Genomic DNA, 57,671 nt, shown 5'->3' with positions numbered 1-57,671 from the left:
CTGCCTGGCGCTCGCTTGGGTAACCGCACCGATTTCCTTTAAAAACCTTGCGAGTTATCCCCATGTCCCATCGTATTGTTATTGTCGGCGGCGGCGCCGGCGGTCTGGAGTTGGCTACCCGTCTGGGTAAGACTCTGGGCAAGCGCGGCACGGCCAGTGTGATGCTGGTCGACGCCAACCTGACGCACATCTGGAAACCGCTGTTGCACGAAGTGGCTGCCGGATCGCTGAACTCCTCCGAAGACGAACTCAACTATGTTGCCCAGGCAAAATGGAACCACTTCGAGTTCCAGCTGGGGCGCATGAGCGGGCTTGATCGTGCGCAGAAGAAAATTCAACTGGCGGCGACCTACGACGAAAACGGCGTAGAGCTCGTCCCGGCGCGTGAAGTGCAGTACGACTCGCTGGTGATCAGTGTCGGCAGCACTACCAACGATTTCGGTACTCAGGGCGCGGCGCAACACTGCCTGTTCCTCGACACGCGCAAACAGGCCGAGCGCTTCCACCAGCAACTGCTCAACCACTATCTGCGTGCGCACGCCGGGCAAACCGATGTGGTCGAGCAGATCAGCGTGGCGATCGTCGGTGCCGGTGCGACGGGCGTTGAGCTGGCGGCCGAACTGCACAACGCTGCCCATGAACTGGCGGCCTACGGTCTGGACCGGATCAAACCGGAAAACATGCACATCACCCTGATCGAAGCCGGCCCACGGGTGTTGCCAGCCCTGCCGGAGCGCATCAGCGGGCCGGTGCACAAGACCCTGGAAAAGCTCGGGGTCAATGTGATGACCAATGCGTCAGTCAGCGAAGTGACCGCCGACAGCCTGATCACCGCCGATGGCAACGAGATCAAGGCCAGCCTGAAAGTCTGGGCTGCCGGTATTCGCGCGCCGGGTTTCCTCAAGGACATCGACGGCCTGGAAACCAACCGCATCAATCAGCTGCAAGTGTTGCCGACCCTGCAAACCACGCGCGATGAAAACATCTTCGCCTTCGGCGATTGCGCCGCGTGCCCGCAACCGGGCACCGATCGCAACGTGCCGCCACGGGCGCAAGCCGCGCACCAACAGGCCTCGCTGCTGGCCAAATCGCTGAAACTGCGCATCGAGGGCAAGACGCTGCCGGAGTACAAGTACACCGACTACGGCTCGCTGATCTCGCTTTCGCGTTTTTCGGCTGTGGGTAACTTGATGGGCAACCTGACGGGCAGCGTGATGCTCGAAGGCTGGCTGGCGCGGATGTTTTACGTGTCGCTGTACCGCATGCACCAGATGGCGCTGTACGGGCCGTTCCGCACGGCGATGTTGATGCTGGGCAGCAAGATTGGTCGAGGCACCGAGCCGCGTCTGAAATTGCATTAAAAAACCTGTGGGAGCGAGCCTGCTCGCGAATGCGTTCTGTCAATCAATGTTAATGCGACTGACCCGACGCTTTCGCGAGCTGGCTCGCTCCCACAATGTTTTGTGTTGATCGAAAGATCTGTTTCTTACTGTATCCCCGCCCCGCTTTTCCCTCCTTCGCTTACAAACTCCCCTGCTGCGCGACACAGTCGCGATACACCGCCACCGCTTAATGGCCACACCCGAGCAACACCTGCTCAGGCAATCGTCCTTAACGTGTGGTTGCACAGCGCAGCCAGGAGAATGTAAATGTCCCGTACTTCGACCCTCGGTAACAAATCCATTGGCCTGATCGGCGCCGCACTGGCTGGCGGCTTGATGTTGTCCGGTTCGGTGTTTGCCGCTCAACCATTGACGCAGGGCTACATGGTCGCTTCGGCAGAAACTTCGGTGAAAGCGCCGGAGGGCAAATGCGGTGAAGGTAAATGTGGCGATGCTTCGATGGCCAAGACTGACAGCGACGGTGACGGCAAGGTCTCGCGTGCCGAATTTCTGAAAGTCGCGCCGAAATCAGACTTCGACAAGATCGACACCAACCATGACGGCTTCATCGACGAGCAAGAGGCCTACAACAACGTGAAGGCCAACTTTGAAGCCAATGGCAAGAAGATGCCGAAAGGCCTGTTCGAGCACCTGAAAGATCAAGACGGCGCCTGACCGCCAGAAGAAAGCCGCGCTTCTCCTGTGAGACGCGCGGCTTTTTCATGTGTGGTTGTTTACAGCTGGAAACGCCGCACCATGCCCTGCAAGGCATTGGCCAGTTGCGACAACTCATGGCTGGAAGCACTGGTCTGGTCGGCACCGGCGGCGGAACGTACCGACAAATCACGAATGTTCACCAGATTGCGATCGACTTCGCGGGCGACTTGCGCCTGTTCTTCCGCAGCGCTGGCGATCACCAGATTGCGCTCATGGATCTCATGCACCGACGCGGTAATGGTTTGCAGTGCCTCACCGGCACGCTCAGCCAACGCCAGCGTGGTGGTCGCCCGCGCGGTGCTGGCCTGCATCGAATCCAGCGCGAGGCTCGAACCGCTGCGCATGCCCTGGACCATCTGCTCGATCTCCTGCGTCGATTGCTGCGTACGATAAGCCAAAGCCCTCACTTCATCGGCCACTACGGCAAACCCTCGCCCACTCTCGCCGGCTCGCGCGGCTTCAATCGCAGCGTTGAGCGCCAGCAGGTTGGTCTGCTCGGCAATCGCCCGAATCACGTCCAGCACTTTGCCAATGTCCTGCGACTGGTTGGCCAGTGATTGCACCAACTCACCGGTCTGTTGCACATCGCTGGCCAGGGCATTGATGGCGGTGGCGGTCTCACTGACGCGCACTTGCCCCAAGTGTGCCGACTCGCTGGACTGACGGGTCGCGTCAGACGTCGACACCGCATTGCGTGCGACCTCTTCCACTGCTGCCGTCATCTGGTTGACCGCAGTCGCAGCTTGTTCAATTTCGTTGTTCTGCTGCTGCAGCCCCTGTGTGCTGTCGAGTGTCACCGCATTGAGTTCATCGGCAGCGGTCGCCAGTTGTGTGGCCGAGCCGCTGATGCCTTGCAGCGTCTCGCGCAGGTTCTGCTGCATGGTCGCCAGAGCCTTGAGCAAGCGACTGACTTCATCGTTGCCGTGGGTTTCGATTGGCCGGGTCAGATCACCCTGCGCGACACTTTCTGCTGCACTCACGGCGCTGCTCAGCGGCCGAACAATACTGCGCGTGAGCATCATCGCCAGTGCCACGGTGGCCAGCGCGGCCAAGGCAATGAACAAGCTGACAATCGTCCGCGAGTTTTCGTAGTGCGCAGCGGACTTCTGGCTTTCGGCGGCGACCTGTTTGGCGAACAGGTCTGCCAGATCGTTGAGTTGTTTGCCGGAGCCATCGACGACGGTTTTCATGTCGACCAGCAACAATTTGGTCAGCTCATCACGCTTGCCTTGCTCAGCAAGGGCGAAGGATTGAGCGATGCCACTGCGATAGGCAGCGAAGGTTTTCTTGAACTGGTCGTATAGCTGCTGGCCCTCCGGGGTGTTGACCAGTTTGTCGTAAGCGGCGATTTTCTCGCTCAGCTCTTTGTCGCGAGTGTCCATCTGGCTGCGGTAGGTGGCGATATTGTTCGCGTCCTGATCCAGCGCCATGCGCAACGAGATGGTGCGGATACGCAGCATGATCTCGCGAATCTCGTCGCCGCCACGAATACTCGGCAGCCACTGGTTTTCTACCGCGACCTCGCTGTCGCGAATACTCGACATCTGCCCGAGCGCAAACACGCCGAGCAAAGCCACCAACACCGCGATCAGGGCGAACCCCAGGGCCGCCCGGGGAGCAATATTCAACTGACGAAGCAACATGAGGAACGCCCTTATTCTTGTATTGGCCAGATTCAAGGGGCGAAGCCATGGCAGTCCCCTCGTGTTAGCGGGCTATCGGCAGGTTGTATGATGACTTGAAGGGGAAATGAGTTTTTGTCGGACAAAAAAAATCCCCGTATCTTTCGATACGAGGATTTTTAGTATGGTCGGGGTAAGGGGATTCGAACTCCTGACATCCTGCTCCCAAAGCAGGCGCGCTACCGGACTGCGCTATACCCCGGTAAAAAAAAGGCGACCTTTCAAAGATCGCCTTCTTCGATCAGCGCTTTTGGCCTCTGATCTTAAGATTCGATCCCAGCGTTAACTGGTTTCAAAAATGGTGGGTCGTGTGGGATTCGAACCTACGACCAATTGGTTAAAAGCCAACTGCTCTACCAACTGAGCTAACGACCCAAAAATGGTCGGGGTAAGGGGATTCGAACTCCTGACATCCTGCTCCCAAAGCAGGCGCGCTACCGGACTGCGCTATACCCCGGCTTGAAATTGGCTCCGTGACCAGGACTCGAACCTGGGACCCAATGATTAACAGTCATTTGCTCTACCGACTGAGCTATCACGGAACTACATATTTCAATTTACAACGGTGAAACTTGTTGCATCCAGTCACTCGTTCGCATCGCTGCGTTCGTGTGTCTGAGGCGCGCTATTCTACAACCTAGAACACCTCTGTCAACCCCCTAAATTGCTTTCAAGTTAATGATTTGCAACTTATTTCAGATTTCAACTCAGTGAGCTGAGACCGTCTTGGCGACTGACTGCGGGGCGCACTTTACAAGCCTTTTCCTTTGAGTTCAACAGCCTAACGAAAAAAAAGGCCCTACGATGTAGGGCCTCCCAATTTTCATTGGCACTTGGACTCAGTTGAAAACGATTTCGTCGTTCTCGACCGCGCCGGTTGCCGTGTCGCCTGGCATGAAGTGACCCGAAAGGATCAACTGCGCCAACGGGTTTTCGATCCAGCGCTGAATCGCCCGTTTCAAAGGACGTGCGCCATACACCGGGTCGTAACCAACGGCGATCAACTTGTCCATCGCCTCCGGGCTGAGTTCCAGCTTCAGCTCGCGCTCGGCCAGACGAGTGCGCAGACGGCCCAACTGGATCTCGGTGATGCCCGCGATCTGATCCCGCGCCAAAGGCTCGAAGATCACCACTTCGTCCACCCGATTGATGAACTCCGGACGGAAGTGCGACGTCAGCGCATCCATCACCGCAGCACGCTGCGCTTCACGATCACCGACCAGCTCCTGAATCTGCACAGAGCCGAGGTTCGAGGTCATGACGATCACGGTATTGCGGAAGTCCACCGTGCGGCCATGGCTGTCGGTCAGGCGACCATCCTCGAGCACTTGCAGCAAGATGTTGAACACATCCGGGTGCGCCTTCTCGACTTCGTCCAGCAGGATCACCGAATAAGGCTTGCGACGCACAGCTTCGGTCAGGTAACCGCCCTCTTCGTAACCGACGTATCCCGGTGGCGCACCGATCAGACGCGCCACGGAATGTTTCTCCATGAACTCGGACATGTCGATCCGCACCATCGCCTCTTCAGTATCAAAGAGGAATTCGGCCAGCGCCTTGCACAGCTCGGTTTTACCGACACCGGTAGGGCCGAGGAACATGAACGAGCCGCTCGGACGATTCGGGTCGGACAACCCGGCACGCGAACGTCGTACCGCGTTGGCGACGGCGACCACGGCCTCTTCCTGACCAATCACCCGTTTGTGCAACAGGCTTTCCATCTTCATCAGCTTGTCGCGCTCGCCTTCGAGCATTTTCGACACCGGAATGCCGGTCCACTTCGACACGACTTCGGCGATCTCTTCTTCAGTCACCTTGCTACGCAGCAGCTGGTTTTCGCTCTTGCCGTGCTGATCGACCATTTGCAGGCTGCGTTCCAGATCCGGGATCACCCCGTACTGCAATTCAGCCATGCGATTGAGGTCGCCTTTACGGCGCGCGGCTTCGAGTTCCTGACGCGACTGCTCGATCTTCTGCTGAATCTGTGCAGAACCCTGCACCTCGGCTTTTTCCGAGTTCCAGATTTCCTCCAGATCCGAGTACTCACGTTCGAGACGGACGATTTCTTCCTGGAGTTTTTCCAGACGTTTCATCGCCGCTTCGTCGCTTTCTTTCTTCAGCGCCTGAGATTCCACCTTCAACTGAATCAGGCGACGTTCCAGACGATCAAGCACTTCCGGCTTGGAGTCGATCTCCATGCGGATGCGGCTGGCGGCCTCGTCGATCAGGTCGATGGCCTTGTCCGGCAACTGCCGGTCAGTGATGTAGCGATGGCTGAGCTTGGCCGCGGCGATGATCGCGCCGTCGGTAATCGCCACCTTGTGGTGAACCTCGTAACGCTCTTTAAGGCCGCGCAGGATGGCGATGGTGTCTTCTTCACTTGGCTCATCCACCAATACTTTCTGGAAGCGTCGCTCGAGCGCCGCGTCCTTCTCTATATATTGGCGGTACTCGTTGAGCGTGGTCGCGCCAACGCAGTGCAACTCACCGCGGGCCAACGCAGGCTTGAGCATGTTGCCGGCATCCATCGAGCCTTCGCCTTTACCGGCGCCGACCATGGTGTGCAGTTCGTCGATGAACAGAATGATCTGCCCTTCCTGTTTCGACAGCTCGTTGAGCAGCGACTTCAGGCGCTCTTCGAACTCACCGCGATACTTGGCACCGGCAATCAGCGCGCCCATGTCCAGCGAGAGCAGACGCTTGCCTTTGAGGCCGTCCGGCACTTCGCCGTTGATGATGCGCTGGGCCAGACCTTCGGCGATGGCGGTTTTACCCACGCCAGGTTCGCCGATCAGCACCGGGTTGTTCTTGGTGCGACGTTGCAGAACCTGAATGGTGCGACGAATTTCGTCATCACGACCGATCACCGGATCGAGCTTGCCGTCTTCGGCGCGCTTGGTCAGGTCGACGGTGTATTTGTCCAGAGCCTGACGCGACTCCTCGTGGTTGGCGTCGTTTACCGCTTCGCCGCCACGCAGATTGTTGATCGCGTTTTCCAGGGCTTTCTTGCTTACGCCTTGGCCGAGCAGCAATTTGCCGAGCTTGCTGTTCTCGTCCATTGCGGCGAGCAACACCAGTTCGCTGGAGATGAACTGGTCGCCCTTCTGCTGGGCCAGACGATCAGCCTGATTGAGCAGGCGCGCCAGATCCTGCGACATGTTGACGTCGCCGGTGGGGTTCTGGATTTTCGGTAATTGGTCGAGCTCTTTGGTCAGCTCTTTGCGCAAGCTGTTGACGTCGAAGCCCACCTGCATCAGCAGAGGTTTGATCGAACCACCCTGCTGTTCGAGCATGGCTTGCATCAAGTGCGCCGGCTCAATCGCCGGATGATCGTGGCCGACTGCCAACGACTGGGCGTCGGACAAGGCCAACTGTAATTTGCTGGTTAAACGGTCTATTCGCATAAGTCACCTTCCTTTTGAGCAGGCCGGACCTAAAAACCATCCTGAATAAAGAAACCTGCCAGATACCCCTATAGATGCGGTCGATTCTGGGAGATTCAAGCGTCAGAGGGTTGATTCAGGTCAGGCAAGTCTAGCGGGTGAGCCAGATAAGGGAGGCGAAGCGACCGGTGCGCGAAGCACGGCGATAAGAAAAGAAGCGCGGATCGGTCACGGTGCAGAAACCGCCACCATAAACAGCGGTGACACCACGTTCAGCCAGACGCAGGCGCGCCAGCTTATAGATGTCAGCCATGAACTTGCCTGCATTGGCGCTCGGCACGAAGGCGTTTGCCGCTTCAGGCAGTTGATTGATGAAGACTTCCCGCACTTCCGGGCCGACTTCAAAGGCTTGCGGACCGATGGCCGGGCCAAGCCAGACCAGCACTTCTGCGGCCGGAACATCAAGACTGTCGAGAGTTGCCTCAAGCACGCCCGCCGCCAGACCACGCCAACCGGCATGGGCGGCCGCGACACGCGTGCCGGCACGATCGCAGAACAATGCCGGCAAGCAATCCGCCGTCATCGCCGTGCAGGCAATTCCGGGGGTTGTCGTCCAACTGGCATCTGCAGTCGCGACAATGCCCGGATCAGCATGAGCCACGGCTATCCCGTGCACTTGCTGCAACCAGGCAGGCTGTATAGAGAAGTGTTCGGTCAGGCGCCGACGGTTCTCGGCAACAGCCTCAGGACGATCATCGACATGATCGCCCAGATTGAGGCTGTCGAACGGCGCCTCGCTGACACCGCCCTCGCGGGTGGTGACGCAGGCTTTGACGCTGGCCGGCGCGGGCCAGTCCGGCGTCAGCCAGTTCATCCGATGAAGGCCTCGCGATCCTGCTTGAGCAAGGTCAGCAGCCAGACGAAATCTTCCGGCAGCGGCGATTCCCAGCTCATGCGCTCACCGGTCGTCGGATGATCCAGCTCCAGGAAGCGCGCGTGCAGTGCCTGACGCGGGAAGTGCTTGAGGGACTCGACCATCGTCGGGTTCGCGGCTGGCGGAATGCGGAAACGGCCGCCATACGCCGGATCGCCGACCAACGGGAAGTTGATGTGCGACATGTGTACGCGGATCTGGTGAGTACGACCGGTTTCCAGCTTCACCCGTACGTGGGTGTGCGAGCGGAAGCGCTCCAGCACGCGGTAGTGGCTGACGGCAGGCTTGCCGCCTTCCATCACCGCCATGCGCTGGCGCTGCTGTCCGTGGCGACCGATCGGGGCGTTGATCTTGCCCCCGGCGGTCACGACACCGATCACGATGCACTCATAGATGCGGCTGACGCTACGACTCTGCAACTGAGTAACCAGTTTGGTCTGCGCCTGAATGGTCTTGGCCACCACCATCAGACCGGTGGTGTCCTTGTCCAGACGATGCACGATGCCGGCGCGCGGGACATTGATGATGTCCGGCACGTGGTGCAGCAAGGCGTTGAGCAAGGTGCCATCGGCGTGACCGGCAGCCGGGTGCACCACCAGGCCCGCAGGCTTGTTGATCACCAGAATGTCGTCGTCTTCATAGACGATGTCGAGCTCGATGTCCTGGGCGATCCACTCGCCTTGGGCTTCCTGCTCGGCAGTCAGCTCAAGGATGGCACCGCCGTGCACGATGTCGCGCGGGCGGATGACCGCCCCGTCCACAGTCAGGCGACCTTCTTTGATCCAGGCGGAAAGGCGCGAGCGAGAGTGCTCAGCGAAGAGTTGGGCAGCGACTTGATCGAGGCGTTGGCCGCCCAATTCGGACGGCACCTCTGCGCGAAGTTCAATTTTATCGGACATGCTCTGACTGTGCGTCGGCACAGCTTTTGGTTTCGGCTGCGCGCTTGTGGTTAAATACGGCGTCTTTTGCCCCGAGGCTTTTCAACGGGGCGCTCATCATAACAGGACGGCCCCGCCCAAGACAGCGGCCGTCATAGGGACGCAAGCCGCCATGCAAGTGAAACACCTGCTGCTGATCGCCATCCTCGCATTGACCGCTGCTTGCTCATCGAAGGAAGTCGTAGACGAAAACCTCAGCGAAGCCGAGCTGTATCAGCAGGCTCAGACTGACCTGGACAACAACAGCTACACCAGCGCCACAGCCAAGCTGAAGGCTCTGGAGTCGCGTTATCCGTTCGGTCGCTACGCCGATCAGGCACAGCTGGAGCTGATCTACGCCAACTATAAGAACGCCGAGCCGGAAGCTGCAAAGTCTGCCGCCGAGCGTTTCATTCGTTTGCATCCGCAGCACCCGAACGTGGATTACGCGTACTACCTCAAAGGTCTGACCTCGTTCGACCAGGACGTCGGCCTGCTGGCGCGCTTCCTGCCGCTGGACATGACCAAGCGTGACCCGGGCGCCGCGCGCGACTCGTACAACGAGTTCGCCCAGCTGACCAGCCGCTACCCGAACAGCCGCTACGCGCCGGACGCCAAGCAGCGCATGATCTACCTGCGCAACCTGCTGGCGGCCTACGAAATTCACGTGGCCGACTACTACCTGACCCGTCAGGCTTATGTAGCCGCAGCCAACCGTGGTCGTTACGTCGTAGAAAACTTCCAGGAAACCCCATCGGTCGGTGACGGCCTGGCGGTGATGACTGAAGCCTACCAGCGTCTGCACCTGGACGAATTGGCCAACACCAGCCTGGAAACCCTGAAGCTCAACTACCCGAACCACCCAAGCCTGCAGGACGGTCAGTTCGTGCCACGGGTTGCCGAAGCCGACAACCGCTCGTTCCTGAGCAAGGCGACTTTGGGCCTGATCGAGTCGCGTCCACCGCTGCCGCCGGGCGAAACCCGCGCCAACCAGGACGTGCAGAAGCAGTTCCAGGACGCGAAAGACGCGATCCCGAACGAGCTCAAGCCTAAAGACGAAAACGGTGACGTGATCGAAGAGCCAGAGCCTGAGTCGAGCAACACCGACCGCTCGTGGTTCAGCTACATGACTTTCGGCGTGTTCGACTGATCACACCGGATGTACAGAAAAGGGAGATCTGCGGATCTCCCTTTTTTATTGCCGCGCATTAATAGGCTGTGCGCTTGCCGGGAGCTTGGCTAAACTGCCGGATCATCAGTCGGAAAGCCGCTCATCATGCTTCGTTTATTGTTCTGGATCGTCGTGATTTTCGCCGCGATATGGTTGTGGCGTAAATTCAAGGCGCCTGCCGCGTCCAATCAATCCCATCGCGCCCCGCGCGAGCAGGACGCGCCACCGATGGTGCGCTGCGCCCATTGCGGCGTGCATCTGCCGCGCGACCGCGCGCTAAGCGTGCAACAACAGTGGTATTGCAGCCAGGCTCACCTTGAGCAAGGCCCGGGTACCAGTGATCGCTGAGGCCACCAGCGCCGACAGCAAACAGGCGCAGCGCCTGCTGCGCCTTTATCATCTCTACCGTTTAAGTGTCGGCATCACTCTGGTGCTGCTGATATCCAGCAACATGGACAACCGCCTGCTGACGTCGGCCAACGATGAATTGCTGCGCGGCGGCAGTTGGCTGTACCTGATTCTCAACATTCTGTTGGTGGTATTCCTCGAGAACACCCGACGGCCGGCGCAACTGTTCAGTCTGGCCCTCGTTGATGTCCTGCTTTTATGCGTTCTGTTCTTTGCGGCGGGCGGCGTCGGCAGTGCGCTGGGCAATCTGCTGATTGTCTCGGTGGCGATCAGCAACACTTTGCTACGGCGACGCATCGGCCTGTTGATTGCCGCCATCGGTGCGCTGGGCATCGTCGGCTCGAGTTTCCTGCTGGGTTTCAACCCCCCCCTCAGCGCCAATGAATACCTGCAAGCCGGCACTCTCGGCGCCCTGTGTTTTGCCGCATCGTTGCTGGTGCAGGGGTTGATTCGGCGCCTCGAAGTCAGCGAAACACTGGCCGAGCAACGCGCCAGCGAAGTGGTCAGCCTCGAAGCCCTCAATGCGCTGATCCTGCAACGCATGCGCACCGGCATTCTGGTCCTCGACGAGGAGCGTCGGGTGCAACTGGCCAACCACAGCGCGCAAACCCTGCTCGCGCAATCGCATCTTCAGGGGCATTTGATCGATGATTACTCCACCGCGCTGGTCGATCGCTTGCAACTGTGGATGAACAACCCGACCCTGCGCCCGCAGAGCCTGAAAATCCCCGGTAATGGCCTGGAACTGCAACCGAGCTTCATCGCCCTCGAACAGAGCCCCAACCAGCAAACCCTGGTATTTCTCGAAGACCTGGCGCAGATCGCCCAACAAGCTCAGCAATTGAAACTTGCCGCACTTGGGCGCTTGACCGCCGGGATCTCCCACGAGATCCGCAATCCGCTGGGTGCCATCAGTCACGCCGCGCAGCTATTGGCTGAATCCGAGGAACTCGACAGCGCCGATCGGCGTCTGACGCAGATTATTCAAGACCACTCCCAGCGCATGAACCGAGTCATCGAAAACGTCCTGCAACTGTCCCGCCGCCAGCAGAGCGCGCCACAACGGCTGGATCTCAAGCCGTGGCTGGAAAACTTCGTCGCCGAAAGCCGCGAACAAGCCAGCGAGCGCCAGCAGATTCATCTGCGAATCAATTCGGGGGATTTCACCACGCTGATGGACCCCAACCAGCTCACGCAAATTCTCGATAATCTGTTACGCAACGGCTGGCGCCACAGCGCCCTGCTGCATGATCAAGCCGAAGTCTGGCTGGCCCTGTTCAGCGATCCCGACAGCCAATTGGCGGTGCTCGAAGTGCAGGACAACGGCCCCGGCGTACCAGCCGATGAACAGACACATCTATTCGAACCGTTCTTCACCACCAGCAGCCAGGGCACCGGCCTTGGGCTTTATCTGTCCCGTGAGCTGTGCGAAAGCAACCAAGCGCGCCTAGACTTTCAATCACGCCAAGGCGGCGGCTGCTTTCGCATCACCTTTGCTCACGGACGGAAACAAAGTTGAACACGAGCCCACGGCAAAAAATCCTCATCGTCGACGACGAACCGGATATCCGCGAACTCCTGGAAATCACCCTGGGACGGATGAAACTCGACACCTACAGCGCGCGCAATCTGGCTGAAGCCCAGGCGCTGTTGAACCGCGAGAACTTCGACCTGTGCCTGACCGACATGCGCTTGCCCGACGGTACAGGGCTGGAGTTGGTGCAGCATATTCAGCAACGTTATCCACAACTGCCGGTGGCGATGATCACCGCCTACGGCAGTCTGGAAACTGCGATCAACGCCTTGAAAGCCGGGGCTTTCGACTTCCTGACCAAACCGGTCGACCTCACCCGCCTGCGCGAACTGGTCGGCGCCGCCCTGCGCATGCCGGCGGCAGGCGGCAGCTTTACATCGATTGATCGACGCTTGCTGGGCGACTCGCCACCGATGCGCAGTCTGCGCAAGCAAATCGACAAACTCGCCCGCAGCCAGGCACCGGTCTACATCAGCGGCGAATCGGGCAGCGGCAAGGAACTGGTCGCACGGCTGATTCATGAACAAGGGCCACGCGCCAGCCAACCCTTTGTGCCGGTCAACTGCGGAGCGATCCCGTCGGAGCTGATGGAAAGCGAGTTTTTCGGTCATCGCAAAGGCAGTTTCACTGGCGCGCTCGCAGACAAGCCCGGGCTGTTTCAGGCGGCCAATGGCGGCACGCTGTTTCTCGATGAAGTGGCGGACTTGCCGTTGTCGATGCAAGTCAAACTGCTGCGGGCGATTCAGGAAAAAGCCGTGCGCAGTGTCGGCGGCCAGCAGGAAAGCGTGGTCGATGTGCGGATTCTCTGCGCCACGCACAAGGATCTTGATGCAGAGGTCGCGACCGAACGCTTTCGTCAGGACCTTTATTACCGCTTGAACGTGATTGAACTGCGCGTGCCGTCACTGCGCGAAAGGCGTGATGACATTGAAGTGCTGGCGGCCAATATGCTCAAGCGTCTGGCCAAGGACACCGGCCAACCGCCAGCACGACTACATCCGCAGGCGCTGGAAGCATTGAAGAACTACCGGTTTCCGGGAAATGTTCGGGAGTTGGAGAACGTTCTCGAACGGGCGCACACCTTGTGTGAAAACCGTACGATTGAGGCCGAAGACTTGCGCCTGAGTGACGGCAATTGCGCGGCGGAGGGCGGGATTGCCGATCTGACGCAGATCGACAATCTTGAGGATTATCTGGAGAACGTCGAGAGAAAGCTGATCCTGCAGGCGCTGGAGGAAACGCGCTGGAATCGCACGGCGGCGGCGCAGCGGTTGAGCCTTTCGTTTCGGTCGATGCGTTATCGGCTGAAGAAGCTCGGGCTGGATTGAGGGCCCCTTCGCGAGCAGGCTCGCTCCCACAGTTGAGCGTTGTCGTTCACAAAATCCAATGTGGGAGATTCTATGGTTCATGCCTAGCCCCTAAACGGCTTTAGGTGAGTATTCGCTCTGGTTTTTCAACAGAGCAAATACCACCCGAGCAAGCTTGCGGGCTAGTGCGACCAGTGCTTGGGTAGTGCTCAATCCGCGCTCTCTCAAAGCCTCATAAAATCCTTTCCACGCCGAGGTCCGGCTCGCCGCCATTGCAGCGTTGTGCAGCAACCGACGCGCCTCTGAGTCGCCTCGTTTGGTCAGGCAGCGACGGCCTTTCTTTTTGCCTGAGTCAGATATGCGCAGATCCAGGCCTAGAAAGGCGATGAAAGCGTCGGCATTCCTGAAATCCCCACGCTGAAAGGATGCGAGCAAGCGGGCGCCGGTCAACGTACCGATGCCTTCTACCTTCATGCAACGCTTGAGCTGAGCGCCTAAACCAGCTTCGTCTATCTGCGTCAGGATCGTTTTCTCCAGCAGGATTTCCAGTCTTTGCATGGCGTTTATCTGATTTTTGAAAGCGGTTTTGAGCAACGGCTCATTCTCCCAACTCTGCTTGAGGCTGACACGAGCCTGGACCAGAGCCGCACGGCGCCGGAAAAGACTGATGAGCCGGCAATACAAGGGCGACGGCGGTGTCCAAGGGCGTAAGTGGTCCCCTTCGTTTGTCAGATAACGGGCCAGTAATCGGGCATCCAGCGCATCAGTTTTAGCGCGAACGTTCACGCCTTTGCGGTAATGGCTGAGCTCATAACCGCCAACCATATAGATCACGCAACCATTGGCATACGCCAGATCAGCAAATTCCTGGTGATAGATATTGGTGGCTTCGATGGCGATAGCCACTGGCTTGGCTACAGTTTTGAGCCATTTTTTGATTGCTGCTTTGGTGTTAGAGATTGTCTCGAGTTGATCTGATTCGGTGCAATAAATCACCAGTTCATCCTTGGCGACATCAACCCCGATGATCGACTGAGTAGTAACGACGGGCATTGCCATGAGAAATCCTCCGGGCTAAGGTTTGAACACTTGAAGGGTTCACCCAGAGGCGCAGGCTTGTTCCTATCGTCGGTCTAGGCCAGATGCATTCTTTATCGGCGCTTGGGTGAAAGGAGGAGGGTGAAATCTCCCACGGTCTGTACTGCGCTAACAGTCAGAATCGAGCCTTGTCCCTCCTCCTCCCTTCAAGTCCTACCATACAAGCGAGCCTGCTCGCGAAAGCGATCTGCCAGGCTACAGAGAAATATCAGACTAAATGCGGCCTTCAGGCGCATACGGCGCCGGATCAATAATCGGCGCCCTTCCCAGCATCACATCGGCAAACAACTGGCACGACGCCGGCGCCAGCACCAGCCCATTACGGTAATGCCCGCAGTTCAACCACAACCCGTCGAACCCCGGCACCCGGCCAATATACGGAATGCCCTCCGGCGACCCCGGACGCAACCCCGCCCAGTGTCCGACCACTTCGGCATCGGCCAACGCTGGCAATAACTCCACTGCCGAAGCCTTGAGGCTTTCCAGTGCAATGTCGGTTGGGGTCTTGTCGTAGCCTTCGTGCTCCAGCGTGCTGCCGATCAGAATATGGCCATCTCGGCGCGGGATCGCATAACGGCCCTTGGCCAATACCATGCTCGGCAGAAAATCCGCTGCGCACTTGTAGAGAATCATCTGGCCTTTGACTGGCTCGACCGGCAGTGTCAGATCCAGCGTCTTGAGCAGATCGCCGCTCCACGCCCCCGCAGTCAATACGACCTGATCGCCCTTGATCACACCCTTCGACGTCTCGACGCCAACAACCTGCTCACCCTCGCGGACAAACCCGCTGACTGCGCATTGTTCGTGAATGGTTACGTTCGGCAATGCCAGCAGTGCCGCTTTCAGTGATTTCACCAGACGCGGATTGCGTACGTTGGCGACATCCGCCATGTAGATCGCCCGCGAGAAGCCGCCACCGAGCACCGATACCGCATCATGCGCCGCCGAGATATCCACAGCCCGCAACGGGCGATTTTCCCGCTTGGCCCAGGCCAGCGCTTCGGCTTCATCGTCCAGGTCCAGCCAGTACAGGCCCGTGGTGTGCACTTCAGGATCAACGCCAGTGTCGGCAAACAGACGTGCGCCGAGCTGTGGATAAAAATCCTGCGACCAGTGCGCCAGTGCGGTGACTGCCGGGCTATAGCGCCACGGATACAGCGGCGAAACGATACCGCCGCCCGCCCAGGACGATTCCTGGCCGAGGTTCGAGCGATCGAGCAGCACCACGCTGCGTACTTCGGAGGCGAGATTGTAGGCGGTCAGCAGGCCAATCACCCCGCCACCGACAATCACCACTTGCTGTTGCCTGGTCATGTTTGTTCCAACCGTAAAAAAGACAGTGGGCGCAAAAGGCACCCGAAAGAAAGCGCCTCAGCGGCCCCAGCAATCCTTGGTGGTCAGCCCGGTGGTCGCGTTGTTCATGCTGCGGACACCGGTGTTGGTCAGGGTGAAATCCCCGCACTTGTCGGTGGCCATTGACGTACCCGTTTTGCGGGTAGCGGTCAGCAGGAAAGTCTGGTCAGCGATGGTCGGGGTGATGGTGTAGAAATCATTGCCCGTGCTGAGTCCGGTGACATTGGTGTAGGTATTGTTTCGGGTGTAGAAGCGCTCGAGGGTCTGCGCCTGTTCGGAGAGCAAAGACACCACTTCAGCGCGACGGCCCTTTTTCAGGTACTCGGTATAGCTCGGTGCGGCGATGGTGATGACGATCCCGATGATCGCAATCACGATCATGATTTCGATCAGGGTGAAGCCTCGGTTGAATCTGCGCATGCCTCAAACTCTCACTTACTGTATTTGTCGCCACATGATACGACGGCTGCCACCGCCGCCCTTTTCCACAATGATCGTGATGGTGCCACTGGTGTCGGTCGTACCCTTGCGCTTGCCATCGCTGGAGACGAAGTTCAGGGTCGGAATGCCACCGGTGAATATCACGCCGCTGGAGATCGAGTCATTGCTGTCGACCAAACCGTCAGAGCTGGTGTCCAGCACGGCGTAATTGAGCATCTTACCGCTGAACGCATCCAGTTCGACCAGTTTGCCGGTACCAAAACTCGCACAGGGATCGGTGGTATCAACACTCGCCGTGGTAAAGACAATACGGCCCAGCACGATACTCGCCTGATTGATCACCCGCTCGCCGGTCAGCACATTGTTGTACACCAGCGGCAGATACCAACCCTTCTCCGCCGGATACGTCGTGTCATTCTGCGTTGTGGTCAGAAACTGTCCAGAGCTGCCGGAGAATGATCCGGTGATCGCCTGCGGCTGCAAACTGCTGACAGTCAGTTGACCAGTACCTCCATCGGCGTCCCACACGGAATAGAACGCCTGCAAATCCTTGTTGGTCTTGTCGGCCGTTTCGTTGAACTTACCGGTACCGACGAAGACCTGTTTGCCGCCCAGCGCATTATCCGCCAGTAACGGCTGCGCGGTGATCGGTTGAGTCGCCCCGCCCGCCGTGGTGAACAGTGGCTTGCCGGAAAACGCCACGCCCCAACTGTCGGAGGACGTGGCACTCAGATCGAACTTCCATAACCGCCCCTTCAAGTCGCCACCGTAAGCGGCCTGCACCACATTCGAAGAGTTGACCTTGAGTTTCACCGACGACAAACCGTTGGTGGTTTCCGTGCTGTCGATAACGATTTTCCTGATCAGCGAACCGTCCAGCGCATCCAGTACATACAGGGCCGCCACGCCTGAATTGCTGCCGTAGCCGTTGGCAATGAATGTCGCCCAGCGACCATTGGCCAAGCGTGCCACTTCCGGACGGGCGTAGGCATAACCCAGATCATTGAATGCGTTCGCAGTACTGGCGGTGGACGGCGCACTGACCTCCCACAAGGCCTTGATCACATTACCCGCAGACGCATCAAACAGTTGCAACCCGTAGAAGGTTTTACCCCCGGCACCGGTGCCGCCAATGGCCAGGGTTTTCCAAGCGGTGCCGGACTGCGCGTCGAACACCCCAACCTGACCGTCCACCAAAAACTTGTGGCTCACACCGTTGACGTAGTTGGTGTCGGCGATAAGGCGCAATGACGGCAGCACACTGGACGGCATGTAGGCGTAACGGCGAGTACCGTTCGCCGAATTGATCACGTTGACGAAACCATCGTTGGCGTTAACCACCAGGCTGGTGTTCATATTCGCAGCCTTGGTGGCCAGGTAAGTGCTGTAGCTGGTGTCGCCGGAAAGATCGGAGGCGGTTTTGTCTGATGGTGACGCCAGCACCAGCGGCGAATTGATGATGTCGCCGAGCAGCACGCTGCGCACTTTCAGCCCGGCCTTGTTCGTGCCCTTGCTCCACTCCACCAGATCAATGCCACTGATGCCGGTGGGCAACCCCTGACTCAGCGTGGTCTGCTGGGCCGGGGAAAAGTTGCCGTAAGCCAGGGTTACCGCTGCATTGCTCAGGGTATTCCACGACTGAAAAGTCGCAGCGTTGGCGGATGGCACGATGGTGGTGTCGGTCGTCCACTGCGCCGCCGAAGTATTGACCGTCCCGGTCGAGGTGAAGCCGAACGACTTGATCGTGCCGCGCCAGTCCTTGGGGTCATACGTGGTTTGATAAAAGCTGCTGCTGGACGTCAGTGTGGTGCCGCTGGTGACTCCCGCGCCGCCGGAACCGGCCTTGGACGTGATGTCGCTCAGCGCCGAGGATAAGGCGGCGTTGAGCCCGGTACTGTCGGTCGCCTGGTAATACCTGCCCTGTCCGTAACTGGCGGCGTCCGACAGCATTTCATTATCGGCGGTGAACCCCACGGTGTAGGTGTTCATGTTCTGCTTGGGAAAATCCACCGCATTCCAGCTCTTGCCCGCCGCATCGGTGCCGGTCGAACGCATGTCGATGTCAAAGGCAAACTTGGCGATGTCATCCAGATACAACGTGTCGCCTTCGTTATCGCCATTGAGGTTGTTGCCGTCATTGTTGACGCCATCCCAGTTCGGCAAACGGCTGCCGCCCAACGGATCATTGGTGGGGAAAGTACGGTCGAAGGTCGGCAAGCCGTCGGTGATCACCACTCCATAGTTTTTCTGGCAGCGGTACTGAATCGGGCTGGTGTAAGTGGTCGGTGTGCTGTTGTAGTAAGGCGCCATGCCGCGCATGTAGCGGGTGATTTCGTAATAGGTTTCCGCCAACGGCGTGTTGGCCACGGCGCTCAAGCCGTTGATGGAAGAGATCAGTGCGTTGTAATTGGTGTCGGCCTGGGCTTGAGTCACGCTGCCGGACACCGGCGACAAATCGCTGATCGCACGGGCAATGAAACCGCCATTGCCGGAGTTGTTGCTGGTGGCCGGATTGAATGTCGACAGGCCAATACGCAACGTGCGGTTGCTGCTGACCAAAGCTGTGGAGACGTTGCGCGCAACGTTGATGCGGTAGTCGTTGGGAATCGCCCCGGTGGTGAAATCGCGGGTGCCGTTGTTGATGGCCAGGCCGACTATGTAGGAAATGTAATCCCCCGAGTAACGCGTATTGCCGCTGCCGACCGGATCCGGCAGCTTCAGGCACAACGGCGCCAGGCTGTTGTTGTAGAACGCATAGGCGCCGCCCGAGCAACCGGATGTCGGCAGGCTCGACAGAAAGATCGTGTCGCCCGTGATCGGCGTCGAACTCAGGCACAACCCAAGCAATGCATTACATTGCCGGGCCGGAGTGAAATTGTCGGCAGGGTTGAATCCGCCAGCATAGATGATGCTGTTCATACTCCCCGAATCGTCGATCAGCAGCATGACGTTGGGTGGCACCGCCGCCGCACTCAACAGCGGCGAATCAGACGGCGTAAATGCGTAGGCCGGCGACGCCAGATACAAGCTCAGCAACATGCCGAGCAACAGCGATCCACACCGCTCAATACTTCGCATAGACACTCTCCACCACACTGCGCGAAGTGCCGGCGATACCAACGGCGGTGACCCTATACAACGTCGCCGAAGTGTTACTCGGCACGTTCACTGCCGTGAGCGTGGTGCCGATATTCTGCACACCATAGAAACCATTACCGGAAGCGATCCACGTCACACCCGAAGTTGAATTCAGCCCCGCCGCACTGACCACCGATGATTCCGCCGGCGGTGCGCATTGCGTCGTGCCGCTGCACACCGCCAAGGTGTAGGTATCAAGCTGAACCGCACTCTCCCCCACCCGCAACGCCGCCTCGGCCGTTTGAAACGACTGATTACGCAAACTCACGCTGCCGGCCATTTTTTCCTGCAGGTTGGCGCTTTGCATCGACGACAGACCAATCAACGTCAGCAACAACAGAAACACCAGACTGACCAGCAACGCCATGCCGCGTTGCGTTTGCCGGTCATGAAGAGAAATCCGCATCGCCACGGTCCTCACTGCAAGCGGTTGCGCAAAGCGGCAACCACGTTGAAGGTTTGCGTGGCGACCCGGCTGTTGGGGTCGGTGAGGGTCAGGCTCAGGCGCACACTGCGAATGCGCGCCGGGTCGCTGGGGTTGGCGCTGTAGGTCGAGGCCGCCACATCTGTCGCCGAACTGGCCAGACCAAACGTCACGTTAAAGGCACTGACGTTGTTCACCAACACCTGCTGGGTCGGCGTGCCGCTGCCGGTGCCCATGAGAATCTGGTTGTTGCTGAAGCTGTAGATCAGACGCCGGATCGGGAAGGCGATCTGCCCGCTCGCCGCCGCTCGCAACCCGGTATACGCCGTGGCGCTGTTGCGGCAATCGGAAACCACTGTCCAGGTCGGCGTGCCGCCACCGCTGCCGATATCGGCGGTGACCAGTGTCAGTTTCAGGTTGGCGTTGTCCCAGTTGATCGGCGCTATCTGCGACGCATTGAAATCTCCCGCCGAGCTGGAATCCGTAATGGTGCCGAGACATCCGAACATCCCGACCATGCGAATTTCCTGAATCATTTTGCTCAGCACAAAACGCGCGTCTTCCTGCATCGCCGCGGCGCTGTTCTGGCTGACGTAGGTGTTTTTCGCCGCGATGAAAATCTGCACAACCCCCAGCACGATGATCAAGCCCAGTGCGAGGGCAATCAGCAGCTCGATCAGGCCGAAACCACGCTGATGGCGCGTCATGGTGTCGCCACCGGGTCAACGGCAGCGCGGCTGGTCAGGACAAAACTGCGCTGAGCGCTGGCGGTGTTGGCTGCCCGCGCGTCGCTCCAGTTGATGGTGATGGTGTAGACCCGCTGATTGAGAGTGATGCTGCCAGTCGCGGTCGGTCCACCGAAGTTGACGATGTTGTTGGTGAAATCGTAAAGATCCTGATCCCGTGCAACGCTGAGATTACCCGAAGTCGGCGGCGTGACGGTGTAGTCGGCGCCGGAATTGGCGCGGATGCGGTCCATCATGTCGTAAGCGATGAAACTGGCCTGACTGGTCATCCGTGAACTGTCGGTGTACTTCAGTGCATTCAGTTGCACGGCCGCCGCACCCAGCAGCCCGACCGTCAGAATCAGCAACGCGACCAGTACCTCGATCAGCGTCATGCCCTGCTGTGCGTGTTGACTCCCTGCCCTCATCCGCAAGTTCCACCCAATTGAATTCGTCCGTTCAAACACACGTTCAGCGTCCTGCTTTGCGTTCCCAACGTGTAACTGATGGTCACCGCCGTCGACGGCGCTGCCAGACCACCAAGATTGTTGAAATCCAGTGCAGTCACTCCTGAGGGTAGCGTCAGAGTCGCGCCGCTGCTCATCGCGGGAACAACCCGCAACACATTGGCCGGATTGCCAGTACTGTCGTAGACCGACAACTCACCGGTCCAGACGCTGCCACCAGCGGTCGGGCGCAGGCGCAGGGTAGTGCCACGGTCGATGGCCTCGAGCCTGGCGTAATTGATTGCCCGTTGCAGGTCGCCCATCTCGGTATCGGCCTTGCTGCCCTGTACCGAACGGGTGAACGCCGGCACCGCCAGAGTGATCAGAACCACGAAAATCGCGACCGCGACCAACAACTCGATCAGCGTGAAACCTTTTGTACGAAGATCCATCAATGCCCTCCGTTGCCGTCGGCTATACCTGCTTCTACACGCTAGAACATTCAACCGGCCCGCGTCGGTTGATTTGCCCTGCCCGGCGCACGGAGCGCGCCGTTCATCACACTCCACGGAGGGAGTTTTCATGCCGCAACAGGGTTTCAGCCTGATCGAACTGCTTATGGGACTGGCGATTGGCGCAATTGTTCTGCTGTTGGTCAGTCCGGCGTTTGCCACGCTCAGAGAATCGAACCATCGGGATCAGGCAGCGCAATCCTTGCTCGATGGCCTGCGCAACGCTCGCACCCAGGCCATCACGCGCAATCAGAGCGTGGTGATTCATGGCATCAACGGCGACTGGAGTCAGGGCTGGCGGATCATTCTGGATATCAGCGGCAAGGGGTCGAAAGACAACAGCAATCCGCTGCTGCAAGAAAGTGTGAGCGACACACAGGTGCCGATTGTCGGCAATTGGTCAGTAAGTCGTTACGTACGCTTCAGCAGTCTGGGGCAACCGCTGATGCCCGGGCGGGCGTTTCAGGCAGGGACATTACATGTCTGCTCGGCTCGCGAGCCGGTCAGCCAGCGCCAGATAGTGCTGGCGGCGACCGGTCGTGTGCGCCTGAACAGTCAAGAGACTGAGCAGGTGTTGTGTCAAAAGATCAAAAGCGTCAGATCGAACGCACGCGCAGCTCTTTAGGCATCGAGAACGTGATGTTCTCTTCACGCCCGGCCAGTTCATCGGCACCGGTGGCGCCCCAGGCCTGCAATTGCTGAATCACGCCACGCACCAGGACTTCCGGCGCGGAGGCACCGGCGGTAATGCCGATACGCTCAACGCCATCGAACCAGCTCTTTTGCAGGTCTTCGGCGCCGTCGATCAGGTAGGCCGGCGTGGCCATGCGCTCGGCAAGTTCTCGCAAGCGGTTGGAGTTGGAGCTGTTCGGGCTGCCGACTACCAGCACGACGTCACACTCGTCGGCCAATTGCTTGACCGCGTCCTGACGGTTTTGCGTGGCGTAGCAAATGTCATCCTTGCGCGGACCGCCGATGGCCGGGAAGCGCGTGCGCAAGGCATCAATGACGCGACTGGTGTCGTCCATCGACAGCGTGGTCTGGGTAACGAAAGCCAGTTTGTCCGGGTTATGCACCTGCAATTCGGCGACGTCTTTCTCGTCTTCAACGAGGTAGATCGCACCGCCATTGCTGCCGTCGTACTGGCCCATGGTGCCTTCGACTTCCGGGTGACCGGCGTGGCCGATCAGGATGCACTCGCGACCGTCGCGGCTGTATTTCGCCACTTCGATGTGCACCTTGGTTACCAGCGGGCAAGTGGCGTCGAATACTTTCAGGCCACGGCCGGCGGCTTCGGTGCGCACAGCCTGGGAAACACCGTGAGCACTGAAGATCACGATGACGTCGTCCGGCACCTGATCCAGTTCTTCGACGAAGATCGCACCACGACTGCGCAGGTCTTCAACGACGAACTTGTTGTGCACCACTTCATGACGCACGTAGATCGGCGGCCCGAAGACTTCCAGGGCACGGTTGACGATTTCGATCGCCCGGTCCACGCCAGCGCAGAAGCCACGGGGGTTGGCGAGTTTGATTTGCATGCTGTGCCTCGTGTCTTGCGCGCAAGAAATAGCGAAAACGATGAAAAACATTGTGGGAGCGAGCCTGCTCGCGAAAGCGGTGTGTCAGACAACATCTATGTTGAATGTCAGTCAGCATTCGCGAGCAGGCTCGCTCCCACATTTGACTCCATAGAGTCAGTTAGATCGCTTTAACGTTGATGATCTCGACGTCAAAGGTCAGCGTCTTGCCCGACAGCGGGTGGTTGAAGTCGATGGTCACTTGCGTGTCATCGAACTCTTTCACCACACCTGGCAGCTCAGTATTGGCCGCATCATTGAAGATCACCAGCAAACCCGGTGACAACTCCATGTCGACGAACTGCGAACGTGGAATGATCTGCACGTTCTGCGGGTTCGGCTGGCCGAAGGCGTTTTCCGGCTCGACGGTCAGCGTACGCTTGTCGCCAGCCTTGAAGCCGAACAGCGCCGCTTCGAAACCCGGCAGCAGGTTGCCGTCGCCGACCTTGAAGGTCGCCGGGGCTTTGTCGAACGTACTGTCGACGGTGTCGCCGTTCTCCAGGCGCAATGCAAAGTGCAAGGTGACTTCCGTGTTCTGGCCGATGCGTTGCTCAGCCAATACCTGTTCAGTCATGAACGGCTTCTCCGGTCTTTTTACTTTTGAACATATCCAGTGCCAGCATCACCGCGCCAACGGTAATAGCGCTGTCGGCGAAGTTGAACGCCGGGAAGTACCAGCGGTTCTGCCAGTGCACCAGAATGAAATCGATCACATGGCCCAAGGCAATGCGGTCATACAGATTGCCCAGCGCGCCGCCCAGCACCAGCGCCAGCGCGACGGCCAGCCAGGTGTCATTGCGGCCCAGGCGCTTGAGCCAGACCACCAGCACCGCACTGACCACAATCGCGATCAGGGCGAACAGCCAGCGCTGCCAGCCGGAGCTGTCAGCCAGGAAGCTGAACGCAGCGCCGGTGTTATAAGCCAGGGTCCAGCTGAAGTAATCGGGAATGATCACGATCTGCTGGAACATTTCGAGCTTGCCTTCGAAGTAGAACTTGCTGGCCTGGTCGATGACCAGAACCAGCAAACTCAACCACAGCCAGCTCAACCGTCCGAAACGGCCAACGGCATTAGGCATAGTGACGAACCTCGCCAGCGCCGCTGATGTTGTCGACGCAACGACCGCAGATTTCCGGATGCTCCGGGTTCACGCCAACGTCTTCACGGCAGTGCCAGCAACGGGCGCACTTCGGGAAGGCCGATTTGACGATCTTCAGCTTCAGGCCGCTGACTTCAGTCACTACCGCATCGGCTGGAGCCTGGACGAACGGCGCAACACTGGCAGTCGAGGTGATCAATACAAAGCGCAGTTCGTTGCTCAGCTTGGCCAGATCGGCACTCAGGGCGTCTTCGGCGTACAGCGTCACTTCGGCTTGCAGGTTGCCACCGACGGCTTTCGCTGCGCGCTGGATTTCCATCTCTTTGTTGACCGCTACTTTGACCGCCATGACGCGTTCCCAGTAGTCGCGGCCCAGTTCAACGTCGGCTGGCAGTTCGGTCAGACCTTCGTACCAGGTGTTGAGCATCACCGATTCGTTACGCTCGCCCGGCAGGTATTCCCACAGCTCATCGGCAGTGAAGGCGAGGATCGGCGCGATCCAGCGCACCAGCGCTTCGGAGATGTGGAACAGCGCGGTTTGCGCCGAACGACGGGCCTTGCTGTTGGCGCCAGTGGTGTACTGACGGTCCTTGATGATGTCGAGGTAGAAACCACCCAGCTCCTGCACGCAGAAGTTGTGGATCTTCGAGTAGACGTTCCAGAAACGGTATTCGCCGTAGTGCTCTTGCAGCTCGCGTTGCAGCAGCAAGGTGCGGTCGACCGCCCAACGATCCAGCGCGAGCATTTCTTCCGCCGGCAGGATATCAGTGGCCGGGTTGAAACCGCTCAGGTTCGAGAGCAGGAAGCGCGCGGTGTTACGGATACGACGATAGGCGTCCGCACTGCGTTGCAGGATCTGATCGGAAACCGCCATCTCGCCGGAGTAGTCGGTCGATGCAACCCACAGACGCATGATGTCGGCGCCCAGGGTGTCGTTGACTTTCTGCGGCGCAATCACGTTGCCCAGCGATTTGGACATCTTGCGGCCGGCTTCGTCGACGGTGAAACCGTGGGTCAGCAGTTCGCGGTACGGTGCGTGGTTGTCGATGGCGCAACCGGTCAGCAGCGACGAGTGGAACCAGCCACGGTGCTGGTCGGAACCTTCCAGGTACAGATCGGCGCGCGGGCCGCTCTCGTGACCCATCGGGTGCGAACCGCGCAGGACGTGCCAGTGCGTGGTGCCCGAGTCGAACCAGACGTCGAGGGTGTCGCTGATCTTGTCGTACAGCGGTGCTTCGTCGCCGAGCAGTTCGGCAGCGTCCATCTTGAACCAGGCTTCGATGCCTTCGACTTCAACGCGTTTGGCGACTTCTTCCATCAGCTCAACGGTGCGTGGGTGCAGTTCGCCGCTTTCCTTGTTGAGGAAGAACGGGATCGGCACGCCCCAGTTGCGCTGACGCGAGATGCACCAGTCCGGACGGTTGGCGATCATCGAGTGCAGACGCGCCTGGCCCCAGGCCGGGACGAATTTGGTGTCCTCGATGGCTTTGAGCGAGCGCACACGCAGGGTGTCGCCGCTGGTTGGCTCTTTGTCCATGCCGATGAACCACTGCGCGGTGGCGCGGTAGATCAGCGGGGTCTTGTGGCGCCAGCAATGCATGTAGCTGTGTTCGATGACGGTGGTGTGCAGCAGCGCACCGACTTCGGTCAGCTTGTCGACGATGGCCGGGTTGGCCTTCCAGATGAACTGGCCGCCGAAGAATTCCAGCGACGGCGCGTACACGCCGTTGCTCTGCACCGGGTTGAGGATGTCGTCGTTGACCATGCCGTACTTCTTGCAGGTCACGAAGTCGTCCACGCCGTAGGCCGGGGCGGAGTGAACCACGCCGGTACCAGCGCCCAGTTCGACGTAGTCAGCCAGGTACACCGGCGACAGACGGTCATAGAACGGGTGGCGGAAGTTGATCAGCTCGAGTTCTTTACCAGTGGTGGTGGCGATGACCGAACCTTCCAGGCTGTAGCGCGCCAGGCAGGCTTCGACCAGCTCTTCAGCCAGCACCAGCAGCTTGTCGCCGACATCAACCAGCGCGTAGTTGAATTCCGGGTGGACGTTCAGCGCCTGGTTGGCCGGGATGGTCCACGGGGTGGTGGTCCAGATCACGATCGAGGCAGGTTTGCCCAGCGACGGCAGGCCGAATGCGGCAGCCAGTTGGGCTTCGTCAGCGATCGGGAAAGCAACGTCGATGGTCGAGGACTTTTTGGTCTCGTACTCGACTTCCGCTTCAGCCAGGGCCGAACCGCAGTCGAAGCACCAGTTCACAGGCTTCAAGCCCTTGAACACGAAACCGCCCTTGACGATTTCAGCGAGGGCGCGGATTTCACCGGCCTCGTTCTTGAAATCCATGGTCTTGTACGGGTTGGCCCAATCGCCCAGCACGCCGAGACGGATGAATTCGGACTTCTGGCCTTCGATCTGCTCGGTGGCGTAGGCACGGCACAGCTCGCGAGTCTTGTCCGCGCCCAGATTTTTGCCGTGGGTCACTTCAACCTTGTGCTCGATCGGCAGGCCGTGGCAGTCCCAACCCGGAACGTACGGCGCGTCGAAACCCGACAGGGTCTTCGAGCGGATGATCATGTCCTTGAGAATCTTGTTCAGTGCGTGACCGATGTGGATCGTGCCGTTGGCATACGGAGGGCCGTCATGCAGAACGAACTTCGGACGATCCTTGCCAATCTCGCGCAACTTTCCGTACAGGCCAATACTGTCCCAGCGCTGCAGGATCTGCGGTTCGCGCTGTGGCAGGCCGGCCTTCATTGGGAAGGCGGTGTCCGGAAGGTTAAGCGTGGCTTTATAGTCGGTCATTTAAGGCTCTTCATTAGCGATGGGCGCTAGGTGCGGCTAGTGCACGGGCGGTGGCGACATCCGCATTGATCGCCGTTTTCAATGCCTCCAGGGAGGCGAAGCGCTGCTCTTCACGCAGCTTTTGGTGGAAAACCACCGTCAAACGCCGGTCATACAGATCCCCGGCAAAATCTAGAAGATGGACTTCAAGGTGGGCTTTGCCATCACCTTGTACCGTGGGCCGCACGCCGATATTGGCGACGCCGGGCCAGGTTTTGCCGTCGATATCGACATCCACCAGATACACCCCGGTGAACGGCACGCGACGACGCTTGAGTTGAATGTTGGCAGTGGGCGTACCCAGTTGCCGGGCCAGTTTCTGGCCATGCAGCACGCGACCGGCAATCCGGTACGGGCGACCGAGCAAACGTTCGGCCAGAGCAAAATCGGCGGCGGCCAACGCGTTGCGCACTTGCGTGCTGCTGACGCGAATCCCGTCCAGCTCGACGGTTTGTGCAGCTTCAACAGTGAAACCGTGCATCTGCCCGGCCTGCAGCAGGAAGTCGAAATCGCCGAGGCGGTCGCAACCGAAGCGGAAATCGTCACCGACCTCCAGATGCTGCACGCCGAGGCCATCAACGAGGATGGTGTCGACGAACTCACTGGCGCTGAGTTTGCTCAGACGCTGGTTGAAGGCCAGGCACAACACCCGGTCAACGCCTTCGGCGGCCAGCAATTGCAGCTTGTCGCGCAACCGTGCCAGACGCGCCGGCGCAGTCTCGGGGGCAAAGAATTCCCGTGGCTGCGGTTCGAAAATCACCACGCAGCTGGGTACGCCCAACTCGAGCGCACGCTCACGCAGTCGGGCCAGGATAGCCTGGTGACCACGGTGAACACCGTCAAAGTTGCCAATAGTGGCGACGCAGCCCCGATGCTGGGGGCGCAAGTTGTGGAGGCCTCGAACCAGCTGCATAACGCGCTTCTTGCTCATAAAGTGGTCGATTATAACCACACCCGACGGCCGACGACAGGCAACACCGTAACGCAAAGTGAACGAGCCGACAAAACTGCCGGCCCGCGCCTGTTTATAAAGGGTAAAACCTTAACTCAAGGCCTTGCGATTGAAGTCACGCAAGCGGAAACCGAGCAGCAGCAACATACCGAAATAGGACACCACACCCGCCGCGACCAATGCGCCCAGACGCAGGAAGCGTTCAAGCATGTGCCCTTGATCCCACGCTGGCATGAAGTGCATGCCCAGCAACAACACTGCCGACATCACGGCCACGGCGACAACCAGTTTGAAACCGAACCTGGCCCAGCCCGGCTGCGGCTGATACATCTGTTGTTTGCGCAGTTGATAGAACAGCAACCCAGCGTTGAGACAGGCACCGGCACTGATCGCCAGGGCTAGACCGGCGTGAGCCAGAGGGCCAATCAGCACCAGGTTGAACAACTGAGTGACCACAAGGGTGAAGATTGCGATTTTTACCGGGGTACGGATGTTCTGTTGCGCATAAAAGCCCGGAGCGAGCACTTTGATCACGATTATCCCGAGCAGACCGACAGAATAAGCAATCAGTGCGCGCTGGGTCATTTCGGCGTCGAAGCCACTGAATTGACCGTACTGGAACAACGAAACGGTCAGTGGCTCAGCGAGAATTCCCAGCGCCAGCGAACACGGCAGCACCAGCACAAAGCACAGACGCAGACCCCAATCGAGAATCCGCGAGTATTCGTGGCGATCCTTGCTGGCGTAGGTTTTGGCCAGCGTCGGCAGCAGAATCGTACCCAACGCCACACCCAGTACACCGGATGGCAATTCCATCAGGCGATCGGCGTAATACATCCACGACACCGAGCCCGCGACCAGAAACGAGGCGAAGATGGTGTTGATGATCAGCGAAATCTGGCTGACCGAAACGCCAAGAATCGCCGGCAGCATCTGTTTCATCACGCGCCAGACGCCGGTATCACGCAGATTCAGACGCGGCAGCACCAGCATGCCGATCTTTTTCAGGTGCGGCAGTTGATAGAGCAACTGCGCCAGACCACCGACCAGTACCGCCCAGCCCAGCGCCATCACCGGCGGATCGAAATACGGCGTGAGGAACAGAGAGAACACAATCATGCTGACGTTGAGCAAGGTCGGCACGAAGGCCGGCACCGAGAAACGGTTCCAGGTATTGAGAATCGCGCCCGCCAGTGAGGACAGGGAGATCAGCAATATATAGGGGAACGTCACCCGCAACAGATCGGAGGTGAGCTGGAATTTTTCCGGCGTGTCGGTAAAACCCGGGGCCGTGGCCCAGATCACCCAGGGCGCGGCGATCATGCCCAGCGCAGTGACGACCGCCAACACCAGCGTCAGCAAACCCGAAACGTAAGCAATGAACGTACGCGTCGCCTCTTCGCCCTGCTGGCTTTTGTATTCAGCCAGAATCGGCACGAATGCCTGCGAGAAAGCGCCCTCAGCAAAGATCCGCCGCAACAGATTGGGCAATTTAAAGGCAATAAAGAAGGCATCCGTCGCCATCCCGGCGCCGAAAGTACGAGCAATCAGCGTGTCACGAACAAAGCCCAGAATCCGGGAAAGCATCGTGATAGAGCTGACGGCGGCCAACGATTTGAGCAGATTCATTGAGGGAATTTGTGCCTGTCGATAAACAGCAGGCGAACAAAGCGCCTACTTGTGCGATACTCCGCGCCGCAGCAGCACAGAGCCAAAGCTCGCGAGTTTACAGGTCAAGCGCCGGAAATAAATATCCCGCCTCTTTATACCTACCACTTAGCGGAACGTTTCAAGTGCCCTTGACAAGACTTCTCTTCATCGGCATGATTCGCGGCCTATTTTGTTTGCTATTTCCTAAAAAGTCTTTCGAGGAGCTCGACGGTGGCCAACTCACCTTCCGCCAAAAAACGTGCAAAACAGGCTGAGAAGCGTCGCAGCCACAACGCCAGCCTGCGTTCCATGGTTCGCACCTACATCAAGAATGTAGTTAAAGCCATTGACGCAAAAGACGCTGAAAAAGCTCAAGCTGCATACGTTCTGGCTGTGCCAGTTATCGACCGTATGGCCGATAAAGGCATCATCCACAAGAACAAGGCTGCTCGTCATAAGAGCCGTCTGAATGGCCACGTCAAAGCGCTGAAAGAAGCTGCTTAATCGACGTAGTCATTAAAAAAACCGACCTTAGGGTCGGTTTTTTTATGCCTGTGATTTACTGAATCCAGCGCAAAAAAAATGTAGGAGTGAGCCTGCTCGCGATAGCGGTGTGTCAGTCAGCAAATGCATATCTGACTAACCGCTATCGTCGGAACGCCGCCCGGAGCAGGCTCGCTCCCACATTTCGATTTGCGGTGTTATTGCTGGACCGGCACCCACGGCAGGATCGGGATGGCGGTCACGGCATTCTGCGGACTGCCTTCGATCAAGCGGTCGCTGTAGACCAGGTACACCAGCGTATTGCGCTTCTTGTCGAGGAAACGCACCACCTGCATGGTCTTGAACACCAGCGAAGTGCGCTCCTTGAACACCTCATCACCATCCTTCAGATCACCCTTGAACTTGATCGGCCCTACCTGGCGGCAGGCGATCGAAGCTTCGGCGCGATCTTCAGCCAGACCCAGACCACCCTTCACACCGCCAGTCTTGGCGCGCGACAGGTAGCAGGTAACCCCCTCAACTTTCGGATCATCGAAAGCCTCGACCACAATGCGGTCGTTAGGGCCGACAAACTTGAACACCGTCGACACTTGACCGATTTCCTCGGCCGAGGCCAGCAATGGCATCGCCATCAGCAAGCCCAACAATCCTTTCGCTAAACGCATCGAGTTTTCCTTAAACCAGAATCAGGTTGTCACGGTGAACCAGTTCCGGCTCCGCCATGTAACCGAGCAAACCGACAATCGCATCCGACGACTGACCGATGATTTTTTGTGCTTCCAGCGCACTGTAGTTGGCCAGGCCCCGGGCAATCTCACGACCATCCGGCGCCACACAGACCACCATCTCGCCGCGACGGAAACTGCCCTGCACCAGCTTCACACCGACGGGCAGCAGGCTTTTGTTGCCCTTCGACAACGCCGACACCGCACCATCATCCAGCACCAGGGTGCCGCGAGTTTGCAGATGCCCGGCCAGCCACTGCTTGCGTGCCGCGAGCATGCCGCGCTCAGGCGACAGCAAAGTGCCGATGCGCTCACCCGCCCTCAGGCGATCGAGCACGCGCTCAAGACGCCCACCGACGATAATGGTGTGCGCACCGGAACGCGCAGCCAATCGAGCCGCACGCAACTTGGTCTGCATGCCGCCACGACCCAGCGCACCACCCGTGCCGCCCGCCACCGCATCGAGACTCGGATCATCAGCGCGCGCCTCGTAAATCAGCTGCGCGTCAGGGTTGTTGCGCGGATCGGCGTCGAACATGCCGTCGCGATCGGTAAGGATCACCAGCAGATCCGCCTCGACCAGATTCGCCACCAGCGCCGCCAGCGTGTCGTTGTCACCGAAACGGATTTCGTCAGTGACCACGGTGTCATTTTCGTTGATCACCGGGATGACTTTCAGCTCGACCAATGCGCGCAGGGTGCTACGGGCGTTCAGGTAACGCTTGCGGTCGGACAGGTCGTCGTGCGTCAGGAGAATCTGTGCAGTGTGCCGGCCATGCTCAGCGAAGCTCGACTCCCACGCCTGCACCAGACCCATCTGACCAATTGCCGCAGCCGCCTGGAGCTCGTGCATCGCACTGGGTCGTGCGGTCCAGCCCAAACGACTCATGCCGGCCGCCACCGCCCCGGAGGACACCAGCACCAATTCGACGCCAGCCTCATGCAAGGCCACCATCTGCTCGACCCAGACACCCATTGCCGCGCGATCCAGCCCTTTGCCATCAGCTGTCAGCAAAGCGCTGCCGATCTTCACGACCCAACGCTGCGCACCTGTCACCTTGCTCCGCATCATCTTCAACCTTAGCTTGAGGGCAACGCGACCCAGCGCCGCCCATGACGTTATTTGTGACTTGCGATTTCCAGATACTAAAACGCCGCTCGATTGAGCGGCGCTTAAGTTTACTGCAACGAATCAGTCACGCACGTAAATGATTTCCGGACCGTCTTCGTCATCCACATCTTCTTCGTCCCAATCATCGTCACCGATGTCATGGACCGACTTCACGCCGCTGCGACGCAGGGCACGCTTGTCATCCAGCGCCTGCAGTTGCGCGCGGGCCTCGTCTTCGATGCGCTGATCGAGATCGGCCAGCTCCTCCTTGTAAGCCGGGTCATTGGCCAGGCGATCAGCACGGTCTTCCATGTAACGCATGATGTCGTGGCACAGACGCTCGGTACCGATCTTGGCGATGGCCGAGATCACGTAAACCGGACCGGTCCACTCAAGGCGATCAACGATTTCCTTGACGCGCTCATCGTGCTCTTCTTCAAGGATCTGGTCGCACTTGTTCAGCACCAGCCAGCGATCACGCTCAGCCAGGGACGGGCTGAACTTGATCAGCTCGTTGACGATCACTTCAGCCGCATCCGGTGCACTGCTGTCATCCAGCGGCGCCATGTCGACGAGGTGCAGCAGCAGACGCGTACGCGCCAAGTGCTTGAGGAAGCGAATACCCAGACCAGCACCGTCGGAAGCACCTTCGATCAGACCCGGAATATCGGCAATGACGAAGCTCTTCCAGCGATCGACGCTGACCACACCGAGGTTCGGCACCAGCGTGGTGAACGGGTAATCGGCAACTTTCGGCTTGGCCGCCGAAACGGAGCGGATAAAGGTACTTTTACCGGCGTTCGGCAAGCCCAGCAGACCGACGTCGGCCAGTACTTTCATTTCCAGTTTCAGGTCGCGCTGCTCACCCGGCTTGCCCGGCGTGGTCTGACGCGGCGCACGGTTGGTACTGGATTTGAAACGGGTGTTACCCAGACCGTGCCAGCCGCCCTGCACTACCATCAACTTCTGGCCAGCCTTGGTCAGGTCGCCGATGACTTCCTGAGTAGCGGAGTCGATCACCGTGGTGCCGACCGGCACGCGCAGGATCAGATCTTCACCTTTTTTACCGGTGCAGTCGGTGCTGCCGCCGTTGGAGCCACGCTCGGCATCGAAGTGCCGGGTGTAACGGTAGTCGACCAGGGTGTTGAGGTTTTCGTCAGCCATCATGTAGATGGAACCGCCGTCACCGCCATCACCGCCGTTCGGGCCACCGTTTTCGATGAATTTTTCCCGACGGAAACTCATGGCGCCATTGCCGCCGTCACCAGCCTTTACGCGAATCGATACTTCATCAACAAACTTCATAACCAACGCCTCTCGCCATACGGACGAGCCGAAAAACAATCAAGACATAAGACTCTTGCAAAAATGAGCGCAGCGACCCCAAAACACGACCTGCATCGCACGCCGACAGCCCATACAAACAGTTTTGCAAGAGACTCACCCCACAAACGAAAAAGCCCCGTCGCGAGACAGGGCTTTTCCAGCGATCGCGCAATTAAGCTGCGACAACGCTCACGTAACGGCGGTTGAACGCGCCTTTTACTTCAAACTTGATCACGCCTTCGATTTTCGCGAAGAGGGTGTGATCCTTACCCATGCCAACGCCGTAGCCAGCGTGGAATTGGGTGCCGCGCTGACGCACGATGATGTTGCCCGGAATGATTTTCTGGCCGCCATACATCTTAACGCCAAGGCGTTTGGCTTCTGAGTCGCGACCGTTACGGGTACTACCACCAGCTTTTTTGTGTGCCATGAGTCAATTCTCCTAGTGAGGAATTAGGCTGAAATTAAGCCTGAATACCGGTGATTTTGATCTCGGTGTACCACTGGCGGTGGCCCATACGCTTCATGTGGTGCTTACGGCGACGGAACTTGATGATGCGGACTTTATCGTGACGACCTTGGGAGATCACTTCAGCCACAACGGTAGCGCCAGCAACAACTGGAGCGCCGATATTCACGTCGTCGCCATTGGCAACCAACAGAACGCGATCAAAGGTAACGGATTCGCCGGTAGCGATTTCCAGTTTTTCGATCTTCAGGTATTCACCTGGGGCGACTTTGTACTGCTTGCCGCCAGTAACGATTACTGCATAAGACATGGTATTTCTCCGATAATCCTGCTCACCCAGCTCTTTATAGGAAGAGGTATTGGCTGGCATGGCTGCATAAGGCTGGAAGGCCCGTTGCAATTGCGTAAGGCAGGTGCTGCCCAGGAAGTTCAGGGTGCGCGATTGTACGCAAGGCGCGGCAGGCTTGCAAGTAGCCGTCTATCGCGCCTTGACAGGTCTGGACGGGGGTCCTAGCATGCCGCGCAACCCTTCTGGAGCGACTCTCGCTGATGCAACCCCAAGCTTTCTACCGCGCGGTGGCGGACGATTTTAGCGCCGTCGACGGCATCATCAAGAAGCAGCTGACTTCCCGAGTACCGCTGGTATCGAAAATCGGCGATTACATTACCTCGGCCGGCGGCAAACGTCTGCGTCCTTTATTAGTGTTGCTGTGTGGCAAGGCCCTGGGTCGCGAAGGCGACGACATGCGTCTGCTGGCCGCCACCATCGAATTCCTGCACACCGCCACTCTGCTGCATGACGACGTGGTCGACATGTCCGGCATGCGCCGTGGCCGCTCGACCGCCAACGCCATGTGGGGCAACGCTCCGAGCGTGCTGGTCGGCGACTTCCTGTATTCGCGCTCGTTCGAAATGATGGTCGAACTGGGCTCGATGCCGGTGATGAAGATCCTCTCCCAGGCCACGCGCATCATCGCCGAAGGCGAAGTGTTGCAGTTGTCCAAGGTGCGCGACGCCAGCACCACCGAAGAAACCTACATGGAAGTCATCCGCGGCAAAACCGCGATGCTCTTCGAAGCCTCGACCCACAGTGCCGCCGCACTGGCTGGCGCTACCGCCGAACAGAGCGAAGCGCTGCGTACTTTTGGTGATCACCTCGGTGTGGCGTTCCAGTTGGTCGACGACCTGCTCGACTACAAGGGCGACGCCGAGACCCTGGGCAAGAACGTCGGTGACGATCTGGCTGAAGGCAAGCCGACCCTGCCGCTGATCTACACCATGCGCGAGGGCACGCCGGAACAGGCTGCCCTGGTGCGTCAGGCGATCCAGAAAGGCGGGATCGAAGATCTGGAAAGCATCCGCATCGCCGTGGAAGCGTCCGGCTCGCTGGAGTACACCGCGCAACTGGCCCGTGATTACGTGGCCCGTGCGATCAAGTGCCTTGAGGCGCTGCCGGCCAGTGAATATCGGGATGCGCTGGTTGAACTGAGTGAGTTTGCGGTCGCCCGTACGCACTGATTCTGCCCACTGTGGGAGCGAGCCTGCTCGCGAAAGCATTCTGCCAGTCGATATCAATACTGACTGACAAAACGCCTTCGCGAGCAAGCTCGCTCCCACAGTTGTTTCTGCGCTATGCCCTCCCTCGCGTAAAACCCTATACAATGTGCGACTTTTAGCGATCCACATCCCAAGGAGCCTTAGTGAGCACGTTGCCACCCTGCCCGAAATGCAATTCCGAATACACCTACGAAGACGGCACCCAACTGGTGTGCCCGGAGTGCGCCCACGAGTGGTCCGCCAGTGGCGAAGCCGAAGTGGCGTCCGATGATGCCGTGAAGAAAGATTCGGTCGGCAACGTCCTGCAGGACGGCGACACCATCACCGTGATCAAGGATCTGAAGGTCAAGGGCACCTCGCTGGTGGTCAAGGTCGGCACCAAGGTCAAGAACATCCGTCTATGCGATGGCGACCACGACATCGACTGCAAGATTGACGGTATCGGCCCGATGAAGCTCAAATCCGAGTTCGTCAGAAAGGTCTGATTCCGCTGTCATCCATCCCGCGCCTGCCGTGGGATGGAGCTTCGCCCTCCCCGCTCCGCCCCAGCAAAACCAAGCAATAGCCAAACGCCAGCCGTTTTGACCTTACGCAATCTTTACCCGGAAAAAATCAGAATCTGCCAATAGGCGCTTGCTATTTGATGAATAAGAATTATTCTCATTGAAACCCTTCAAGGAGATGAGAACCATGACTTATTTGATCGACGCTTGGCTGGACCGCCCACATCCTTACCTCAGAATCCTCCATCGGGAAACCGGCGAGGTCTGTGCGGTGCTTGAAGAAGAAGCTCTGCATGAACTGCAGGATCAAGGGGATCTGGACGTCAGCAGCCTGAATTCCAGCGAACCATTGGTGCTCAAGGAACTGGTGCGCAATCTGTTCCTGTTCTGCTATGCCCGGGCCTTGCGCCCGACCAGTGAACTGCATCACAAGATAGAACTATGAAACGCGGTAAAAACTGTAGGAGTGAGCCTGCTCCGGGCGGCGATCCGACGATAGCGGTGGGTCAGACAACAAATCAGTCGACTGAAAAAACGCCATCGCGAGCAGGCTCACTCCTACATTAGCCCACCATCAAGGCAGGCCCGGTCTTACAGAACGTCCAGCAGCTCGACGTCGAATACCAGAACGCTGTGCGGCGGGATGCTGCCAACGCCTTGAGCGCCGTAAGCCAGTTCGCTCGGCACGTACAGACGCCATTTGCTGCCGGCATTCATCAGTTGCAGGGCTTCGGTCCAGCCAGCGATCACGCCGCCAACCGGGAATTCTGCAGGCTGGCCGCGCTCGTAGGAGCTGTCGAACACAGTGCCGTCGATCAGGGTGCCGTGGTAGTGAGTACGCACCTGATCTTCACGGGTCGGCTTGGCGCCTTCGCCCTGAGTCAGCACTTCGAATTGCAGGCCGGAAGCCAGGGTGGTGATGCCCTCACGCTTCGCGTTTTCAGCCAGGAAAGCCAGGCCTTCGCCAGCAGCGGCTTCAGCTTTGGCAGCCGCTTCGGCTTGCATGATTTCGCGGATAACCTTGAAGCTGGCGGACATTTCTTCCTGACCCACACGGCTTTCCTTACCGGCGAACGCGTCGGTCAGGCCAGCCAGGATCGCGTCCAGGCTAACGCCCGGTGGCGGGTTGTCGCGCAGCTGGTCACCCAGCTGACGGCCGATGCCGTAGCTGACGCGGGTTTCGTCGGTGGACAGATTTACTTCGGACATGACACTGCTCCGCTGTGCGGACGGCCACAAGACTTGCCGTGCGTGCACAGCGCGTCCCGGCGCGCCCGGAACCAAAAGGGCGAGCAGACTAGCACAGATGCCCGGCGATGGGGCGGAGCGCCTACAGGGCTGAACGCCACGCGAGCGGCACTTTCAGGCTTTCCTCGCCACTGGCGCCCAGGCCACACATTTCATCGTGTACCGAGGTGTGTACGAGGTTGAATGGCAGTACCGGAAAGTTATGCAGCAAATCCCGAGCATGCTCCACCGAACGCAGCGTCAGCATATCGCCCTTGGGATCTCTCAGTGGATACGCCGCCCCGTGCATCCGCGCTTCGAGCAGATAAATCCCGCCTTCCATGGAAATCAGATTCAGCTCATCAACCTTCCTGGCGATGGCAAACGCATTCAGCTCTTGCAGGTTCATGAACGCACCTCACACAGTGGCGAATCAGGACCTCTACAGGGATATGCCCGCACGCACCAAAGCACAAGCCACAAACGACACCGCCCGTCTGTTTCGCAACAGACGGGCGGTGTTTTTGCAGCGATCAACGGTTGATCAGTGCTTGGTGACCTTGTCCAGGTAACCCATGGCGAACGCCGAAACGACGAAGGTCATGTGGATGATCACGTACCACATCAAGTGCTCGGGATCGACGTTCTTGGCGTCCATGAAGATGCGCAGCAGGTGGATCGAGGAGATCGCCACGATCGAAGCGGCGACTTTCATCTTCAGCGACGAAGAGTCCATGGTGCCGAGCCAGCTGAGTTTTTCCTTGCCTTCATCGATGTTCAGTTCAGAGACGAAGTTCTCGTAGCCGGAAATCATCACCATCACCAGCAGGCCGCCGACCAGCGCCATATCAATCAGCGACAGCAGCACCAGAATCAGCTCCGACTCGGCCATTGAGAAGACGTTGGGCAGGATGTGAAAAACTTCCTGGAAAAATTTCAGTGCCAGCGCCAACAGCCCAAGAGACAGCCCGATATAGATCGGCGCCAGCAGCCAGCGCGAGGCGTACATTGCATTTTCGATAAAGCGTTCCATTGAATCTCACACATGGGGGCTGGAAATGGCGGCGAGTATACCAGCCCCCTGTGACAGCCAGAAACTGCCGGAAAATCCGCCACCTGCGCGTATGTGTGATTTTTTTCTGCTAGTGTCCAAGCCATTGACAGCCCAGTGACTGCAGACAGGACGTGTGGAAATGGATGTGCGATTGCCGATAACGACCGCCGGAATATGCCTTGCTCTGTTGATCAGCGGTTGCTCGCCCGGCGACGAGAAACACGCCGCCAGCCTTGAAGAAAAAACCGCAAAGTTCGAACAGTCACTGGACGCCATCACCGACCCAAAACTCAAGGACGCCATCACCGAACTCGGCGGCTCACTGCTGCTGCTCGAACGTGCGCAGATCAAACTCGACGACAATCCACCGCGCACCGAATACGGTGAGGACGCCCTCGCCGTGCTCAAGCACTACCCTGCCCCGCAGGCGCTGGTCGACACTTTTATCAATGGCCTGTTCGTGCTGCACAAGGACGCCAGCTCCGATTACCTCACCGACCTGCAACCGGTGTTCCCGTTCAACCTGAACATTCCCGGCGGTTTCCTGTTCCCCCATGGCGTGGAATGGCAATCGGTAACGTTGAGCAACAAACGCGTGATCGCTTATCAGCCGGAATGGTCGGAAACCGATCCGGGCATTCAGCTCAGCCCTTCCAGCTCCAATGTCACCAACCCCGATGACCTGACCGTGACCTACCCGTTCATTGACGGGCTGGACGTGGACAAGAAGACCCTGCCGCAACCGGTCAGCCTGCAAGGCCAGATCGAAGTCATCGCGCCGCGCCGCCTGTACAGCTTCGACCTGACGCAAAAGGACGTCGGCCAGACCCGCAGCAATGACAACCTCAGCGTCAAACTGCTGAAGCTTGAAAACAACTACGCCGAGGTCGAATTCAGCAACAACCTGCCACTGGCGGCGGAAGTCGCCGATGCCCAACTCAATCCGCTGATCGTCCAGGCCCGTGATAAAACCGGGCAGTATCTGGTACGCGCCGGCTCGATCAACGAAAGTCCGGAGCAAGTGGCCTTCTACCAGAAACAACTGGCGTACCTGCAACAGCAGAAAGGCTGGAGCGATACGCTGGAAAAACAGCTCACCCAGGAACAGCAGGATTTCGAGCAGAAACACCCGCGTCGCTACAACAAGGTCTACTTCAATGGCCCGATCGAAACCCTTGAAGTCAGCGTGCTCGACTTCTCCTCGGCGACGGTGACGCGCAAAGCGCTCGACCTGCCGATTCGCACGTTCAATCAGCACACCACGGAAAAAGCCATCCAGCCACTGGATCCGTCAGTGACGGTTTACGATGATCTGGCGGCCAACTGGCTCAAGGGCGCGAGCCTCACCGAAGAACAACTGAAGGCCGGCATTCGCATCCATCAATCCGTGGAAGAACCGAGCGCCGCACGCATCGAGTTCTCCCATCGCCGCACGTTCAATGATGAATTGCTGGGCGATGACTTCAGTCCGGGGGTCAGCCCTGTGACGTTCTTCACCGAGAAGCGCAGTGGCAAGCTCGATGAACCGATCGAACTGCCGCCCGAGGCGTATCAAGTCGATCCGCTGCGCGCGACGATTACTTATGATCTGAATCTGTTCCCGGAAACCCCGGCGATTGCCGTCGGCTCAATGCCACTGTTTCTCGCCACGGTGGCCAAGCAGACGTACGACGCCAAGACCCTGCCCAAAGGCCTGGAGATCAAGAACAACCAACTGGTGGTGGACCTGAAACTGTTCCCGCCCAACGAGTGGCGTTTCTTCGTCAAGGACGACAGCGGCAACTATCTCAAGCAGATTCTCTCAGTCAGCCACGATGCGAGCGCAGAAGGCCCGGCGTTGTTTGGTGTGCATTACTTTTATGGCCGCCCGAGCCACGTGGAAACCTATCAGCGAACCGACCTCGCCACCGTGCAATACGGCTTTGAGGTCAAACTCGACAAGGCGCCGATGCCTGAGACTGCGCCTTGAAGAGCAAGATCAAAAGATCGCAGCCTGCGGCAGCTCCTACAGGGCGCGGCCACGGCCACCGTTGATCTGCCGCAGTTGAGCTTGCAGGTGCAGGCTCCAGATCTGCGGATCGTCGGCCAGTTCGTAGCCATGCAAGGTCAGACTTTCGACAATGGTGTCGAGTATCGATTCGGCGGCGACCGGCCCATGAAACGGGCCTTGGGCCTTGATGGCGGAAGGTTGCTCACCGGCCATGCCGGCGGCGAAGAGTAGCGTCCACATGCCGTTATCGCCGGCCAACGGCTTGATGGCGCATTCGATTCGGGTCACCAGACCCAGGCATTGACGGGTGAGACAGAGGTTGCGCGACATGGCGGCGACCCTCGGTGAAGCCGGTATTCAGCCCCCACGGGAGGACTGGCTCGATCCAGTGATACTGTCGATATCCTTGAGCTGAGAATAGAAGAAAAGTCCGCTGCGCAAGCCGAATGGAACCAGAAGGCGCCGAATGGTCATTGTGTGAATATTGGCGTCAGAGTTGTGGCGACTTTCCCGAAGATCACCACAAAACAAATGTAGGAGTGAGCCTGCTCGCGATAGCGGTGAACCAGGCAACTTATTCGCCGACTGACACTCCGCTATCGCGAGCAGGCTCACTCCTACAGTTTGACCGCGCCAGGCTTAAGCCGGTTTGGCTTCGGCCAGCGCCTCTTGTGCCAACTCCTTCTCGGCTTCCTTGAGGTCTTCTTCGCTGATCATCTCGGCGATGTCGCGCAAGCGCTCGACCACCCGTGCGTTGATGCTGCCTTCGGGGAATTCGCCGTCGGCATTCGGCTCACCCGCCGGCTCGCCGACCAACAGACTCAACGCCTCGTCGGCCTGACGTACCGCGTATACATGGAACTGCCCGGCACGCACCGCCGCCAGCACTTTCTCATCGAGCATCAGCGTGGCAACGTTGGCCTGCGGAATGATCGCGCCCTGCTCGCCGGTCAAGCCGCGTGCTTCGCAGAGGCGGAAGAAGCCTTCGATCTTCTCGTTGACTCCGCCCACTGCCTGCACTTCACCGAACTGGTTGATCGAACCGGTGATCGCGAAGCACTGCTTGAGCGGGGTTTTCGACAGCGCCGAAATCAGCGTGCACGCCTCGCCCAGCGACGCACTGTCGCCATCGACGTAACCGTAGGATTGCTCCAGTGCGATGCTCGCGGAAATCGCCAGCGGGAATTCCTGAGCGTAACGGCTGCCCAGATACCCAGTGAGGATCATCACGCCTTTGGAGTGAATCGGCTGCCCAAGGTTGACCTCACGCTCGATGTCGACGATGCCGCTGCCGCCCGGGTACACCGTGGCGGAAATCCGCGCCGGCACACCAAACGCCGAGTCGCCGACCTCAAGCACGGTCAGACCGTTGCACTTGCCGACTGCCGCGCCATCGGTGTCGATGAGGATGATCCCGGCGAGCATGTCATCGAGAATCCTTGCCGACACACGTCCGGTGCGCGTGGCTTTGGCTTTCAGCGCGCGTTCGATATGCCCGGCATCGGTCATTTCATCGCCGGCCAAGTGACGGATGAAATCCGCCTCGCTGACCAACTGGAACAGATCGCCAATACGCGCCGACAAACGCCCTTGGTGTTCGGCCAGACGTGCGCTGTAAGTCGCCAGACGCGCTACTGCGTCGGCAGTCAGCGGCGCCATGCCTTCTTCCGAAGTCCGTGTTTTCAACAGCTGGGCGAACTGCTCCAGGCTCTCGTCGACCATCGGGATGTCTTCGTCGAAATCCACGAGGACGCGGAACATCTCCTGGAAGTCCGGATCGAGGTCTTGCAGCGTGTAATACAGCGACCGCGCACCGATGATGATGACTTTGACCTGCAACGGAATGTGCTGCGGGTTGAGGGTCACGGTGGCGAAGCGGCCCATCTCGCCCAGCGGCGATTCCATTTTCAGTTTGCGCGACTGCAGGGCGCGTTTCAGCGCGTCCCACACGAACGGCTCGCTGAGCATTTTTTCCGCTTCAAGAATCAGGAAACCGCCGTTGGCACGGTGCAAGGCACCCGGACGCAACTGGCGATAGGTGGTGTAAAGCGCGCCCTGATCGGTGGTGTATTCGATACGGCCGAAGAGGTTTTCGTAAGTCGGGTGCGGTTCGAACACCACCGGCGCACCACCGCTGATTGGATGGCCGACCACCAGGCTTGGCGCGTATTGCTCTTCCAGCAATTTGCGCGCGACGGCGTCGGTCTTGCTGTCATCGACCAGTTGCTCGACCACGGTTTTCAGCAGATACACCTGCATCGCTTGCAGGTAGCCGCACACCGCAGCGTTCTCGGCATATTTCTCCGACAGCGGCGACAGCAATGGCTGCAGCGCCAAGGTGATGGTTTCCTCGTTGAGCGAACGCAGCTGATTGTTCGACTCACGCTTCCACTGCGGCAGGCTGGCGAGTTCCTCGTTCAGACGCTCTTCCAGGCCAGAGATGTCATCGTGGAAACGCTCGCGATCGGCTTCCGGCAACTGGGCGAATTCGGCTTCGTCCAGCGCTTTGCCATCGAGCATCGGCGTGAAGGCGATGTTGCTGGCGTCGCGGTACAGGGCGACGTCTTTTTCCAGGGCCAGACGCTCGATGATGTCGAGAGCCTTGTCGTAGCGCTGGTTGAAGGCGCGGTCGATGGCACTCTTCTTCTGCTGGTAGGACGGGTGCTCGAAGACTGCCGGAAACGTCGCCAGCAGGTTGTCGATCAAACCGTTGATGTCACCGATGAATGCACCGGCAGTGCCCGAAGGCAGTTCCAGGGCGCGGGGTTCGCGTGGCTCGTCGAAATTGTTGACGTAGACCCAGTCCGCCGGGGTCTGCAGGCGTTTGCCTTCGGCCTTCAGGTAGCGTTTGACGAACGAGAAGCGGCCGGTGCCGGGCTCGCCCATGACGAATACGTTGTAACCGGGGCGTGGCATGGCCACACCGAACTGCAAGGCTTCGACCGCGCGTTCCTGGCCGAGCACACCGCGAAAGGGCTCCAGATCATTGGTGGTAGTGAAGCTGAACTGTTCAGCGGAAAACGGACGGGTCAGCGCTTCGGGCGCGAGACGCAAGCTGGCAGCAACAGGATCAGGCATCGGGCTTCCTTAACAATCAGGCGGGGCAGATAGCCGCATTCTGGCGCTGCCCGTGCCCCACTGGCAAGGCGCGCCACACTACAAAGCATAGACAACCGGCCAAGCCTGCGGCCCGCCCCCGGAAACCGGGGTTTATTCCAAATATTTTGCAAAAAACCACGGAACCCCTGGAACGTGCCTAAACTCCAAACTGCGCGGCTGGAACTAATACCGGCCCACTGGCTTCGTTTGGGTCTGTCTTGTACAGAGCTTGGGGGCCAGAACCCTGTCCATTGGTATGCACACAAAGAGAAAAAAGCTATGAAACGGATTCTTCTCGGTACTCTCTTCACCGCTGTATCCATCAACGCAATGGCGCAAGCTCCAGGCGGCCCGGATTGCGGTTGGGGCAACATGCTGTTCGAAGGTCAGCGTGGCACCCCGGCACACTTCCTCGCTTCCACCACCAACGGCACTTCCGGCAACGCCACCTTCGGCATGACGTCCGGCACCAACGGTTGCTCGACCAACGCATCGCTGACCTACGGCGGCAAATCCTGGTTTGCCATGAATGGCATGATGAACGAGCTGTCCGAAGACATGGCCAAAGGCAACGGCGAAGCGCTGACGACTTATGCCGTGGTACTGGGCGTGGCGCCGGAAGACCGTGCGCACTTCGCTGCTGTGACTCACGAGCACTTCCAGCAGATCTTCAGCAAGGCTGACGTGACCGCTGAAGACGTGCATACCAACACCCTGGCCGTACTGAAATCGGATCCTCGTCTGGCCAAGTACGCAACTCAGGCTTAAGCTCGACCCCACCCGCTTCCTTCGGGAAGCGGGTTTTGTTTTTTCGGCCCGCCCTCCTTGGGTCTTTATTTCTTTCCTGTTCAAGTTGCCGACTATGCTCAAACGCCTTGCCTGGCTGGCGCTCTGTGTCTGCGCCCCGCTGTCCGCCGCGCCAACCATCGACCCTCAACGTTTGCAGCAACTGGCCAACGACCGCTTCTGGATTTCCCTCGGTCACTACGAAACCGCCAAGCTTGGTGGCTGGCGCAGCTATGTCAGCGACAAGAAGTTCTTTCTCGCGCCCGATGGCAATGAACACCCCGATCATGAACTGGCGGCGACCGTGCAAGCGCTGTACGCCCCGGCCAGTCTTGGCGAGCAACATGCGCAGTGTGTTTATCCGGCGCGCACTCGCTGGCTGAAAGCGCAACTCAAGCTCAGCGATCTGCCGACACCGGCATGCGCCGAGTACAAGAAATGGTTCAAGGATGTCTCGCCGCACAGCGCGGTGATGATCTTCCCGGCGGCTTACTTGAACAGTCCGTCATCGATGTTCGGCCACACCCTGCTGCGCATCGACCAGGCCGATGTGCAGGCCGACAAGACGTCGCTGCTCAGTTATGCGATCAACTTCGGCGCCTACATCGAAGGCTCGGACAACAGCATTCTGTATGCCTGGAAAGGTTTGATGGGCGGTTATCCGGGATTGTTCGCACTGGTGCCGTATCAGGAAAAACTCTCCGAATACCGCAGCCTGGAAAACCGTGATCTGTGGGAATACCGACTGAATCTGACGCAAGAAGAAACCGCGCGCATGGTCGAACATGTGTGGGAGTTGAAGCAGATCCAGTTCGACTATTTCTTCTTCGATGAAAACTGCTCGTATCGTCTGCTTGAGTTGCTGCAGGTGGCACGGCCGAGCCTGCGCCTGACCGAACAATTCCCGCTGACCGCGATTCCCACCGACACCGTCAAAGCGGTGAAAGAAGCCGGGCTGGTGGAAAGCATTGAATATCGTCCGTCCCGTGAGCGTGAATTGCTTAGCCGTGCCGAGCCGCTCAGCGGTGAAGAACAGGATTGGGTGCTGAAAGTCAGCGCCGATCAGCAGCAGTTGCAGGATCCGGCGTTCAAAGCCCTGCCCCGTGACCGTCAAGCGTTGATCATCGACGCTGCATATCGTCTTGAACGCTACCGCGCCAACGGCCAGGAGCGTGATCCGCAACGGGCGCAGCGCAGTTTTGAATTGCTGCGGGCGATCAACAAAAATCCCGCGCCGGAGCTGGACATTCCGCAGCCAGGCTTGCCGGAAGACGGCCACGAATCGCGTACCTGGCAGGCCGGTCTCGGCACCCGTGGTGATCGTGCGTTCGGCGAGTACGGCTTGCGCATGGCCTACCACGATCTCAACGACAACGCCGAAAGCTTCCCGCTCGGCGCGCAGATTGAAATCTTGCAGATGAAGCTGCGTCAGTACGAGGGCAATCAATGGCAGTTCCAGCAATTGGATCTGGCGACGATTCGCTCGCTGACGCCGCGCAATGAGCTATTGCAGCCGCTGTCGTGGCAAGTCACTGGCGGTCTTGAGCGCGTACCGGGCAAGCATGATGACGAAACGCTGGTCAGCCATGTGAATGGTGGTGGTGGCGGCACGTGGGCACTGGGTGATGATGTGCTGGGTTTTGCCCTCGGCACGGTGCGGGTTGAACACAACAATGACTTCGCCGAATTCGTGTCCCCGGCCGGCGGTTTCAATACCGGCGTGTTGTGGAAAAACCCGTTGGGGAATATGAGCCTGGAGGCCAAGGGCGATTACTTTTTCAATGGCGAAGTGCGCCGCAGCCTGAGTTTGAATCAGCAGTGGGAGTTGTCGCGTAATCTGGGTTTGCGCCTGAGTGCACAGCGTGAGTTCAGCCACCTCGCCACCCCGGAAACCGAGGTCATGCTTGAAGTGAAGTGGTATCACTATTGATCCCGAACACATCCCCCTTGTAGGAGTGAGCCTGCTCGCGATAGCAATTCATCAGTCACTGTGCTGTGACTGATACACCGCCATCGCGAGCAGGCTCACTCCTACAGGGGATTTGTGGTGTTCAACGAATTACTCACATGCCTTTCACCAACGTCCGACGAATCCCCTTCTAGACTTTCCCCATAAGCCGGACAACCGGCGCGGGAGAGTGCGATGTGGCGGTGTGCGGGTTTGTTGGGTGTTGTGTTGTTGCTGGGCGGTTGCCAGACCACCCATGAAGACTTGATCGCCAAGGGTTACCCACCGGCCTTCGCCGACGGCTTCGATGACGGCTGCATCAGCGGTCGTCAGGCCGCCGGTTCGATCAGCGGCGAATTCCGTAAAAACGTGCCGCGCTATCTCAAGGACAAGCAATACGCCGAAGGCTGGACCGACGGCTTTCGCCAATGTCAGGCGATGCTGGAAAACAAGGATCGCGAACAGTATCGCAACGAGCACTGGGACGAACGCGAACGCGCCTGGCAGCAACAAAAAGATCAGGACGCCGGGCGGGCTTATCGCTCGCCATAGGTCGCTCCCAGACATCCAGTGAAACCAAATGCCTGCGAGCATGGCCCAAACCTCATATGAGGAGGACACCATGAGTCGCGCATTCGTCAACGAAGACAACGCCGCCGCACAAGCCGATCAGCCGGTCGAACGCCAGGTCAGCGAGCAGCCCAATTACGTCACGGCGCAAGGGCTGGCGCAGTTGCAAGAAAAAGTCGCCGAACTGCAAACCCTGCATGCCGAACAATCAGCCAGAGGTGAGCAGGCCGACAAGCAACGGCTGGCGGATCTGCAACGTGATTTGCGTTATTTCAATCAGCGCCTGAGCAGCGCACAAGTCGCCGTTGCAGCAACGTCCACCGCCAAAGTGCAGATCGGCAGTTGGGTGACCTACGCCGATGAGCACGACACCGAAAGCCGCGTGCAACTGGTCGGCGAAGATCAGGCCGATGCGAGCAAGGGCCTGATCAATTGGGGTTCACCGCTGGGCCGCGCGCTGCTGGGTGCGCGGCTCAATGACGAGGTGCTGTGGCAGCGCCCCGCCGGCGATCAAGTGATTGAAGTGATCCGCATCGAACCGGCTTAAACCACGCCCTGCGCCAGCATTGCGTCGGCGACTTTGACGAAACCGGCGATGTTCGCGCCTTTGACGTAGTTGATCCGGCCGTTCTCTTCGCCGTAATGCACGCAAGCGTGATGGATCGACTGCATGATCGCGTGCAGCTTGCTGTCGACCTCACCCGCCGTCCACAGCAGACGCATGGCGTTCTGCGACATCTCCAGACCGCTCACCGCCACGCCGCCGGCGTTGGACGCCTTGCCCGGGGCAAACAGAATGCCGGCCTCGATAAAGATATCCACAGCCTCCAGCGTGGTCGGCATGTTCGCGCCTTCGGCTCGCACACGCAGCCATTGCGCAGCAACGTGCGTGCAGCGTCAGCGTCGAGTTCGTTCTGCGTGGCGCACGGCAGCGCGATGTCGCATGGCAGCGACCACGGCAGTTGACCGGCGCGGAATTCCAGACCGAATGCCGCCGCCAATTCGCTGATACGTCCGCGTTTGACGTTTTTCAGTTCCAGCAGCGCCAGCCACTGCTCTTCGCTTAGCCCGGCTTCGCAGTACAGCGTACCTTCGGAGTCGGACAGGGAAATCACCTTGCCACCCAGATCCATGACCTTGCGCGCGGCGTACTGCGCCACGTTGCCGGAACCGGAAATCGCCACGCGTTTGCCTTCGACGGTCTGCTCGCGGCGCTTGAGCATTTCCTCAGCGAAGTACACGCAGCCGAAACCGGTGGCTTCCGGACGAATCAGACTGCCGCCGTAGGTCATGCCTTTACCGGTCAAAACGCTGGTGAACTGGTTGCTCAGGCGTTTGTACTGGCCGAACAGGAAACCGATCTCGCGCGCACCAACGCCGATATCACCGGCCGGCACGTCAACGTCGGCGCCGATGTGGCGGTACAACTCGCTCATGAAGGCCTGGCAGAACCGCATGACTTCAGCGTCGCTCTTGCCCTTCGGATCGAAGTCGGAACCGCCCTTGCCACCGCCCATTGGCAACGAAGTCAGCGAGTTCTTGAAGGTCTGTTCGAAGGCGAGGAATTTCAGCACACCCAGGTTCACCGACGGATGGAAGCGCAAGCCGCCCTTGTACGGGCCGATGGCGCTGTTCATCTGGATGCGGAAAGCGCGATTGACCTGGACCTTGCCCTGATCGTCGACCCATGACACGCGGAACACCACGGCACGCTCCGGTTCGCAAATTCGTTCCAGAATCCCCGAGGTCAGGTAATGCGGATTGGCCTCTAGAAACGGCCACAGACTGCGCAAGACTTCTTCGACGGCCTGGTGGAATTCGGGTTGATCCGGGTCGCGTTTTTTCAGGTGGGCGAGGAAGGATTCGACGGATTCGATCATGGGAAAAGTCTCGGCAAATTTATTGTCGTTGGAGGAGATTGGGCCGGACTGTAACAAACGAAATGCGCACAGGAACAGAGCAAAATGTCGCAGTTATGAAATGGTGCACAGGATATAAATAAGGCGATTTTTCGAGCTTGTTTTGCACCTGAATGGGGAGTCTGGTTTCAAGAAATGCACCACCAGTTATACAGCTATCGCGAGCAGGCTCACTCCTACAGGGGGGACGCATTTCAAATGTAGGAGTGAGCCTGCTCGCGATGGCCGCACCTCGGTTCCGCTGACAAAAACCTGGCAAAAAAAACGGAGCCCGAAGGCTCCGCTTTTTCATGCAACCAACCCGATATCAGGCCAGTTTCTTGTGACGTACCCGGTGTGGCTGGGCAGCCGCTTCGCCGAGGCGTTTCTTGCGATCCGTTTCGTACTCGGTGTAGTTACCTTCGAAGAAGATCGCTTGCGAGTCGTCTTCGTACGCCAGGATGTGCGTCGCCACACGGTCAAGGAACCACCGATCGTGAGAGATCACAATGGCGGCGCCCGGGAAGTCCAGCAGGGCTTCTTCCAGCGAACGCAGGGTTTCCACGTCGAGGTCGTTGGACGGTTCGTCGAGCAGCAGGACGTTGCCGCCCTCCTTCAGGGTCAGCGCCAGGTGCAGACGACCGCGCTCACCACCGGACAGGTCCTTGACGAACTTTTGCTGGTCGCCGCCCTTGAAGTTGAAGCGACCGACGTAGGTGCGCGACGGGATCTCGTAGTTGCCGATGCGAATCTGATCGGAACCGTCGGAGATTTGCTGGAATACAGTCTTGCTGCCATCCAGGTCATCACGGCTCTGGTCAACGCAGGCCAGTTGCACGGTTTCGCCGACTTCGATGCTGCCCGAATCCGGTGTTTCCTTGCCCATCAACATACGGAACAGAGTCGATTTACCGGCACCGTTACCGCCGATCACGCCAACGATGGCGCCTTTCGGCATCGCGAACGACAGGTTGTCGATCAGCACGCGATCGCCGTAGCCCTTGGTGACGTTCTTGAATTCGATGACCTTGTCGCCCAAGCGTGGACCAGCCGGGATGTAGATCTCGTTGGTTTCGCTGCGCTTCTGGAATTCCTGCGATTGCATTTCTTCGAAGCGTTGCAGACGTGCCTTGGATTTCGACTGGCGGGCTTTCGCGCCTTTGCGCACCCACTCCAGTTCTTCTTTCATGGCTTTTTCGTGGGCCGACTGTTGCTTGGATTCGGCGGCCAGACGATCGGACTTGGCTTCGAGCCAACCCGAGTAGTTGCCTTCGTACGGGATGCCCGCGCCGCGGTCGAGTTCCAGAATCCAGCCAGCAACGTTGTCGAGGAAGTAACGGTCGTGCGTGATCGCTACCACAGTGCCCGGGAAGTCGTGCAGGAAGTGCTCCAGCCACGCAACGGAATCGGCGTCCAAGTGGTTGGTCGGTTCGTCGAGCAGCAGCATGTCCGGCGCGGACAGCAGCAGGCGGCACAGGGCCACACGACGTTTTTCACCACCAGAGAGGAATTCGACCTTGGCGTCCCAGGCCGGCAGACGCAGTGCGTCGGCGGCGACTTCCAGTTGACGATCGAGGTTGTGACCGTCGCTGGCTTGCAGGATCGCTTCGAGCTTGGCTTGCTCGGCAGCCAGTTTGTCGAAGTCGGCGTCTTCTTCAGCGTAAGCCGCGTAGACCTCGTCCAGGCGCGCCTGGGCGTTCTTGATCACGCTGACCGCTTCCTCGACCACTTCACGCACGGTCTTGGTCGGATCAAGTTGTGGCTCTTGCGGCAGATAACCGATGTTCAGCTCCGGCATCGGACGGGCTTCGCCCTCGAACTCGGTGTCGACGCCGGCCATGATTTTCAGCAGCGTGGACTTACCCGAACCGTTGAGGCCGAGTACGCCGATCTTGGCGCCGGGGAAGAAGGACAGCGAAATGTTTTTGAGAATTTCCCGCTTCGGCGGAACAACTTTGCCCAGCCGATGCATGGTGAAGACGTATTGAGCCATGGAGAACCTTGGGTCAGTGACAGATGAATGATTGCAGCGCAGGCGATGCCCGGCCAGACCATGCGCGTCGTTCACTTGATGGTTATCAATGCGTGCGCGCTGAAAAAGTCTGAGTCTAGGAGCTGGAACGCTCCCGCGTAACCGGCAAAGCTACCTTAATGACGGAAGGCAGTCCAGCCGCGCGGGGCTGGCACTTCGCCACGACTCAAGGCATGCTAGCCGCCCTTTGGGCGTCCGGCTTATAGTGCACGTCGCGCCAGTCCAGCCAAACCGCAGGATTACAGCTTGTCCAATGTCACTCCGCCAGCTTCTGTGAGCAGCACCCCACCGGCGCCCGGCTCGTCCCTGCGCGGTACATTAAAGGGTGCGCTGGCGACACTCGTGCTTTTGTTGCTCGCGTTGCTGTTCTGGCAACTGCTCGACCAATTGCGCGAAACCCAGAAAAACCAGCGTCAATACACCATCGATTACACCGCTGACCTCGCCTCGCAGGTCAGCCTGAACATGGCGCTGAACGCGCAAATCGCCCTCAATCTGCTACCGATCGTCGAACAACCGCAATCAGCCGACGAACAGCAGGCGTTGCTGCGCAAGCTCCAGCAATCCTTGCCTGACCTGCGCAGCCTGGCCCTGCTCACTCCTTCCGGAAAAATCATCAGCGACAGTGCCGACAACAGCCACGACGCCGATTACCTGAGCGAACTGGTGCGCCGCAGCCGTGCACAGGCGCATTACTTCAGCAACGCCGATGACGGTTCGGTGGTGCATCTGTTATTGCATCAGGCCAGCGGCAGCACGCGCGGTTATTGGGCGTTACGCCTGACCCCGACCTTCTTCGACTCGCTGACCAAACAGGGCGAAACCGGCATCCGCCCGTTGTGGCTGGTAGAAAACCGCGTCAATCATCAGATCATCAGCCGCGACGAAGCGCAGCCTTCGGCCAGGCCCGGCGTCTTGAGTCCGGACGACATGGCCAACACCGTGCTGACCGTGCCGCTAAGCAGCAGCGATTGGCAGTTGCGTGGCCTGTTCGACCGTCAGCGCGTGCTCGAAGAACTGCTGCCGGCGTTTATCGGCAAGTGCCTGTTGGGTCTGGCGTTCTCGCTGCTGCCGGTGATTGCGCTGTTGAACATGCGCCGTCGCCAGCGCCAGTTGCACGAAGGTCGTCGACGCTATCAGGACATTTTCGAAGGCACCGGCGTGGCCCTCTGTGTGCTTGATCTGTCCGGTTTGAAGCAGGTCTTCGACAAGGCGCAGATCCAGACCAGCGACCAGCTCAAGGCCTGGCTCGACCAACCGCAGCAACGCCAGCAACTGCTGCAGGAATTGCGCGTCACCGAGGTCAACCAGGTCGCGTTGCAACTGCTCAACGTCAATTCCTGCGAGCACGCCTGGCAACTGTTGATCGACGGCCATCCGCACCGCCAGTGCGCCATCGGCAATCAAGTCCTCGACGCCGTCCTGCAGCAACAAAAGCAGCTGGAACTGGAAATCAAACTGCCGGACATCAACGGTCGCGACCAACACCTGTGGATGGTGTTGCGCCTGCCGACCGAGCAGCACGACTACAAAGCGGTGATCCTCAGCATCAACGACATCACCAGCCGCAAGCTGATCGAACTGTCGCTGCTCGAGCGCGAAGGTTTCTGGTCCGACGTGGTGCGCACCGTGCCGGATCATCTGTACGTGCAGGACGTGATCAGCCAGCGGATGATTTTCAGTAACCACCACCTCGGTCAAACCCTCGGTTACAACCGCACTGAATTGCATCAGATGGGCGAGTATTTCTGGGAGATCCTGCTGCACCCGGAAGATGCCGACTACTACCATCGCTCGCGGCAGATGCAGCGTCACGCCGGTTACAGTCAGTTGCTCCAGTGCCAGTTGCGTTTCCGCCATCGCGACGGCAAATGGCGGCGTTTCGACATTCGCGAACAGGCCTTGGCCCGCGATAAACACGATCAGGTCACGCGGATCATCGGCGTGGCCAAGGACATCACCGAGCAGATCGAAGCCAGCGAATCCCTGCGCGACAGTGAGCAGCGCTACCGCATGCTCGCTGAAAGCATCAGCGACGTGATCTTCTCCACCGACAGCAAGCTCTCGCTGAACTACGTCAGCCCGTCGGTGCAAGCCGTGCTGGGCTACGACGCCGAGTGGATTTTCCAGAACGGCTGGCAATCGACCATCGCCAACCCGCAGCAACTGAGCGGCATCTACACGCTGATGGATCGCGTCAGCAAGGCGCTGGACAAACCCGAGCAACTGGCGGTGTTGCGCAATCAGGTGCAGACGCAAATGTTCCTGTTCGACTGCCTGCGCGCCGATGGCCGCAAGATCCCGATCGAGCTGCGTCTGGTGCTGGTGTGGGACGAACATGGCGCGTTCGAAGGCGTACTCGGTGTCGGTCGCGACATCAGTCAGCAACGCCGCGCCGAGAAAGACCTGCGCATGGCCGCCACGGTTTTCGAGCACTCGACCTCGGCGATCCTGATCACCGACCCGGCCGGCTACATCGTGCAAGCCAACGAAGCCTTCAGCCGCGTCAGCGGTTACGCCGTGAGCGAAGTGCTCGACCAGTTGCCGAACATGCTCACCGTTGATGAACAGCAGGACGCACACCTGCGTTACGTGATCAAGCAATTGCACGAGCACAACACGTGGGAAGGCGAAGTCTGGATGAAGCGCCGTAACGGCGAGCACTACCCGGCGTGGGTCGGCATCACCGCGGTGCTCGACGACGAGGGTGATCTGGCCAGTTACGTGTGCTTCTTCAGCGACATCAGCGAGCGCAAGGCCAGCGAGCAACGGATTCACCGCCTCGCCTACTACGACGCCCTGACCCACCTGCCGAACCGCACGCTGTTCCAGGATCGTCTGCACACTGCGCTGCAATCGGCCGAACGGCAGAAGTCGTGGGTGGTGCTGATGTTCCTCGACCTCGACCGCTTCAAACCGATCAACGACTCCCTCGGCCACGCCGCCGGCGACCGCATGTTGAAAGACATGGCCACGCGCCTGCTGGCCTGCGTCGATGATGACGACACCGTGGCGCGCATGGGCGGTGACGAATTCACGCTGCTGCTGCAACACCGCTCCAGCCGCGAAATGGCGTTGAACCGGGCGATTCATGTCGCCGAGCAGATCCTTGGCAGCCTGGTGCGACCGTTCGTGCTCGAAGGTCGCGAGTTCTTCGTCACCGCGAGTATCGGCATCGCCCTGAGTCCGCAGGACGGCAACGAACTCAGCCAGTTGATGAAGAACGCCGACACGGCGATGTACCACGCCAAGGAGCGCGGCAAGAACAACTTCCAGTTCTATCAAGCCGACATGAACGCCAGTGCGCTGGAGCGTCTGGAACTGGAAAGCGATTTGCGCCACGCCTTGGAACAGAACGAATTCGTCCTGTATTACCAACCGCAATTCAGCGGTGACGGCAAACGCCTGACCGGCGCCGAAGCGCTGTTGCGCTGGCGCCATCCGCGCCGTGGCCTGGTGCCGCCGGGGGATTTCATTCCGGTGCTGGAAGAGCTGGGTCTGGTGGTGGACGTCGGCGACTGGGTGATCAGCGAGGCGTGCCGTCAGCTGAAGACCTGGCACCAGAATCGTGTGCGTGTGCCGAAGGTGTCGGTGAACATCTCGGCGCGGCAATTTTCCGATGGCCAACTCGGCACGCGGATCGCCACAATCCTGCGTGAAACCGGCCTGCCACCGGCGTGTCTGGAGCTGGAGCTGACCGAAAGTATCCTGATGCGCGAAGTCAGCGAAGCGATGCAGATTCTCGCCGGGCTGAAAAACCTTGGCCTGAGCATTGCGGTCGACGACTTCGGCACCGGTTACTCATCGCTGAACTACCTAAAACAATTCCCGATCGACGTGTTGAAGATTGACCGCACCTTTGTCGATGGTTTGCCGTCCGGTGAGCAGGACGCGCAGATTGCCCGGGCGATCATCGCCATGGCGCACAGCCTGAATCTGGCGGTGATCGCCGAAGGCGTGGAAACCCATGAGCAACTGGACTTCTTGCGCGAACATGGCTGCGATGAGGTTCAGGGCTATCTGTTCGGGCGACCGATGCCGGCGGGGCGGTTCGAGGCGCAGTTCAGTAATGACGCGCTGTTCATGTTCGACTGAAGCCCTGCGGCGCGGCATTCGCGAGCAGGCTCGCTCCCACAGGGATTGATTTCGATCACAAAATCGCAGGCCTGCCTCGATTACTGTGGGAGCGAGCCTGCTCGCGAAGAGGCCTTCAAAAGCACCGCACATCTGTCATGAACGCCACTTGTCTGCGACATGATGTCGTTTCATATGCCATCCAAAACCCATTGGGTTAGAATGCCCCCCTTTTCTGCCCCCGATCCTTGAGGACCGCCATGTTCAGCCGTGATTTGACTATTGCCAAGTACGACGCCGACCTTTTTGCCGCCATGGAGCAAGAAGCTCAGCGCCAGGAAGAACACATTGAGCTGATCGCTTCGGAAAACTACACCAGCCCAGCGGTGATGGAAGCTCAAGGCTCGGTCCTGACCAACAAGTACGCTGAAGGCTACCCAGGCAAGCGTTACTACGGTGGTTGCGAGTACGTCGACATCGTTGAACAACTGGCCATCGACCGCGCCAAAGAGCTGTTCGGCGCCGATTACGCCAACGTTCAGCCGCACGCAGGTTCGCAAGCCAACGCCGCTGTTTACCTGGCTCTGCTGCAAGGTGGCGACACCATTCTGGGCATGAGCCTGGCCCACGGTGGTCACCTGACCCACGGCGCCAGCGTTTCCTCCTCCGGCAAGCTGTACAACGCCGTACAGTACGGCATCGACGCCAACGGCCTGATCGACTACGACGAAGTCGAGCGTCTGGCGGTTGAGCACAAGCCGAAAATGATCGTGGCCGGTTTCTCTGCCTACTCGCAGATTCTCGACTTCCCACGCTTCCGCGCCATCGCTGACAAAGTCGGCGCTTACCTGTTCGTCGACATGGCTCACGTCGCCGGTCTGGTCGCCGCTGGCGTCTACCCGAACCCGGTGCCTTTCGCTGACGTCGTGACCACCACCACGCACAAGACCCTGCGCGGTCCACGTGGCGGCCTGATCCTGGCGCGCGCCAACGCCGAGATCGAGAAGAAGCTGAACTCCGCGGTATTCCCGGGCGCCCAGGGTGGCCCGCTGGAGCACGTGATTGCTGCCAAGGCGATCTGCTTCAAGGAAGCGCTGCAGCCTGAGTTCAAGGCCTACCAGGAACAAGTGGTGCTGAACGCCCAGGCCATGGCCGAAGTGTTCATCGAGCGCGGTTTCGACGTAGTTTCGGGCGGTACCAAGAACCACCTGTTCCTGCTGTCGCTGATCAAGCAGGACATCTCCGGTAAAGACGCCGACGCCGCTCTGGGCAAAGCGTTCATCACCGTGAACAAGAACTCCGTGCCAAACGATCCACGCTCGCCGTTCGTCACTTCCGGCCTGCGCTTCGGTACTCCGGCTGTGACCACTCGCGGCTTCAAGGTTGCAGAGTGCAAAGAGCTGGCCGGCTGGATCTGCGACATCCTGGCTGACCTGAACAACGAAGCGGTGATCGACGCCGTTCGTGAGAAAGTCAAAGCCATCTGCAAGAAACTGCCGGTGTACGGCGCTTGATTGCGACGGTAAACCCGCAGCATGAAAAACCGGCCAAGTGATTGGCCGGTTTTTTTTCGCCTGAATTTTTTCAAACGCCTGAACCGCTCAAGAATGGGACTTGCCGCACAACTGGTCAGACCGGTCATGCCAATTCGTCATTTTTCACTTGCGATCATGGAAAATCAGCGCCTAGACTGCGCCTGCACTGGACATACCGGTAAGACCACAATAATTAAGTCCTGAATCTGAGCGTGCAAGCGCCAGCAGCCAGGACACCGACCAGGATTCCTCCCATGCTCAGATGGTGCTCGCGTTCAATCTTCCTCCAAGTGGTTCTCGGACTGATGCTCGGCATCGTCTGCGGGCTGACCCTTCCTGAATACTCGACCCAGCTCAAACCGCTCGGCGACGGCTTCATCAAACTGATCAAGATGCTCATCGGCCTCATCGTGTTCTGCGTGGTGGTCAGCGGCATCAGCGGCGCGGGCGATCTGAAGAAGGTCGGGCGCATCGGCCTCAAGTCGGTGATCTATTTTGAAGTGCTGACCACCATCGCCTTGGTCATCGGCCTGGTCTTCGCCTTCAGCACCGGCATCGGCAGCGGCGCGAATATCCATCTGGAGCAACTTTCCGCCGCGGACATGGGCGACATCGCCCAGCGCGGTCAGCACATGCACACCACCACGCAGTTCCTGATGGACCTGATCCCGACGTCGGTGATCGGTGCCTTTGCCGACAACAACATCCTGCAAGTCCTGCTGTTCTCGGTATTGTTCGGCAGCGCGTTGAATCTGGTCGGCGAAGCAGCGTCCGGGATCTCGCGGCTGATCAATGAACTGAGCCATGTGATCTTCCGCATCATGGGCATGATCGTGCGTCTGGCGCCGATCGGCGTGTTCGGCGCCATCGCCTTCACCACCAGCAAATATGGCCTCGATTCGCTGCAGCACCTGGGCAGTCTGGTCGGTTTGTTCTACCTGACCTGCATCGCGTTCGTCAGCGTGATTCTCGGTCTGGTGATGCGTGCCTCTGGCCTGCGTATGTGGCCACTGCTCAAGTACCTGCGTGAAGAGCTGTTGATCGTCATGGGCACCGCCTCGTCCGACGCCGTGCTGCCGCAGATCATGCGCAAACTTGAGCACCTGGGCATCGGCAGCTCGACTGTCGGCCTGGTGATTCCGACCGGCTACTCGTTCAACCTTGACGGTTTTTCGATCTACCTGACCCTGGCCATCGTCTTCATTGCCAACGCCACCGGCACACCGCTGGCGATGACCGACCTGCTGACCATTCTGCTGGTGTCGCTGATTACCTCCAAAGGTGCCCACGGTATTCCCGGTTCGGCACTGGTGATTCTGGCAGCAACGTTGACGGCGATTCCGGCGATCCCGGTGGTCGGTCTGGTGCTGGTGCTGGCGGTGGACTGGTTCATGGGCATCGGCCGGGCGCTGACCAACCTGATCGGCAACTGCGTTGCCACTGTGGCCATCGCGCGCTGGGAAAAGGACATCGACGTACAGCGGGCGAACAAGGTGCTCAACGGTGAGCAGGGCTATAACTTTCAGCCGAGAAAACCGGTCGCCCAGGCGGCGGCCAAAGAATTCTG

The 57,671-nt window shown here is 59.0% G+C and carries 48 protein-coding genes, 4 tRNA genes and 1 pseudogene (1 of these 53 only partly in view); 19 read left to right on the top strand and 34 right to left on the bottom strand.

Annotated elements, in window-relative coordinates:
- Nucleotides 1–62: 62 nt before the first annotated feature.
- Together KBP52_RS22930 and KBP52_RS22925 are read left to right on the top strand one after the other, a co-directional pair.
- A complete protein-coding gene (locus tag KBP52_RS22930) occupies nt 63–1,361 on the top strand; it encodes an NAD(P)/FAD-dependent oxidoreductase (RefSeq protein WP_016986237.1) in 1,299 nt (432 codons plus the stop codon).
- Between the two features lie 288 nt (nt 1,362–1,649).
- Nucleotides 1,650–2,057, top strand: coding sequence for an EF-hand domain-containing protein (locus tag KBP52_RS22925; RefSeq protein WP_123593220.1), 408 nt, complete (start codon nt 1,650–1,652; stop codon nt 2,055–2,057).
- Nucleotides 2,058–2,116: 59 nt separating this feature from the next.
- On the opposite strand, the gene KBP52_RS22920 is transcribed toward KBP52_RS22925, so the two are convergent.
- From KBP52_RS22920 to rluD, 8 genes are all read right to left on the bottom strand, one after another.
- Nucleotides 2,117–3,742, bottom strand: a complete 1,626-nt coding sequence (locus KBP52_RS22920) for a methyl-accepting chemotaxis protein (protein ID WP_212621021.1) — start codon at nt 3,740–3,742, stop codon at nt 2,117–2,119.
- A gap of 164 nt (nt 3,743–3,906) precedes the next feature.
- Nucleotides 3,907–3,983 (bottom strand) — tRNA-Pro (locus KBP52_RS22915).
- A 97-nt stretch (nt 3,984–4,080) separates the two neighbouring features.
- A tRNA-Lys gene (locus tag KBP52_RS22910) sits at nt 4,081–4,156 on the bottom strand.
- Nucleotides 4,157–4,161: 5 nt separating this feature from the next.
- Nucleotides 4,162–4,238 (bottom strand) — tRNA-Pro (locus KBP52_RS22905).
- A gap of 9 nt (nt 4,239–4,247) precedes the next feature.
- Nucleotides 4,248–4,323, bottom strand: a tRNA-Asn gene (locus tag KBP52_RS22900).
- A gap of 297 nt (nt 4,324–4,620) precedes the next feature.
- On the bottom strand, nt 4,621–7,185 hold the full coding sequence (clpB, locus tag KBP52_RS22895) for an ATP-dependent chaperone ClpB (protein WP_110720257.1): 2,565 nt from the start codon (nt 7,183–7,185) through the stop codon (nt 4,621–4,623).
- A 130-nt stretch (nt 7,186–7,315) separates the two neighbouring features.
- Nucleotides 7,316–8,038, bottom strand: coding sequence for a peptidoglycan editing factor PgeF (gene pgeF, locus KBP52_RS22890; RefSeq protein ID WP_212621020.1), 723 nt, complete (start codon nt 8,036–8,038; stop codon nt 7,316–7,318).
- Nucleotides 8,035–8,997: a 23S rRNA pseudouridine(1911/1915/1917) synthase RluD gene (gene rluD, locus KBP52_RS22885; protein ID WP_034153865.1), complete on the bottom strand. Its 963-nt coding sequence runs from the start codon at nt 8,995–8,997 to the stop codon at nt 8,035–8,037. Before rluD ends, pgeF begins: the two co-directional genes overlap by 4 nt.
- Before the next feature lie 151 nt (nt 8,998–9,148).
- Between rluD and KBP52_RS22880 the strand changes: the two genes are divergently transcribed.
- The 4 genes from KBP52_RS22880 (at nt 9,149) to KBP52_RS22865 (ending at nt 13,456) form a co-directional block, all read left to right on the top strand.
- Nucleotides 9,149–10,165, top strand: coding sequence for an outer membrane protein assembly factor BamD (locus KBP52_RS22880; RefSeq protein ID WP_077574589.1), 1,017 nt, complete (start codon nt 9,149–9,151; stop codon nt 10,163–10,165).
- A 126-nt stretch (nt 10,166–10,291) separates the two neighbouring features.
- Nucleotides 10,292–10,534 carry a PP0621 family protein gene (locus tag KBP52_RS22875; protein ID WP_077574590.1) on the top strand — a complete coding sequence of 81 codons (243 nt, stop codon included), beginning with the start codon at nt 10,292–10,294 and terminating at the stop codon, nt 10,532–10,534.
- A complete protein-coding gene (locus KBP52_RS22870; RefSeq protein WP_212623154.1) occupies nt 10,524–12,113 on the top strand; it encodes an ATP-binding protein in 1,590 nt (529 codons plus the stop codon). The genes KBP52_RS22875 and KBP52_RS22870 overlap by 11 nt, the downstream gene beginning before the upstream one ends.
- The gene (locus tag KBP52_RS22865; RefSeq protein WP_116029796.1) at nt 12,110–13,456 is read left to right on the top strand and encodes a sigma-54 dependent transcriptional regulator; all 1,347 of its coding nucleotides are present in this window, start codon (nt 12,110–12,112) and stop codon (nt 13,454–13,456) included. Before KBP52_RS22870 ends, KBP52_RS22865 begins: the two co-directional genes overlap by 4 nt.
- Nucleotides 13,457–13,546: 90 nt before the next feature.
- On the opposite strand, the gene KBP52_RS22860 is transcribed toward KBP52_RS22865, so the two are convergent.
- The 8 genes from KBP52_RS22860 to KBP52_RS22825 all read right to left on the bottom strand — a co-directional run bounded on the left by KBP52_RS22860 (nt 13,547) and on the right by KBP52_RS22825 (nt 21,512).
- A complete protein-coding gene (locus tag KBP52_RS22860) occupies nt 13,547–14,494 on the bottom strand; it encodes an IS110 family transposase (protein WP_116033343.1) in 948 nt (315 codons plus the stop codon).
- A gap of 252 nt (nt 14,495–14,746) precedes the next feature.
- On the bottom strand, nt 14,747–15,847 hold the full coding sequence (thiO, locus tag KBP52_RS22855; RefSeq protein WP_212621019.1) for a glycine oxidase ThiO: 1,101 nt from the start codon (nt 15,845–15,847) through the stop codon (nt 14,747–14,749).
- A gap of 57 nt (nt 15,848–15,904) precedes the next feature.
- Nucleotides 15,905–16,306: a type IV pilin protein gene (locus tag KBP52_RS22850; RefSeq protein ID WP_034153860.1), complete on the bottom strand. Its 402-nt coding sequence runs from the start codon at nt 16,304–16,306 to the stop codon at nt 15,905–15,907.
- Between the two features lie 15 nt (nt 16,307–16,321).
- On the bottom strand, nt 16,322–19,405 hold the full coding sequence (locus KBP52_RS22845; protein ID WP_212621018.1) for a PilC/PilY family type IV pilus protein: 3,084 nt from the start codon (nt 19,403–19,405) through the stop codon (nt 16,322–16,324).
- Nucleotides 19,392–19,871 (bottom strand): PilX N-terminal domain-containing pilus assembly protein, encoded by a 480-nt coding sequence (locus KBP52_RS22840; protein ID WP_077574595.1) that lies wholly within the window; start codon nt 19,869–19,871, stop codon nt 19,392–19,394. The genes KBP52_RS22845 and KBP52_RS22840 overlap by 14 nt, the downstream gene beginning before the upstream one ends.
- Before the next feature lie 11 nt (nt 19,872–19,882).
- Entirely contained in the window at nt 19,883–20,596 is a 714-nt protein-coding gene (locus KBP52_RS22835; protein ID WP_077574596.1) for a prepilin-type N-terminal cleavage/methylation domain-containing protein, read from the bottom strand.
- Nucleotides 20,593–21,042: a type IV pilus modification protein PilV gene (gene pilV, locus KBP52_RS22830; protein ID WP_077574597.1), complete on the bottom strand. Its 450-nt coding sequence runs from the start codon at nt 21,040–21,042 to the stop codon at nt 20,593–20,595. Before pilV ends, KBP52_RS22835 begins: the two co-directional genes overlap by 4 nt.
- Nucleotides 21,039–21,512: a GspH/FimT family pseudopilin gene (locus tag KBP52_RS22825; RefSeq protein ID WP_077574598.1), complete on the bottom strand. Its 474-nt coding sequence runs from the start codon at nt 21,510–21,512 to the stop codon at nt 21,039–21,041. The genes pilV and KBP52_RS22825 overlap by 4 nt, the downstream gene beginning before the upstream one ends.
- A 130-nt stretch (nt 21,513–21,642) precedes the next feature.
- On the opposite strand from KBP52_RS22825, the gene KBP52_RS22820 reads away from it, so the two are divergent.
- Nucleotides 21,643–22,197 carry a GspH/FimT family pseudopilin gene (locus KBP52_RS22820; RefSeq protein ID WP_212621017.1) on the top strand — a complete coding sequence of 185 codons (555 nt, stop codon included), beginning with the start codon at nt 21,643–21,645 and terminating at the stop codon, nt 22,195–22,197.
- Here KBP52_RS22820 and ispH read toward each other — a convergent pair.
- The 6 genes from ispH to murJ form a co-directional block, all read right to left on the bottom strand.
- Nucleotides 22,169–23,113, bottom strand: a complete 945-nt coding sequence (gene ispH / locus KBP52_RS22815; RefSeq protein WP_007909838.1) for a 4-hydroxy-3-methylbut-2-enyl diphosphate reductase — start codon at nt 23,111–23,113, stop codon at nt 22,169–22,171. The two genes, KBP52_RS22820 and ispH, sit on opposite strands and share 29 nt — an antisense overlap.
- Nucleotides 23,114–23,273: 160 nt before the next feature.
- Complete coding sequence (gene fkpB, locus KBP52_RS22810; protein ID WP_175555644.1) at nt 23,274–23,711, bottom strand: FKBP-type peptidyl-prolyl cis-trans isomerase; 438 nt, start codon at nt 23,709–23,711, stop codon at nt 23,274–23,276.
- Nucleotides 23,712–23,718: 7 nt separating this feature from the next.
- A complete protein-coding gene (gene lspA / locus KBP52_RS22805) occupies nt 23,719–24,231 on the bottom strand; it encodes a signal peptidase II (RefSeq protein ID WP_007963824.1) in 513 nt (170 codons plus the stop codon).
- Nucleotides 24,224–27,055 (bottom strand): isoleucine--tRNA ligase, encoded by a 2,832-nt coding sequence (gene ileS / locus KBP52_RS22800; RefSeq protein WP_116029802.1) that lies wholly within the window; start codon nt 27,053–27,055, stop codon nt 24,224–24,226. The genes lspA and ileS overlap by 8 nt, the downstream gene beginning before the upstream one ends.
- Nucleotides 27,056–27,068: 13 nt before the next feature.
- Nucleotides 27,069–28,007, bottom strand: coding sequence for a bifunctional riboflavin kinase/FAD synthetase (gene ribF, locus KBP52_RS22795; RefSeq protein ID WP_008078544.1), 939 nt, complete (start codon nt 28,005–28,007; stop codon nt 27,069–27,071).
- Between the two features lie 129 nt (nt 28,008–28,136).
- Entirely contained in the window at nt 28,137–29,675 is a 1,539-nt protein-coding gene (gene murJ, locus KBP52_RS22790; RefSeq protein WP_212621016.1) for a murein biosynthesis integral membrane protein MurJ, read from the bottom strand.
- A gap of 252 nt (nt 29,676–29,927) precedes the next feature.
- Between murJ and rpsT the strand changes: the two genes are divergently transcribed.
- Complete coding sequence (gene rpsT, locus KBP52_RS22785) at nt 29,928–30,200, top strand: 30S ribosomal protein S20 (protein WP_003228351.1); 273 nt, start codon at nt 29,928–29,930, stop codon at nt 30,198–30,200.
- Nucleotides 30,201–30,397: 197 nt separating this feature from the next.
- On the opposite strand, the gene KBP52_RS22780 is transcribed toward rpsT, so the two are convergent.
- The 5 genes from KBP52_RS22780 to rplU all read right to left on the bottom strand — a co-directional run bounded on the left by KBP52_RS22780 (nt 30,398) and on the right by rplU (nt 34,141).
- Nucleotides 30,398–30,865: a CreA family protein gene (locus tag KBP52_RS22780; protein ID WP_007909822.1), complete on the bottom strand. Its 468-nt coding sequence runs from the start codon at nt 30,863–30,865 to the stop codon at nt 30,398–30,400.
- 10 nt (nt 30,866–30,875) lie between these two features.
- Nucleotides 30,876–31,994, bottom strand: coding sequence for a glutamate 5-kinase (gene proB / locus KBP52_RS22775; RefSeq protein WP_212621015.1), 1,119 nt, complete (start codon nt 31,992–31,994; stop codon nt 30,876–30,878).
- Between the two features lie 123 nt (nt 31,995–32,117).
- Nucleotides 32,118–33,341 carry an Obg family GTPase CgtA gene (gene cgtA / locus KBP52_RS22770; protein ID WP_016986202.1) on the bottom strand — a complete coding sequence of 408 codons (1,224 nt, stop codon included), beginning with the start codon at nt 33,339–33,341 and terminating at the stop codon, nt 32,118–32,120.
- Between the two features lie 193 nt (nt 33,342–33,534).
- Nucleotides 33,535–33,792: a 50S ribosomal protein L27 gene (rpmA, locus tag KBP52_RS22765; protein ID WP_003176049.1), complete on the bottom strand. Its 258-nt coding sequence runs from the start codon at nt 33,790–33,792 to the stop codon at nt 33,535–33,537.
- A 34-nt stretch (nt 33,793–33,826) separates the two neighbouring features.
- Nucleotides 33,827–34,141 carry a 50S ribosomal protein L21 gene (gene rplU, locus KBP52_RS22760; protein WP_003176051.1) on the bottom strand — a complete coding sequence of 105 codons (315 nt, stop codon included), beginning with the start codon at nt 34,139–34,141 and terminating at the stop codon, nt 33,827–33,829.
- A gap of 239 nt (nt 34,142–34,380) precedes the next feature.
- On the opposite strand from rplU, the gene KBP52_RS22755 reads away from it, so the two are divergent.
- From KBP52_RS22755 to KBP52_RS22745, 3 genes are all read left to right on the top strand, one after another.
- Nucleotides 34,381–35,349: a polyprenyl synthetase family protein gene (locus KBP52_RS22755; RefSeq protein ID WP_007909817.1), complete on the top strand. Its 969-nt coding sequence runs from the start codon at nt 34,381–34,383 to the stop codon at nt 35,347–35,349.
- A gap of 182 nt (nt 35,350–35,531) precedes the next feature.
- The gene (locus tag KBP52_RS22750) at nt 35,532–35,873 is read left to right on the top strand and encodes a zinc ribbon domain-containing protein YjdM (RefSeq protein ID WP_016986200.1); all 342 of its coding nucleotides are present in this window, start codon (nt 35,532–35,534) and stop codon (nt 35,871–35,873) included.
- Between the two features lie 205 nt (nt 35,874–36,078).
- Nucleotides 36,079–36,336, top strand: coding sequence for a hypothetical protein (locus tag KBP52_RS22745; RefSeq protein ID WP_034153845.1), 258 nt, complete (start codon nt 36,079–36,081; stop codon nt 36,334–36,336).
- Nucleotides 36,337–36,482: 146 nt separating this feature from the next.
- On the opposite strand, the gene KBP52_RS22740 is transcribed toward KBP52_RS22745, so the two are convergent.
- The 3 genes from KBP52_RS22740 to KBP52_RS22730 form a co-directional block, all read right to left on the bottom strand.
- Nucleotides 36,483–37,100, bottom strand: coding sequence for an FKBP-type peptidyl-prolyl cis-trans isomerase (locus KBP52_RS22740; protein ID WP_034153844.1), 618 nt, complete (start codon nt 37,098–37,100; stop codon nt 36,483–36,485).
- Nucleotides 37,101–37,221: 121 nt separating this feature from the next.
- Nucleotides 37,222–37,527, bottom strand: a complete 306-nt coding sequence (locus tag KBP52_RS22735; protein ID WP_137216702.1) for a DUF6482 family protein — start codon at nt 37,525–37,527, stop codon at nt 37,222–37,224.
- Nucleotides 37,528–37,662: 135 nt separating this feature from the next.
- A complete protein-coding gene (locus KBP52_RS22730; RefSeq protein WP_007909801.1) occupies nt 37,663–38,151 on the bottom strand; it encodes a TIGR00645 family protein in 489 nt (162 codons plus the stop codon).
- Between the two features lie 160 nt (nt 38,152–38,311).
- Between KBP52_RS22730 and KBP52_RS22725 the strand changes: the two genes are divergently transcribed.
- Nucleotides 38,312–40,141, top strand: coding sequence for a hypothetical protein (locus KBP52_RS22725; RefSeq protein WP_212621014.1), 1,830 nt, complete (start codon nt 38,312–38,314; stop codon nt 40,139–40,141).
- A gap of 36 nt (nt 40,142–40,177) precedes the next feature.
- On the opposite strand, the gene KBP52_RS22720 is transcribed toward KBP52_RS22725, so the two are convergent.
- Together KBP52_RS22720 and KBP52_RS22715 are read right to left on the bottom strand one after the other, a co-directional pair.
- On the bottom strand, nt 40,178–40,492 hold the full coding sequence (locus KBP52_RS22720; protein ID WP_007909799.1) for a hypothetical protein: 315 nt from the start codon (nt 40,490–40,492) through the stop codon (nt 40,178–40,180).
- A 309-nt stretch (nt 40,493–40,801) separates the two neighbouring features.
- Nucleotides 40,802–43,240 carry an ATP-binding protein gene (locus KBP52_RS22715; protein WP_123593208.1) on the bottom strand — a complete coding sequence of 813 codons (2,439 nt, stop codon included), beginning with the start codon at nt 43,238–43,240 and terminating at the stop codon, nt 40,802–40,804.
- 300 nt (nt 43,241–43,540) lie between these two features.
- Between KBP52_RS22715 and KBP52_RS22710 the strand changes: the two genes are divergently transcribed.
- The 4 genes from KBP52_RS22710 (at nt 43,541) to KBP52_RS22695 (ending at nt 47,112) form a co-directional block, all read left to right on the top strand.
- On the top strand, nt 43,541–44,029 hold the full coding sequence (locus KBP52_RS22710) for a DUF3015 domain-containing protein (RefSeq protein ID WP_007909797.1): 489 nt from the start codon (nt 43,541–43,543) through the stop codon (nt 44,027–44,029).
- A gap of 94 nt (nt 44,030–44,123) precedes the next feature.
- Entirely contained in the window at nt 44,124–45,977 is a 1,854-nt protein-coding gene (locus tag KBP52_RS22705) for a DUF4105 domain-containing protein (protein ID WP_212621013.1), read from the top strand.
- Between the two features lie 213 nt (nt 45,978–46,190).
- A complete protein-coding gene (locus KBP52_RS22700; RefSeq protein WP_034153839.1) occupies nt 46,191–46,547 on the top strand; it encodes a hypothetical protein in 357 nt (118 codons plus the stop codon).
- A gap of 70 nt (nt 46,548–46,617) precedes the next feature.
- Nucleotides 46,618–47,112 carry a GreA/GreB family elongation factor gene (locus KBP52_RS22695; protein WP_077574608.1) on the top strand — a complete coding sequence of 165 codons (495 nt, stop codon included), beginning with the start codon at nt 46,618–46,620 and terminating at the stop codon, nt 47,110–47,112.
- On the opposite strand, the pseudogene gdhA reads toward KBP52_RS22695, so the two are convergent.
- Nucleotides 47,109–48,445, bottom strand: a pseudogene (gdhA, locus tag KBP52_RS22690) (NADP-specific glutamate dehydrogenase). The gene KBP52_RS22695 and the pseudogene gdhA overlap by 4 nt on opposite strands.
- 346 nt (nt 48,446–48,791) lie before the next feature.
- Nucleotides 48,792–50,456 carry an energy-dependent translational throttle protein EttA gene (ettA, locus tag KBP52_RS22685; RefSeq protein ID WP_212621012.1) on the bottom strand — a complete coding sequence of 555 codons (1,665 nt, stop codon included), beginning with the start codon at nt 50,454–50,456 and terminating at the stop codon, nt 48,792–48,794.
- 285 nt (nt 50,457–50,741) lie between these two features.
- Here ettA and morA point away from each other — a divergent pair, with 285 nt between their 5' ends.
- The 3 genes from morA to KBP52_RS22670 form a co-directional block, all read left to right on the top strand.
- Complete coding sequence (gene morA / locus KBP52_RS22680; protein WP_123593204.1) at nt 50,742–54,590, top strand: cyclic di-GMP receptor MorA; 3,849 nt, start codon at nt 50,742–50,744, stop codon at nt 54,588–54,590.
- A 239-nt stretch (nt 54,591–54,829) separates the two neighbouring features.
- A complete protein-coding gene (gene glyA / locus KBP52_RS22675; RefSeq protein ID WP_212621011.1) occupies nt 54,830–56,083 on the top strand; it encodes a serine hydroxymethyltransferase in 1,254 nt (417 codons plus the stop codon).
- A 275-nt stretch (nt 56,084–56,358) separates the two neighbouring features.
- Nucleotides 56,359–57,671: the 5' portion of a C4-dicarboxylate transporter DctA gene (locus KBP52_RS22670; protein ID WP_212621010.1), read on the top strand. It continues 1 nt past the right edge of the window; only the first 1,313 of its 1,314 coding nucleotides appear in the window; it begins with the start codon at nt 56,359–56,361; its stop codon straddles the right edge of the window (only 2 of its three bases are visible, at nt 57,670–57,671).

The organism is Pseudomonas sp. SCA2728.1_7, from assembly GCF_018138145.1.
Taxonomy (GTDB): Bacteria; Pseudomonadota; Gammaproteobacteria; order Pseudomonadales; family Pseudomonadaceae; genus Aquipseudomonas; species Aquipseudomonas koreensis_A.
The sequence above is the reverse complement of the archived record's forward strand: the minus strand, read 5'-3'. Positions and strand labels throughout refer to the sequence as shown.

Bases quoted from the DNA above. Each gene is read 5' to 3' on its own strand.
- KBP52_RS22835 (WP_077574596.1), bottom strand. From the start codon at position 20,596: ATGACGCGCCATCAGCGTGGTTTCGGCCTGATCGAGCTGCTGATTGCC.
- KBP52_RS22860 (WP_116033343.1), bottom strand. From the start codon at position 14,494: ATGGCAATGCCCGTCGTTACTACTCAGTCGATCATCGGGGTTGATGTC.
- KBP52_RS22875 (WP_077574590.1), top strand. From the start codon at position 10,292: ATGCTTCGTTTATTGTTCTGGATCGTCGTGATTTTCGCCGCGATATGG.
- KBP52_RS22825 (WP_077574598.1), bottom strand. From the start codon at position 21,512: ATGGATCTTCGTACAAAAGGTTTCACGCTGATCGAGTTGTTGGTCGCG.
- KBP52_RS22700 (WP_034153839.1), top strand. From the start codon at position 46,191: ATGTGGCGGTGTGCGGGTTTGTTGGGTGTTGTGTTGTTGCTGGGCGGT.
- ettA (WP_212621012.1), bottom strand. From the start codon at position 50,456: ATGGCTCAATACGTCTTCACCATGCATCGGCTGGGCAAAGTTGTTCCG.
- KBP52_RS22930 (WP_016986237.1), top strand. From the start codon at position 63: ATGTCCCATCGTATTGTTATTGTCGGCGGCGGCGCCGGCGGTCTGGAG.
- proB (WP_212621015.1), bottom strand. From the start codon at position 31,994: ATGCGGAGCAAGGTGACAGGTGCGCAGCGTTGGGTCGTGAAGATCGGC.
- KBP52_RS22925 (WP_123593220.1), top strand. From the start codon at position 1,650: ATGTCCCGTACTTCGACCCTCGGTAACAAATCCATTGGCCTGATCGGC.
- pilV (WP_077574597.1), bottom strand. From the start codon at position 21,042: ATGAGGGCAGGGAGTCAACACGCACAGCAGGGCATGACGCTGATCGAG.
- KBP52_RS22705 (WP_212621013.1), top strand. From the start codon at position 44,124: ATGCTCAAACGCCTTGCCTGGCTGGCGCTCTGTGTCTGCGCCCCGCTG.
- KBP52_RS22695 (WP_077574608.1), top strand. From the start codon at position 46,618: ATGAGTCGCGCATTCGTCAACGAAGACAACGCCGCCGCACAAGCCGAT.
- clpB (WP_110720257.1), bottom strand. From the start codon at position 7,185: ATGCGAATAGACCGTTTAACCAGCAAATTACAGTTGGCCTTGTCCGAC.
- KBP52_RS22755 (WP_007909817.1), top strand. From the start codon at position 34,381: ATGCAACCCCAAGCTTTCTACCGCGCGGTGGCGGACGATTTTAGCGCC.
- KBP52_RS22725 (WP_212621014.1), top strand. From the start codon at position 38,312: ATGGATGTGCGATTGCCGATAACGACCGCCGGAATATGCCTTGCTCTG.
- ribF (WP_008078544.1), bottom strand. From the start codon at position 28,007: ATGCAGCTGGTTCGAGGCCTCCACAACTTGCGCCCCCAGCATCGGGGC.
- KBP52_RS22850 (WP_034153860.1), bottom strand. From the start codon at position 16,306: ATGCGCAGATTCAACCGAGGCTTCACCCTGATCGAAATCATGATCGTG.
- pgeF (WP_212621020.1), bottom strand. From the start codon at position 8,038: ATGAACTGGCTGACGCCGGACTGGCCCGCGCCGGCCAGCGTCAAAGCC.
- KBP52_RS22715 (WP_123593208.1), bottom strand. From the start codon at position 43,240: ATGCCTGATCCTGTTGCTGCCAGCTTGCGTCTCGCGCCCGAAGCGCTG.
- murJ (WP_212621016.1), bottom strand. From the start codon at position 29,675: ATGAATCTGCTCAAATCGTTGGCCGCCGTCAGCTCTATCACGATGCTT.
- rplU (WP_003176051.1), bottom strand. From the start codon at position 34,141: ATGTCTTATGCAGTAATCGTTACTGGCGGCAAGCAGTACAAAGTCGCC.
- KBP52_RS22820 (WP_212621017.1), top strand. From the start codon at position 21,643: ATGCCGCAACAGGGTTTCAGCCTGATCGAACTGCTTATGGGACTGGCG.
- glyA (WP_212621011.1), top strand. From the start codon at position 54,830: ATGTTCAGCCGTGATTTGACTATTGCCAAGTACGACGCCGACCTTTTT.
- ileS (WP_116029802.1), bottom strand. From the start codon at position 27,055: ATGACCGACTATAAAGCCACGCTTAACCTTCCGGACACCGCCTTCCCA.
- KBP52_RS22735 (WP_137216702.1), bottom strand. From the start codon at position 37,527: ATGAACCTGCAAGAGCTGAATGCGTTTGCCATCGCCAGGAAGGTTGAT.
- rpmA (WP_003176049.1), bottom strand. From the start codon at position 33,792: ATGGCACACAAAAAAGCTGGTGGTAGTACCCGTAACGGTCGCGACTCA.
- rluD (WP_034153865.1), bottom strand. From the start codon at position 8,997: ATGTCCGATAAAATTGAACTTCGCGCAGAGGTGCCGTCCGAATTGGGC.
- ispH (WP_007909838.1), bottom strand. From the start codon at position 23,113: ATGCAAATCAAACTCGCCAACCCCCGTGGCTTCTGCGCTGGCGTGGAC.
- KBP52_RS22920 (WP_212621021.1), bottom strand. From the start codon at position 3,742: ATGTTGCTTCGTCAGTTGAATATTGCTCCCCGGGCGGCCCTGGGGTTC.
- KBP52_RS22740 (WP_034153844.1), bottom strand. From the start codon at position 37,100: ATGTCCGAAGTAAATCTGTCCACCGACGAAACCCGCGTCAGCTACGGC.
- lspA (WP_007963824.1), bottom strand. From the start codon at position 24,231: ATGCCTAATGCCGTTGGCCGTTTCGGACGGTTGAGCTGGCTGTGGTTG.
- thiO (WP_212621019.1), bottom strand. From the start codon at position 15,847: ATGACCAGGCAACAGCAAGTGGTGATTGTCGGTGGCGGGGTGATTGGC.
- KBP52_RS22710 (WP_007909797.1), top strand. From the start codon at position 43,541: ATGAAACGGATTCTTCTCGGTACTCTCTTCACCGCTGTATCCATCAAC.
- KBP52_RS22730 (WP_007909801.1), bottom strand. From the start codon at position 38,151: ATGGAACGCTTTATCGAAAATGCAATGTACGCCTCGCGCTGGCTGCTG.
- KBP52_RS22845 (WP_212621018.1), bottom strand. From the start codon at position 19,405: ATGCGAAGTATTGAGCGGTGTGGATCGCTGTTGCTCGGCATGTTGCTG.
- KBP52_RS22840 (WP_077574595.1), bottom strand. From the start codon at position 19,871: ATGCGGATTTCTCTTCATGACCGGCAAACGCAACGCGGCATGGCGTTG.
- cgtA (WP_016986202.1), bottom strand. From the start codon at position 33,341: ATGAAGTTTGTTGATGAAGTATCGATTCGCGTAAAGGCTGGTGACGGC.
- KBP52_RS22745 (WP_034153845.1), top strand. From the start codon at position 36,079: ATGACTTATTTGATCGACGCTTGGCTGGACCGCCCACATCCTTACCTC.
- KBP52_RS22780 (WP_007909822.1), bottom strand. From the start codon at position 30,865: ATGCGTTTAGCGAAAGGATTGTTGGGCTTGCTGATGGCGATGCCATTG.
- KBP52_RS22720 (WP_007909799.1), bottom strand. From the start codon at position 40,492: ATGTCGCGCAACCTCTGTCTCACCCGTCAATGCCTGGGTCTGGTGACC.
- KBP52_RS22880 (WP_077574589.1), top strand. From the start codon at position 9,149: ATGCAAGTGAAACACCTGCTGCTGATCGCCATCCTCGCATTGACCGCT.